Raw genomic sequence first — 42,403 nt, 5'->3', positions numbered from 1 at the left:
GGACTGGGAGGTGCCGACGTCCGGGGGGATCGCCAGGGCCCGGGCCCGGTTGGGGTCCGGGCCGCTGGAGTACGTGTTCGGGCAGGTGGCGCAGCCGGTGGCCGAGATCGACACCCGGGGGGCGTGGCTGGGGTCGCGGCGGTTGGTCTCCATTGACGGGATGGTGTGGGACCTGCCGGACAGCGCCGAGAACGAGGCGGTGTTCGGCCGCACCACCGGTGCGGCTTTTGCGCAGGCGCGGGTGGTGACTTTGGTGGAGTCCGGGTCGCACTGTGCGATCGGCGCCCGGATCGGGCCGGCCGCGGGTAAGGGCAGTGGTGAGCAGTCTGCGGCGATGGCGCTGGTGGAGCTGCTGGATGCGGACATGCTGTGTCTGGCCGACCGGTTGTTCTACGGGTTCGATCTGTGGTGCGCCGCCGCGGCCACCGGCGCGGGGCTGTTGTGGCGGATCAAGGACGGTATCGAGTTGCCGGTGGTGGCCGATCTGGGCGATGGCAGCTACACCTCGCTGGTGTTCGCCAAGGGCACCGCGGCCGGGATCCGGGTGAGGCTGCTGGCCGCGGCCCGGGCCGGGCGCGATGTGTCCGCCGGCGGGCAGGCCCGGCTGGTGCGGGTGGTGGAGTACTACGTCAACGGCCGCACCCCGGCCCCGGCGGGCCGGGAACTGATCTGCCTGATCACCAACCTGACCGACCCGGCCGACGTCCCAGCGGCCGCGCTGGCTGCGGCCTACCACGACCGGTGGGAACACGAGGGCGCCAATGCCCAGATCAAGACCGGGCTGCGCGGGCCCGGCCGGGTGCTGCGCTCCCGCAGCCCGGACATGGTCCGCCAGGAAATCTACGGCTACCTGCTGGCGCACTACGCGATCACCGCGCTGATCTGCAAAGCCGCCACCGAAACCGACACCGACCCCGACCGGGTCAGATTCGTCAAAGCCGTCCGCCTGGCCCGCGCCCACGTCTCCGATCCGGAGGCTTTTTCCCCCTGACCGGCAGGCAGTCCTCCACGCCCTGGCCGGACGCCGCCTGACCGCCAAACGGGCCCTGAACCCGCCCCGGCGCCACCGCAGCTACCCCAGAGTCGTCAAACGCTCCCGCCACAGCCTCTACCGCGTCAAAAACACCACCGACACCGGCACCCGACACCCCGGCCCCGCCACCATCGACCTACCCAACCTCCCACCACCGACAAGACCCGATCCCCCCGAAACAGACCACAAACACACACCAAGATCAAAATAAGGTAAGCGGCATTGCCCTCGGTCGCGTCGGCAGGGCTTTGCCTACAGTGCCGGTTCTCGGGAGTCAAGTTCGCGCTGTACGCGACCGCCACCTGCGTGCCTGACCGCAAGGGCGCGGACTTTACTCCCGGGGTTCGGCGCTGTACCCCTTGGGGCTGACGACGCGACCGAGGGGAACGGACCGCAACCACCTCACAAACCGCCAGCGCAGGGCCCTGAGGCGACCCCCCTATGGAGCAGCGCCAGTTCCCCGAGGGAGCCAAGAGCCCCCGCCGGAGGCGCCTGCCGTTGACTTCAGGCACCCACCACGCACGACCGCCGCCCGCCAACACAACGTGTGCGCAGTGACTCGGACCCGCGCGCACCACCCACACAACCGGCAGCCGCCCACACACATCGAGCGGCACAGCGAACTGCGTCTCGATCCGTGATTAGTCAATACCAGGTAGTTCCGTAAAAAAATGCCTTTAACCAACGCCCCAACCGCAAGCCACAAGCCACAACCCTGCCACCGACACCCGCCACCGGCGCTCGTCACCCGTCACCGTCACCCGTCACCCGTCACCCGTCACCCACACCTGGACCCACTGCTCATCTGCCAAACCTGATACACGGCGCGCGCGCATGGTCCCCCGGGCGGGCAGTGTGCCAGCCCTACCTCAGGCTGACCGCAGCGTCGACGATCCGGTCGAGTTCCCGTCGGGCGAGGCCAGCGAACCCGCGATAGGTCGGGCTTGCGGCCCAGCGCGCGTATGCCGCGTCGAACGCCGCGGTGCCGGCCAGTCCGGCCAGCTCGGCGGTCCCGGCGGCGACGCCCCGGGCCTGTAGCGCTTTGGTCATCGCCTGGGCGAGCGCGGCGCGCTTGAGTACGGCGCGCTCGTGCAAGGTCTCCGAGGAGGCGATCAGGCGTTGACGGGTCGCGGCATGGCGGTGCCGGTCGGCGTCGAATACGGGGGCGACGGCGAGGACCGCGGCGCGTACGAGGTCGAGGGGCGAGGCAGCTGGCGGGCCGTCCGTGATGGTCTGCCGGAAGGTGTTGGCGAGCAGGTCTTGGCCCCAGAACAGCACTTCGGGTTTGTCGGTGAAGTGGCGGAAGAACGTCGCCTTGGTCAGGCCGGCGCGGTCGGCGATCTCGGCGGCCGACACCGCCTTGTAGCCGCGCTCGGCGAACAGTTCGAGGGCGGCTTCCTCTAGCCGGGCGTGCGCGTCCGGTTGCCAGCGGGCCATGGCCCCATCATAGCGGGGCGTTGAGACTGGGTCTCGTCAATGTGTACAGTGTTGAGACCGAGACTCATCACTGGGCTTTGTCAGGACGGATTCGAGGAGAAAATCATGGGATGTCTGACCGGCTGGACGGCCGTCGTCGCCCGCGGATCGACCGGCATCGGGCCGGTCGTGACGCCGGGGATGGTCCAGGAGGGCGCTGTGGTCTTGTGCGGGGTGGGAGCATGACGGTTCGCCGGGTCGTCACCGGGCACGACAGCGAGGGCAGGTCGCGCGTGGTCGACGACCAGAACATGGAGCCGATCACCTCTGCCCTGACGCCCGGCTTCGCCGCTTACCGGCTGTGGGGACGAGACGAGTCGCCCACGTTCCCGGACGACGGGTCGCCCAGCGGCGTCGAGACGTACTTCCCATCGCGGGAGGGATCGCGCTTCGTGATCATCACGCATCCTCCGGAGGGGGCGACCCCACCGCCGGACGTGGACACAGCCGCGGCTACCGCCGAGCTGGAGCGGCAGATGCCAGGCGTAATGGCCTCAATGGAGCCCGACGGCTCGGGGATGCACACCACCGACACGATGGACTACCTGATGGTCGTGCAAGGCGAGGCCACGCTCGAACTCGACGACGGCGAGCGCGCAGTGTTGCGGGCAGGCGACGTGGTCGTCCAGAACGGCACCCGGCACGTGTGGCGCAATTACGGCACCGAGCCCTGCACGCTCGTCGCCGTCTCGGTCGGCGCGGACCGTACGACGACCCGTTAGTCCCGCGCACCCAGGGGCACGGGTGGCCAACCTCAAAGGGCAGCAGCGAACGGAGAACGCCGATGGCAGCCGGAAACCATGATTTGGGCGGGCGTCTCCCGCTCATCGACACCGCAGCACTGAGCCCAGCACAACAGCGCTTCCACGACGCCGCGATGGCTGAGCAGTACCCGTGGTCATTGAAAGCGGGCTTTCAATTCGTCACCGACGACCAACGTCTGATCGGGCCGTACAACGCGTTCCTACGCCGTCCTGAGATCGCCGAGAAGTTTCAGGAGTTCGCCAAGGCCGAATCTCAGTACACGTCTTTGTCGCCGCAACTGCGTGAGGTCGTGATTCTCGCGGTCGGGTCAGCCTGGGGCTCGGACTACGAGGTCTACGCCCACCGGATCCTGGCACAGGCCGCGGGGATTTCCACCGGCGACGCGGACGGGTTGGCCGCGGGGCGCTCCCCCGAACAGCTCGGTCGCGAGGCGGAGCTCGTCTTTGCTCTCGCGCGTCAAATGACCGTTGAGCATCACATCGAGCAGGCGCTCTACGACGAGGCCCTGTCCACCTTCGGCGAGGAGGGCCTTTTTGACATCGCGGTGCTGATGGGCGTCTACCTCACTGTCAGTAGCGTTCTCAATCTCTTCGCCGTCCCCGCACCCGAGTAGCCGGTCCTCTCCGGCCCGAGACCTGATTCCCCGAGTGCGAAATACGGGGCTAGCCGAATAGGCGCCGCTGGATCTCCCGCCGGTAGTCCTCAAGGGTCTTGTCCAGGTGCACGCCGGCCGCCGCGGCCGCCGCCTCCGGGTCGCCGCGGCGGATCGCCTCGTGGATCGCGGCGTGCTCGGTGATCGCCTCGGCGGCGTGGCTGCCGATCGCGCCGTGCAGGCCGATGGTGCTGGACTGGCGTTGCAGGCGGCGGGCCTCGCGGACGGCCGCGAGTAGGAACGGGTTGTGCGAGGCCGTGGCGATGCCGAGGTGGAAGTCGTCATCGCCGCGGTCGAACAGTGCCGGCTGGCCGGTCAGGTGGCCCTGTTCGCACAGCTGTGCCGCGGACTCGATGGCGCGCAGCTCAGCCGGTGTCGCCTTGGTCGCGGCCAGGCTGCTGGCGGCCGTCTCCTGGACCCGCCGGAACTCGAAGAGCAGGTAGACGTGGTCCAGGTCCGTCGGCAGGAAGAAGCCGCCCCAGCGGGAGGATCCCAGCATGCCCTCGTCGTCGGCGACGTAGAGGCCGCGGCCCTTCTGCGCGCGCACCCGCCCGATCGCCGACAGGATCTTGATGGCCTCGCGGATCACAGTCCGGCTGGCGCCGAGGTGCGCGGCCAGCTCCTTCTCGGTCGGCATCCGGTCGCCCGGCCGGAGCCGGGATTCGGCGATCAGCTGCAGGATCTGCTCAGCGATCAGTTCGTAGCCTGGCCGATAGGTGTCGCTCCGCGCCTCGTCCGGTTTCTCCGTGGACGACGCACCGTCTTCGGCCAGGACGGGTGTGCCGTCCACCGTGCTTCTCCTTCGTCTCGATGCGAAGGAGCATACATGTGGGCGTCATCGGCGGTCATATAGGTCCTACCCATAGACGCGATCGGTCCAGTCATATCAAGATAAATGCCAGCAGAAGCTCACCCCGAACGATGAGTCGATGGAAAGATCTTGAAGGGAAGTGTGCCCCGCCCCTTGACGCGGGGAGCCCTGTGAAGCTGTTATGTGTGCCACGGGTCGTGTGTTACCGGTAACCAGCGTGCAACGCAGGCGTGACGGTTCGGCATCGAGGCGTCATGACTGATGAGTAGGACACATATCTCCATTTCCGGTCCGCCCAGCCGCAGCTCGGCGGTGCCCAGCGCAGGGGAGTCGTTCATGAAAGTGAAATTCCGCGCCATCGGCGCGTCGGCCACTGCCCACGGTCGTAGACGTACCGGGCTGCTGGCGATCGGAGCCCTGCTCGCCCTCGGCGCCGCCGCCTGCGGCACCAGCACCGGCAAGGCCGGTACGAGCAGTACCGGCGGCAGCTTCAAGCCCGCCGCGCAGACCGGCGGAACCCTGACGGTGTGGGTCGACTCGACCCGGCTGGCCGCCGCGCAGCTGTACCAGAAGCAGAATCCCGCGGTGAAGATGGACATCGTCACCTATGACGGGGACGCCAACGGCTCCAACTACCTTCAGACCAAGGTGTCCCTGTTCAACCGGACCGGTTCGGGCTGGCCGGACGTCGTCTTCAGCGCCGAGAACAACGAGGCCGCGTGGGCGGTTCCGGTCGGGTTCACCGCGCCGCTGAACAAGGGTCTGATACCGCAGGCCACGCTGGACGGCTGGGCGACCAACGCCAACGCCCCGTGCACCGTGGACGGCACCGTCTACTGCCTGCGCAACGACCTGTCGCAGACCGTGCTCTGGTACAACGACAAGCTCATGAAGCAGTGGGGATGCCAGATCCCCACGACCTGGGAGCAGTACCAGGCGCTGGGCCAGAAGGTCGCCACCGAGCACCCCGGCTACCTGGTCGGCGTCGCGGGCGACACCTTCGCCCCGGAGATCTACATGTGGGCGAGCAAGTGCGGCGCCAACCAGATCACCGGTACCAAGACCGTCACGGTCGACACCACCAGTGCCGACTGCACCAAGATGGCGGCGCTGCTGGACACCCTGATCCAGAACAAGACCGTGTCGACCTCCAGCGTGTTCAGCTCCGACTTCGACAAGAACGACGCCGACAAGATCCTGATGATGCCCGGCCCGTCGTGGTACGGCGGCGCGCTGTTCCAGAGCACCTTCAAGACCCCGGCCGGGCAGATCGGCGTGGCGCCGATGCCGCAGTGGTCCGGCGACCCCAGCCCCTCGGTGGGCAACGTCGGCGGCGGTACCTGGCTGCTGTCCGCGCACAGCAAGAACCTCAAGGCCGCGACCGACTTCCTCACCTGGGCCACCACCTCGGACGACTACCAGGGCAAGCTGGCCCCGGGCTACCCGGCGTACGCGCCGGCGGCCAAGACCTGGCTGGCCGCGCAGTCTGCCTCCGGCTATTACGCCGACGACATCACCGCACCGCTGACGGCCGCCGCCGACCAGGTGTGGCCGGGCTGGGGCTACGGCCAGTTCAGCCAGGAGGCGATCTGGGCGGCCACGGTCAGCCCCGGCGTCACCGCCGGCAAGACCATCAGCTCCCTGCTGCCGGCCTGGCACGACTCGATCGTGAACTACGCCAAGGCCGACGGATACCAGGTGGCGTCGAAGTGAGCACGCCCACCGCGACCACCGGCCGGACCACAGCGCGGCGCGGCACGCTGCGCGCGCTGTGGCCCGGCCGGGCCGGCCACGGCTTCGTCGCCGCCTACGTGGTCCTGCTGATCGCGTTCGGCGTCGTGCCCACCTGCTATGCCGTCTACTTCGCCTTCACCGACGGGAACGCCCGCTTCACCGGGCTGTCGAACTTCTCCCGGGCGGCTTCGGACTTCCGCTTCGTCCCGGCCGTCGAGCACGTAGCGCTGTACCTGGTGTTCTGGCTGGCGGCGCTGGTGGTGCTCGTCGTCGGCCTGTCGTTGCTGCTGCACAGGCTGTCCGCCCGGGGCGTGAGCAAGGCACTGAGGTTCCTGTACTACATCCCGGGTGCGCTGGCCGGCGCGGCGGGCGTGCTGGTGTGGCTGTTCGTGCTCGACCCCTCGGTGAGTCCGGTGAGTTTCCTGTTGCGGGCCATGGGGTTCGACACCTTCGGTCAGGTGGTCGCCCCCGGACATCTGCCGATCCTGTTCGCCCTGATCGCTTTCTGGACCGGCGCGGGCGGGTGGATCGTGGTGATGCACGGGGCGCTGAACAACATCCCGCACGAAGTCATCGAGGCCGCGCGCATCGACGGCGCGGGCGCCTGGCAGACCGCGCGGCGCATCCAGATCCCGATGCTGCGCAAGTGGATCGTCTACATGATGATCCTCGCCTTCGCCGGGGGCACCCAGCTGTTCGTCGAACCGCAGCTGCTCGCGCAGGCCAGCGTCGGCGTCGCGGGCCGGGACTATTCGCTGAACCAGCTCTCCTACGACTTCGCCTTCCAGAACAACGACGTGAACACCGCCGCCGCCATCTCGGTCGAGCTCCTGCTCGTCGGCCTGGTGGTCGCCGCGCTGTTCGTCGCCAGATCGGGGTTCTTCGATGCCGACTGAGGGACACCCGGGTGCATCGGCCTTCCGTACCCAGCCGGCCTTGCTGCCCGCCGACTTGGAACCGCGCCGTAGTGCCGCTCGCCGCCACCGACCGCGCAACCCGCTGCCGGCCCTGGTGCTCGGGCTGTTCGTGGTCTTCTTCGTGCTGCCGGTGCTGTGGCTGGTGCTCGCGGCGACCAAGACCGACGACCAGCTCGTGCACGGCAACCCGCTGTCGTTCGGGTCCTGGCACGCCCTGAAGGCCAACTGGGACGCGCTGACCGCCTACCAGGGCGACGCGATCTTCCAGTGGCTGCGCAACTCCGCGCTGTACTCGTTCGGGGCTCTCGTGATCACCCTGGCGGTGGCGATCCCCGCCGGCTACGCGCTGGCGATGACCGAGTTCCGCGGCCGCCGCATGCTGCTGATCGCCACGCTCGTGGTGATGCTCATGCCGAACGCGACGCTGGTCGTGCCGCTGTTCCTGGAAGTCAACGCGGTGCACCTGATCGGGTCGATGTGGTCGATCATCCTGCCGTACGCGTTCTATCCCTTCGGCGTGTATCTGGCCTACATCTACTTCAGCACCGCGCTTCCCAGAGAACTGTTGGAGGCCGCGCGGCTGGACGGCTGTAGCGAGTTCGGCGCCTTCCGCCGGGTCGCCCTGCCGCTGGCCGCGCCGATCGTGGCGCTCGTCGGGTTCTTCAGCTTCGTGGCCAACTGGACCAACTACTTCCTTCCCTACGTCATGCTGCCGCAGAGCAGCCAGCTCCCGGTCCAGGTGGGCCTGGGCACGCTGCTGGACGACGTGCCGCAGTTCAACCCGACCGTCGGGGACCTGGCCGTGCAACGTCCGGAGCTCGCGCTGGCGACCTTGCTGGCGATCACCCCGGTGCTCATCGTCTTCCTGTTCTCCCAGCGCTTCCTGGTGACCGGCATGCTCGCCGGCGCCACCAAGAGCTGAACATCCAAACGGAGATACCCTTATGCATCCCGTCATCAAAGCCTCGGTACCGGTGCTCGAACCTCCCGGCTGGGCAGTGGCGCAGCGTGAGCTGTTCGATCTGCTGGACCGGTCGTGGCGGCGGTTCGCCGAAGACTTCACCGGACCCGGCGGCGAGCTCAGATACAGCGGGACGCTCTCCACCCGGGACGGCGGCGACGACTTTTACGAGGTCTTCTTCAACTGGCCGCAGCTGTATCTGCTCGGCGGCGCCGACGACCTGCTGGCGGCCTCGGAGCGGCACTGGGAGGGCGTGACCCGTCAGCTGACCGAGCTGGGAATGCTGCGCGAGGAGTACGAGCGCGGATACGACTGGTTCCACCAGGGCGAAAGCCTGCTGCTGTTCTACTTCCTGTGCATGGCCGCGCCCGAACGGTGGCGTGAGCGCGCGGTCCGTTTCGCAGAACTCTACGTCGACCCCGCGCACGGCAACTACGACGCCGAACACCGCATCATCCGACGCCCGCACAACGGCAGCGACCCGGAGCGGGAAGGTGTGTTCGACGGCGAGAGCTACCCGTGGCTGCCCAAGGAAGCCGAGATGTACGGCTTCCCCCTGAACTGGATCCTGCCCGAAGGCGCCGAGACTCCGCCGCTGGAGAAGGACCCGCGGCTGGGCGAACAGATGCGGCTGCGCATGGGGGTCGGCGACACCGCGGTCAACCTGGCGGCCACCGGACTCGCTCTCAACGCTCTGATCCTCACCGGCGAGGCACGCTACCGGGACTGGATCGTGGAGTACGTCGGCGCGTGGCGGGAACGGGCCGCTGCCAACGCCGGCGTCATCCCCGACAACGTCGCCCCGGACGGAACCGTCGGCGGGCTGCTGGAGGGACGTTGGTACGGCGGCCACTACGGCTGGAACTGGCCGCACGGCTGGCACAGCGTCGGACCCGCCGCGGCCGTCGCGGCCCTGGCCGCGGCCACGGTCACCGGCGACGACTCCTACCTCGACCTGGTGGGCCCCACGCTCGACGAGGTCATCGCGCACGGCAAGATCATGGCCTTCGAGGACGCGGACTCCAGTTTGCAGTCCAAGTGGACCATCCAGCTGCTCGACGACGTCCGCACCCCGACCTTCCACGTCCCCTACCGGCACGGCGACGAAGGCTGGTTCGACTACAACCCGATGCCGCTGGTCGTGCCCGCCGCGCTCTGGCACCACACCGCCTCCCACGCCGACCGCGAACGCATCGAGCAGCTCCGCGACGCCTCCGGCATCGACTGGAGCGTCATCCGGCCGTTCCGCAGCAAGGAGGAATCAGGGCACGAAGAGCCCTGGTTCGCCTTCCTCGCCGGCGACGACCCCGGCTATCCCGAGCGCATCCTCGCCGCCGCGCAGGCCCAGGTGCGGCACCGCCTCACCCGTATGGAGCGGTACCGGGACCTGGACGTGCCCGAGGCCGACATCCACCTGTGGCAGCAGTCGAACCCGGTGGCCACCGAGGCCCTGGTCCAGCTCACCTGGGGCGGGCCGCAGGTGATGTACAACGGCGGTCTCCAGCAGGCGCGCGTGCGCTACCACGACGCCGAATCGCGCCGCCCCGGCCTGCCGCCCTCGGTCGCGGCGCTGGTGTCCAGCATCGATCCGCGGGCGACCGTCGTGGAGCTGGTGAACCTCGACCCGGAGCGGGCGCGCACGGTGATCGTGCAGGCCGGGGCCTTCGCGGAGCACACCATCGACACCGTGGCGTACAGCGCCTGCGAGGACTCGTCATGGATCGGCGACCTCTATGACTACGGACACCGGCAACCGGTGGAGACGGCGGAGTCCGCCGAGGTCGGCGGCCCCTGGCTGACGGTCGAGCTGCCCCGCTCCACGCGGGTGCGCCTGACGCTGCGGCTGGAGCTGCGTACGCGCCAGCCCTCGTATCGCAGACCGTTCGACGACTCGATATGAGAGGACATATGAGAGGACCGGCATGCAGCGCATAGCCCAAGTCGCCCGGCTGCGGCCCGAACAGCGCGAGGAGTACCTCGCGCTGCACCGTGACGTCTGGCCGGACGTCGAAGCCGCTCTGCGGGCGGCGCAGATCCGCAACTACAGCATCTTCCTCCACGAGGACATGCTCTTTGCCTATTACGAGTACCACGGCGCGGACTTCGCCGCCGATCTCGCGACCATCAAGGCCGACCCCGAGACCTAACGGTGGTGGACCTTCACCGACCCCTGCCAGGTCCCGTGGCCGGACTCCGCCGACGGCGGCCGCTGGGCGGACCTGCCGGAGATCTGGCACCTCAGTGATGAACCGGCCGCGAGTACAGAAGGACGCTGACACGATGAGAACCCCGCTGGCTGTGCGGTACGCCGCCGCCCGCGCCCTGACGACCGGCCCGGCCGACCCGGCGGCCCCGGGCCCCGGGCAGGTGGAACTCGCCCCGGCCTACGTCGGGATCTGCGATACGGACCTGCACATCTTTCATGGCGACATGGACGCGCGGGTCAAGGCGCCGGCCGTCATCGGGCATGAGATGTCCGGGCGGGTGGTCCGCGTCGGACCCGGAGTCGAGGGCTTCGCGCCCGGCGCCCCGGTCACCGTCATGCCGCTGCGCTGGGACGGCACCTGCCCGGCCTGCCTTCGCGGGCATCGCCACGTGTGCCAGAACCTTGATTTCCTCGGCATCGACTCGCCCGGCGCGATGCAGCAGCGCTGGACCGTGCCCGCCGCGACGCTCGTCCGCCTGCCGCAGTCGCTGCCGTTGGACCGGGCCGCGCTGGTGGAACCCACGGCCGCGGCCGTCCACGACGTCGGCCGCGCCGGCGTGCGCGACGGCGACCGGGTCGTCGTGGTCGGCGCCGGACCGGTCGGCGTCCTGATCGCGGTGGTCGCCCAGGCCGCCGGCGGCGATGTGCGGGTCGTGGAGCCGAACGCACACCGTCGGCGCCTGGCCAACCGGCTGGGCCTGCGGACGTGGGACCCCGGCGCCGGCGACGTGCCCGAGCGCGTGGGCGACTGGACGGACGACGCCGGCGCGGACGTCGCGTTCGAAGTCTGCGGCGCCGAGGCCGGCGTGCAGACCGCGGTGGACGTGCTCGCGGTGCGCGGCCGGCTGTGCCTGGTGGCCGTCCACTCCCAGCCTCGGCGGGTGAACCTGCACCGCTTCTTCTGGCGGGAACTGACGCTCATCGGCGCCCGGTTGTACGACCGCGAAGACTTCGAGACCGCCGTGCGCCTGGTCGCCGAGGGCACCGTCCCGGCCGAACAACTGATCAGCAGGGTCGTGCCGATCGCCGACGCGCTGGGTGCCTTCCAGTTCCTGGAAGCCGGTCACGACCTGAAGGTACTCGTGGACTGCACCGACCCCTCCTCGGAAGATGTGGCATGACCGCGAACCGGTTCGACCTGTCCGGACGCCTGGTCGTCGTCGGTGCCGACTGGGACGTGCCCGGCATGATCCTGCCGGTCCGAAGCGACTCTGGACCGCGTCGGTACGGATCGCCTGGACATCGTCTATGTGCACGACCCCGACAATCACTGGCGAGAAGCGTGCCGATCCGGTCCTGAGGCGCCTAATCTGTCCCCGGCACCGTCGCGCTCGACGACCTCGACGGCCGGGTTGATCTGGCGGATTCCGCATGGTCCGACCGTGACCGCGCCAGCAGCGCATCGACCGCCACCGGTCCGGCGCCGATGATGGCGATCACCAGGAACGACCACGAGAACAGGGCGGCCGGCTCTCCGCCGTTGGCCATCGGCAGCAGCGCGTGCTTCTGGTGCACGGAGAAGTACGCGTAGGCCATGGTCCCCGACAGGATGACGGCACACACGCGGGTCCCGAGGCCGATCATGACCAGCAGCCCGAAGACCAGTTGCAGCGCCGCGGCGACGCCGCCGGGCCAGGTGGTGGGGGAGAGCGTGGGTCCGGTGGGCTTGACCGGGAAGCCGGTCAGGGTGGAGGCCCCGTGGCCCGCCATGAGGAATCCGATGACGATCCGATAGAGCGATAGGGCGATGGGGGGCAACGACCGGGAGTCTGGCATGCGGCTCATCACTTCCGTCTGGTTCCGCCTCAGGGCAGGCGGACAACTTGTCTCTCCCGATCGGCCTGCAGGACCGATGCTGGGAAACGGGGTGCCGACGGTGGGAAACGTATCGGTTCGATGCACTGACGCGAAGCGGCGGGGAAGATCCGGCCCGCGAGCTCTCATCGGGAATCGGGGCTGCGGGCAGGTCAGAGGCGGCGGCGGGCGGTCGGTCCGGCATCGGGGGCGGAAGAAAGTTTCGCAGAGCACGTCGACACGTCGACGGGCGTCCGAACCACGCCGCCGCGCCGGTTCGGGCCGCGGGAACTGGCACGGCCCGAGCCGGCGCGACGGCCGGCCGTCTCCAGTGACGGAACACGGCGGTGCACAGAGGGAGCGGGGCCTCGTCAGGCCGCGAGCAGTCGGACCGGTGACGGCAACAAGAGAGCTGCCTCGGCGTCGAACCGGTTCGTCAGAAGCTAGGGTCCCGGTTCGCAGCTGTCAACGCCTGGGAACGGCTTGCTCGCCGGCTCAATGCTCTGAAGTGGGAGAGGTGACTGGTCGCCGGTCGTTCACATGGTTGACACAGAGCCCGGACGCGCTTAGCCTCGCTTTCACTCGCGGTCGAACCGGTTCGATATCCGGGCCCCGGCTGGCACACATCAGCACTCTGGCCGCCTTCACGGCCTCATCGTCATCGTCATCGGCATCGGAGAGTCGCGTGAACATCGGTGAGATCGCTCGTCGTGCGGGAGTCTCCCGCAGCACGGTGTCCTACGCGCTGTCCGGTAAGCGTTCGATCTCGCCCGAGACCCGGGCGCGGATCCAGGCGGTGATCGACGAGCTCGACTATCAGCCCAGCGCCACCGCCCGGGCTCTGTCCTCCGGCCACACCCACACCCTGGGCCTGGTCTTCCCGCCGGCCAGCAGCCACTACACCGACATGCAGTTGGACTTCATCGGGTCCCTGGTCGAGGCCGCGGCCGGTTTCGGTTACGACGTGCTGATGGCCGCGTCCATCGGCGACGGGGACAAAGGGCTTCGCCGGCTGGTCGCCGAGCGGCGGGTGGACGGCGCGGTCCTGATGGAGATCCGGCTGGACGACGCGCGGGTCGACTACCTGTCCGAGGCCGGCTTCCCGTTCGTCACCATCGGCCGTACCGGCAGGCCGGAGCACACCCGGTGGGTGGACATGGACTACACCGCGCTGGTCGGGTCCTGTGTGCGGCACCTGGCGCACCTCGGCCACCGGCGGATCGCCTTCGTCAACCGCTCCGAGCGGCTGTTCCGGGCCGGGTACGAGTCCGCGCACCGCAGCCTGACCGGTTTCGAGAACGCCTGCGAGCAACAGGGCGTCGTCGGCGCGGCCTATCTGTGCGGCGACGACGCGGCCTCCGGGGAGGACGCTATCGGCCGGATCCTGGCCGCCGATCCGGCCACCACCGCCCTGGTGACGGTGAACGAGGCGGCGCTCGGCGGGCTCTACCGGGGGCTGGCCGCCCACGGCCGCGAGGTCCCGCTGGACTTCTCCGTCACCGGCATCGCCCTGAGCCGCTGGGCCACCGCGGTCACGCCGCAGCTGACCGCGGCCGACGTGTCGGCGGCCGAGATGGGGCGGGCCGCGGTGGAACTGCTGCTTGAACTGCTCGCCACACCCGACGCGCCGCCCCGGCACGTCCTGCTCGCACCACCGGTTTCCCTGCGCGCGAGCACCGGACCGGCCCCGGAATCAGGCAACTGACACCGGGCGCTCCGGCGCTCGCGCGACTCAGACATCCCATCCTCCGCACGGCAATGCGGAGTCCATCAGCTGCCCTGGTGGCGGCGGATCGAAAGGGAACGACTATGAAATCACAATCCATAACCCGGCGCCTCGCCGCCGTCGGACTGGCCTTGGCAGTCACCGGCACCGCCGCCGCTTGCTCGGCGTCCAAGAGCTCCACCGGATCCACTGGTTCCGGCGGCGGGTCCGCCGCCGGCGGGACCTTCACCGTCTGGGATCCCTACCCGCAGTTCGACAGCGGTTCGGCCTGGAACCAGCTGCTGACCAAGTGCGGCACCGAGGCCGGGGTCACGGTCAAGCGCACCGGTTTCGACACCACCGACCTGACCACCAAGGTGCTGCTGGCCGCGCAGCAGGGCAACTCCCCGGACGTGCTGATCGTCGACAACCCGGTGGTCTCCACGCTGGCCGACGCCGGAGTGATCACCGACACCGGGACGACGCATCTGGACACCTCGGGGATCGCGCCGAACGTGCTGGCCGCCGGGCAGCTGGCGGGGAAGACCTACGGCGTTCCCATCGGTGCCAACACTCTGGCCTTGTACTACAACAAGTCGGTGCTGGCGGTGGCCGGTGTGGACATCGCGTCGGTGAAGGACTGGACCTCGTTGACCGCCGCGCTGGCGAAGGTCAAGGCGGCCGGCAAGAAGGGCATCACCTTCGCGGCGATCGGCACCGAGGAGGGGAGCTTCCAGTTCCTGCCGTGGTTCTGGGGATCCGGTGCGAACTTGAAGCAGCTGGACTCCTCGCAAGGCGTGGCGGCGCTGTCGCTGTGGAACGACTGGCTGAAGAAGGGCTACGCGCCGAACTCGGTCATCAACAACACCCAGACGACCAGCTGGCAGGAGTTCGCCACCGGGCAGTACGCCTTCAGCGAGAACGGCACGTGGCAGCTGGCCAACGCCAAGAAGGCGGGGTTCGACTACGGGATCATCCCGATCCCGGCCGTGAACGGCGGAACCGCCGCGGCGCCGACCGGCGGCGAGTTCGTCACCATCCCGGTCCAGGACAAGACCGACCGCTACCCCACCTCACAAAAGCTCGTGGCCTGTCTGACCAGCGCCGACAACGCCCAGGCCACCGACACCACGCTGTCCTACGTCGCGGCGACCCCGGCGGTGCAGGCCAAGCAGGTCGCCGCCGACCCCGACCTGCAACCGTGGGTGGCCGCGGTCGCCGCCGCCAAGGGCCGCACCAGCGACGACCTGGGGACGAAGTACCCGAAGATATCGCAGGCGATGTGGACCGCGGTACAGGCCGCCCTCAGCGGTTCGGCCTCACCGCAGTCCGCGATGACGACCGCGCAGAACGCCGCCGCCGCGGCGACCAAGTGATGCCGGACACCGAAGGCGCCTGCTCATGAACTCCACTACACAGACCGGAGCACGGTCTGTACCGGGTATGAAGGGCGTGCGCGGCGTGCGGGGCGCGCGCGGGGCGGCCGACGTCGCCCGGCGCCGCGGCCCCGCGTCCGGTCGCCGCCTGAGCTCCGCGAACTGGGCCGGCTGGGCGTTCCTCGCCCCGGTCACGGTCTACCTGCTGGCCTTCTACGCCTACCCGATGTACCGCAACATCGAGCTCAGCCTGCACCACTACACGGTGCGCTCGTTCGTCCACGGCGGCGCCCCGTTCACCGGCCTGGACAACTACCGCACGATCCTGAGCGACCCCGCGTTCGGCCCGGCGCTGATCCACACGCTGGTGTTCACCGGTGTGTCGATCCTGTTCCAGTTCTGGATCGGCATGGGGCTGGCGGTCTTCTTCAGCCGGCACTTCCGGTTGTCCGCGACACTGCGAGCGCTGTTCTTGGTGCCGTGGCTGCTGCCGCTGATCGTGTCGGCCTCGACGTGGTCGTGGATGCTCAACAGCGACTCCGGTGTCGTCAACCATGTGCTGCACGGCCTGGGGATCGCCCCGATCGACTGGCTGACGTCCCCGAAGTGGTCGCTGGCCTCGGTGATCATCGCGAACGTCTGGATCGGCATCCCGTTCAACCTGGTCATGCTCTACAGCGGGATGCAGGCGATCTCTCCGGAGCTGTATGAGGCCGCTGAGTTGGACGGCGCGACCGCCTGGCAACGGTTCTGGAAGGTCACGTTCCCGCTGCTGCGTCCGGTCGCCGCCATCACGCTGCTGCTCGGGCTGGTCTACACCCTGAAGGTCTTCGACATCATCTGGATCATGACGAAGGGCGGCCCGGCCGGCTCCTCGGCGACCTTCGCGACCTGGTCCTACCAGTTGGGCTTCGGCAACCTCCTGCCGGAGTTCGGGCCCGGGGCCGCGGTCGGCAACCTGCTGGTCGTGATGGCGCTGGCCTTCGGCCTGGTCTACATCCGGGCTCAGCGCAAGCAGCGGGAGGCGTGATGCCGACTTTCCGACGTCCCCGTACCACGTGGTGGAAGACCGTCGTGGGTCTGGTGCTGACCGCGCTGATGCTGTTCCCCGTCTACTGGATGGTCAACGAATCCCTGACCCGCGACCAGGACATGCGCAAGACTCCGCCGAACTGGTTCCCGGTCCACGGCACCCTCGACGGCTACCGCGCCGTGCTGCACCAGCAGCTGCCGTATCTGGGCACGAGTCTGTTCATCGGCCTGGGGACAGTGGCGCTGACGGTGGCGGTCGCGGCGCCGGCCGGCTATTCGCTGGCCAAGCTCCGGCCGCGCGGCGGTGGCGTGCTCAGCTTCGCGCTGCTGATCGCCCAGATGATCCCCGGCATCATCATGGCGATGGGCTTCTACGCCATCTACCTGAACCTGGGGATGCTCGGCAGCGTGCCGGGGCTGATCGTGGCCGACTCCACGATCGCGGTCCCGTTCGGGACGCTGGTGTTCGCCGCCTTCATGTCGGGCATCCCGGGGGAGTTGCTCCAGGCCGCCAAGACCGACGGTGCCGGACAGCTGCGCACCTTCTGGTCGATCGTCATGCCGGTCAGCCGCAACGCGGTCGTGACCGTGTCGCTGTTCGCGTTCCTGTGGGCGTGGTCGGACTTCATGTTCGCCAACACCCTGGACAGCGAGGGTGGGGCGCAGCCGATCACTTTGGGCATCTACCACTACATCGGCAACAACAACCAGCAGTGGAACGCCATCATGGCCACCGCGGTCGTGGCGTCGGTCCCGGCCACCGTCCTGCTCGTCGTCGCCCAGCGCTACGTCGCCGCCGGCGTGACCGCGGGGGCGATCAAGGACTAGTCCGCAGTCCGCCGACGCAGCGCCGCCCGCACACCGTTCACAGAAAGACCACTATGACCATCGCCGGTGCCCTTCCGACGTTCGACGTCCGCGACATCCCGTTCAGCCACCACGGATCATGGTTCGGCATATCGCCGGTGATCGCCGAGGCCACCTACGCCGCCGACCTCCACCTCGTCTCCCATCAGAACGGAATGCACCCGGTCCTGCGCTTCACACCGACCGATTCATCCGGCTCCCGGGTCGAGGCGACCGTCCTTGCCACGCCGGCCAGGCTGGCCTGGACCCGGCAGGCCTCCGTGCTCGAACTCGTCTACGAGACCGATGACACGGTGCGGATAAAGGGCGACGGCACGGGCCTGGGCCTTCGCCTGAGCGCCGCCGATCCGACGCTCACCCCGTTCAGCGGACCCTACTTCTACCGCGATCCGGTCGACGGGTCCTACATCTTCACCCTGTACCAGACCGGACGCCGCTATCGGATCACCATGCTGCTGGGGGAGCCCGTCGAGATCTTCGGGCTCCAAGCCCTGGGCACCGCCGAACGCGGCCTCCAGTTGCCCACCGACCGGGCCTGGGAGATCGCGGTCGAGGAGTTCGACAGCGCCCGGCCGCGCTACCGCGGCGGCGCTGCTTTCGACGGCGTCGTGAAGACCGCCGCGACGAGGTTCACAGAGTTCGTGGACGCGATCGCCCCCTGGCGCACCGCCGACACCCCGGCCGCGGAACTGGCCGCCTACGTCCTGTGGTCGGCGACCGTCCGCCCGGCCGGATTCCTGTCCCGGCCCGGCGTCCTGATGTCCAAGCACTGGATGGACAAGGTCTGGAGCTGGGACCACTGCTTCAACGCCATCGCCCTGGCGGCCGGCGCTCCGGAGCTGGCGTGGAGCCAGTTCCAGATCCCGTTCGACCACCAGGACGAGAGCGGCGCGCTCCCGGACTCGGTGACGCACTCCGAGGTGCTCTACAACTACGTCAAGCCGCCGATCCACGGCTGGGCCCTGGGACATCTGCGCGAGATGTCGCCGCGCGAACTGAGCCGCGCCGAGCTCACGGACATCTACGACAAGCTGTCGGCGTGGACTCGCTTCTGGCTGTCCGCACGCCGGGTCCCCGGCCAAGCCCTGCCGCACTACCAACACGGCAACGACAGCGGCTGGGACAACGCGACCACTTTCGACGCCGACCGCGTCGTCCAGACCTCGGATCTGGCCGCCTTCCTGATCCTCCAACTCGACCGGCTCGCCGAGCTCGCCGAGGAGTTGGACCTCCCCGACGACGCCGACCTCTGGAAGCACCATCGCGAGGAAGTGAGTGCCGCGATGCTGAAGGAGCTGTGGCGCGGCGGCCGGTTCGTGGCCCGCGGCGCGGCGACCGGGCGGGCCACGGCCGGCACGAGCCTGCTGGACCTGATGGCGATCGTCCTGGGCGATGCCTTGCCCGCGGACGTCCGGGACACCCTGGCCCGCGACATCGAAGCCCACCTCACGCAGTACGGCCCGGCCACTGAACGCCCCTCGTCGGAACACTACGAAGCCGACGGCTACTGGCGCGGCCCCATCTGGGCCCCCTCGACCATCCTGATCGAGGACGGACTCCGCCGCGCCGGCTTCACCGACCTCGCCGACGAGGTGAGCAGCCGCTTCCGCACGCTGTGCGAGAAGTCGGGCTTCGCAGAGAACTTCGATGCCCTGTCCGGCACCGGCCTGCGCGATCGTGCCTACACCTGGACGGCCAGCGCCTACCTGATCCTCGCCGCCGCTGACGAATCGCGCAGGGGTGCTTAGGGCCGGCCGCGCTGATGAACGCGATGAGCTCCGAGGCTGCTGCGCGTGGCCAGGTTGACCTGTCGCTGGTCAGCGTGGCCGCAGACAAGGCGTACTTCTCCCGAGCCGACCGCGCCACGTGAACATGGCTCCAGACGGCCTAAGACTGGGCCTCCACGCGAATGACCCTATTGTCCTGGCCGAAGTGGAAGACCGCTTTGAAGTCCGGCCCGACGAGCTGTGCCCTGCTCGGATCGGGGTTGTGCCATTCGCCGACCCGGCGCAGTTCGGCGTAGGCGCGCAGCGCCCGGCGCTGGTCGGTCATCGGGATCCGGCTGAGCGCCCACTCGATCGCGCGTCCGGTGCCGGCCCAGCTGGGCGGCGGCAGTTCCAGATCCGGGTGTTCCAGGAGGAAGGCGAACCGGGTGGCGCCGTCGTAGCTGTTGACGTAGGAGGTCCAGTGGCCCGTCAGGACTTTGGCGGCGTCGACGAGGACGTTGGCCGCCTCGGCCCGGGTGGGTCGGCGAGCCCGGCAGCGCCGCGAACGCGACCTCCGGCTCGGCCAGTTCGGCGATACCGTCCCGGTCCCCGATCTCGCGCAACGATCCCGCCAGCTCGGTCAACGACTTCGGGAACCTCTCCTCCGACGCCGGGTTCGCCCAAACCCACTCCCAGACAGCGGAGGCGGGAGCGGCGAGGCCGAGCAGGTGGACGCGGTCGCAGACGATCGGGTGCCGCCCGAAGAACTCGAACCGCGGCTCATCCAGCGAGACCTCCATTTCGAGGTCGTCGCCGAGCACGTCCTCAAGGTGCATCTGGTGCTCGATCGAGAGGATCGCCGCGGCGTCGCGCAGGCCGGCCAGCGTCGCCGTTTCTGTCATGGAAGCACGTTAACAGCGCCGTGATGGCGCTTGGACGGAATCGTGGCGCCGCCGGAAGCGATTGATCTCTTGTGGTCTGGCCCGCGCTGGAGGCTGCCGCCTCGATCAGGAAATCCGCGGCGATCCATGGGATGTCCGAATCCCGGAAGGCATTGAAACTTTCGCCGGGCGCCGGACGGGTGCCGGCTCGTTCGAGGGCTGCGAAACTGCGAGTCGTCGCATTTCAATGGCATGATCCGGGGGCTGTTGAGAGCCTGGGCGCACGGGTGAGTCCTTGAGGCTGCCGAAGGTTCGTGACAGCTTCACCACTGGTGCGGCATGCCGACACCGGGTCGAGTGATCCCATCTCCATCGAGGGTCTGCAAGGAGTGTGTGCCCATGAGCCTCTTCGACCGTCGCGCGGCGCTCGCCGCCGTTGTGGCGACCGGCCTCGCCGTCGCGGGAGTGGCGGTCGCCACGACCGCCGCCCGGGCCGCCGCCGGATGCCAGGTCGACTACACCGTGTCGAGCCAGTGGGCGGGCGGATTCAACGCGGGGATCAGCGTCACCGACCAGGGGGATCCGGTGACGTCCTGGCAGCTGACGTGGTCGTTCGGGGCCGGGCAGACCGTCACCCAGCTGTGGAACGGGAACGTCACCCAGTCCGGTGGGCAGGTGAGTGTCGCCAACGCCGCTTACAACGGGTCCATCCCCTCTGGCGGCAGCGTGAGCCTGGGGTTCAACGGAACGTGGACCGGCAGCAATCCGGTCCCGACGGACTTCGCACTCAACGGTGTCTCCTGCGAAGGCTCGCAGCCGCCGCCGACCACGCCTCCGACGACGCCCTCAACCACGCCTCCGACCACGCCCTCAACCACGCCGCCGACGAGCCCGTCGAGCACTCCGTCCACGACCCCGAGCAGTCCCGGCGGCTCGCTGCCGAGCAGCTTCCGCTGGAGCTCCAGCGGCATCCTGATCAGCCCGAAGTCCGATGCCACGCACAACATCATCGCGGTGAAGGACCCGTCGGTCGTCTTCTACGACAACCGCTGGTACGTGCTGATGTCCACCGTGGACTCGAACGGGAACTACGGCATGGCCCAGACCAGCTTCACCGACTGGTCGCAGGCCGCCTCGGCGCCGTTGACCTACCTGGACACCACGCCGATCGGGGGCGGCTATAAGACGGCGCCGATGGTCTTCTACTTCGCCCCGCAGAAGCTGTGGTACCTGACCTACCAGACAGGTTCGAACATCGGGTACTCGACCAACCCCGACATCGGCAACCCGGCCGGCTGGAGCGCGCCGCACAGCTTCTACAGCAACGGGATGCCGTCGATCATCCAGCAGAACATCGGCGGCGGCTACTGGGTCGACAGCTGGGTCATCTGTGATTCAGCGAACTGCGACCTGTTCTCCGCCGACGACAACGGGCACATCTACCGCTCGACAAGTGCCATCTCGCAGTTCCCCAATGGGTTCGGCAATGGGAGCAACACCGTCATCGCCGCCTCCGCGCCGAACAAGTACGACATGTTCGAGGCCGACAACGTCTACAAGGTCGACGGGTCGAGCACCTACCTGATGGTCGTCGAGGCCATCGGCTCAGACGGCCACCGGCTGTTCCACTCCTGGACCTCCGACAGCCTCACCGGATCCTGGACCCCGCTGGCCGCCACGCAGTCGAACCCGTTCCTGGCCGCCTCCAACACCACCTTCAGCGGGACGCCCTGGACGCAGGACCTCAGCAGCGGCGAGGCGATCCGCAGCAACTACGACCAGACGGTCACCATCAGCCCCTGCCACTTGCAGTACCTCTACCAGGGCAAGGACCCGTCCGCGAACCAGAGCTACAACCTGCTGCCCTGGCGCATCGGGTTGGCGACACAGACCGACTCCACCTGCTGAACCGGAAGAGGCGGATGAGGCGGAAGGACGAAGGACGGGGGACGACACGAAAGGACGGCGATGAACCACAACCCACCACCCCTGAAGGACCGCACCCGTCGCAGAGGGCTGCTGACGACTCTGTGCGTGGTGCTGCTGGCGGCCTTCGGGATCTTCCTGCCGAGCACAGCCAGCGCCTCCACCACCTGCTCCAGCCAGACCGGTAGCAACAACGGCTACTACTACTCGTTCTGGACCGAGGGCAGCGGATCGGCCTGCATGACGTTCGGTTCCGGCGGGAACTACAGCACCTCGTGGAGCAACGCCGGCAACTTCGTCGCCGGCGAGGGCTGGAGCACCGGCGGTCGCCGGACGGTGACCTACTCCGGCAGCTTCAACCCGTCCGGCAACGGCTACCTGTCGCTGTACGGCTGGACCACCAACCCGCTGGTCGAGTACTACATCACCGACAACTGGGGCAGCTACCGGCCCACCGGCAACTACATGGGCACGGTCTCCAGCGACGGCGGCACCTACGACATCTACGAGACGACCCGGTACAACGCCCCCTCCATCATCGGTACGGCGACGTTCAACCAGTACTGGGCGGTCCGGCAGTCCCAGCGCACCGGCGGCACCATCACCACCGGCAACTTCTTCGACGCCTGGGCCAGCCACGGCATGAACATGGGCCAGTTCAACTACATGATCCTGGCCACCGAGGGATACCAGAGCAGCGGCAACTCCAACATCACCCTCGATTCATCGGGTGGCGGCGGCGGTGGCGGGGGAGGAGGCGGCACAACAGGCGCGCTGCACGCGGTCGGCGCCGGCAAGTGCCTGGACGTCCCCAACTCCTCGACGACAGCGGGCACGCAGCCGCAGATCTACTCCTGCTCCGGCGGCGCGAACCAGACCTGGACCCGCACCTCGTCCGGTCAGCTGACCGTCACCATGAACGGGACCACCCTGTGCCTGGACGCCTACGACAACCAGACGTCGCCGGGCACCAAGGTGGAGACGTGGTCGTGCAACGGCGGCGCGAACCAACAGTGGAACGTCAACTCGAACGGCACCGTCACCGGCGTGCAGTCAGGGCTCTGTCTGGACGTGAGCGGGGCGAGTACCGCGAACGGCGCCCTGGCCCAGTTGTGGACCTGTAGCGGCGCCTCCAACCAACAATGGACGTTGGGGTGAGAGCGGAAGCCGGTCTCGACCGGTTGCCCTGACGCGCGGCCGGTCGGCGGGCTAGGCGAGAGCCGAGCCCGCCGACCGGCGTGGCGCTTTTACTTCCGAGTGCCAGGACACTCAGGGTGCGCCGCACGTCAGGCCGCTGAGCGGCTGGTTCGCTCCGTTGACGGTCATGCCCCACGATGTCGACGCCCCGGGTGCCAAGGCCCCGTTGTACGACGCGGAGTCGGCCGTCACCGCCTGAGCTGATTGGCTCGCGGTCACGTTCCAGGCGTTCGCGACGGTCTGCGAGCCCGCGAACGCGAAGCGCACCGCCCAGTCGGGCATGGCCACCGTGCCGGTGTCGGTGACGGTGAAGGCGAGCTGGTAGCCGGTCGACCAGGAACCGGTCACCGAAGAGGTCACCGTGCAGTCCCCGGCGGCACCGGAGCTGGACGGCGAACTGGGCGGCGAACTGGATGGTGAGCTGGGCGGCGAGCTCGGCGTGGAGCTGGGGCTCGAGCTCGGCGAACTCGGTCCCGAGCCGGGCGAAGTCGTGTACGGGACCTGCGTATAGGCGGCGGTGCAGTCGCTCCCGCACGACGACGGCAGCGAGAAGCTGTAGACCTGACCGCCGTTGATGAGGTTGTCCGAGGCGTCGGTGACGCGGATCTGGTAGCCGGAGCCGGCGGCGGCGGTCGGCCCGATGATGTACGCCTGGCCCATGTCGCTGTCCATCGTCGCCGAGACCCAGGTCCCGCTCGCCGACAGGTACTGCACGCCGTGGATGCCGTTGGCCAGGTGCGACACCGAGATCGCGGGCCAGTACACCTGTGCGCCCTGCAGGAAGCCGATGTCTATGTCGCCGCTGTAGCCCGGCGCGTTGATGAACTGCCAGCTCACCTGGCGGTTGTTCCAGTGGTCCAGCAGGTCCCCGACCGCGGTGCCGTTCAGCTGGAAGCGGTTGATCGAGTCGGTGTGCAGGTCGACGTGGTACGGGTCGTCGCGGCACCAGGCGTTGGAGTCGGCGCAGCTGTCGGCGACCAGCATGTTCAGCGTCGCGCCGTTGTACTTGTCCGCGATCCACGATCCGTTGCGGCAGAAGGGCTCGTTCTGCGCGCCGTCGTTGGTGCCGGTGCAGAAGTCGCCGATGGTGACCTTCACCCAGCGGCCGCAGTTCAGGCCGTTGTCGAACATGCCGAGGATGCCGGCCTGCGCCGGCGGCACCGGGCGTGGGAACGGGCCGTAGTTCCCCGGGGTGTTGAAGACGTTGAGCGCGATGAAGTCCTGCGAGTCCAGGTTCGCCTGCGGCATCCCGCAGCCCCCGTAGGGCGCGCCGAGCCCGTCGAAGTGGGTCGCGTTGCCGGTCACCGGCGACGACGTGCCGCCGACGCCGAGCGCCTGCGCGGGGCTGCCGAGCAGCGCGGCGGTGAGCGCGACGAGCGGGGCGGCGGTCGCCGCCACGGCGGTGCGCACGGTCGTGCGGCGGCGGTTGGACGGTGATGCCGGTCTGGTGTGGCGCACGGGGGCGGCTCCCTTCGGTCGGGTCTGGGCTGTGGCGTAGTGAGATGGTCCGCCGGACGTTCGAACAGCGTCAAAGCCCTGCGAGGCTGCCGCTGGTCACAGGTGCCGTCCCGTGAAACTTTCGCAGAACCCTGCGCTTCGCGCGCTCCGTCCGCCGGCTCCCATCCGGGCTCTGACATGCCCGTTCGGCGTCCTGGCGCGGATCCGGGCCCGGCCCCGGCTCCGCTCCTGGCCCGACCGTCCGGCTCCACAGAGCTACGCTCCGCCCGACACAGTCCGCCACATCTGTGGAAAAGGCGAACGATATGAGGAGAAAGATCTCCAGGAAGCTGGCCGGCGTGCTGCTCGCGCTGGCCGGCGTGATCGGGACCATCAGTTTCGCGCCGACGGCCTCGGCGCACGGTGCGATGATGATCCCCGGCAGCCGGACGTTCTTCTGCTACGAGGACGGCCTGACCTCCACCGGCCAGATCGTCCCGCAGAACCCGGCCTGTCAGGCGGCGGTGGCCACCAGCGGCACCACCCCGCTCTACAACTGGTTCGCGGTGGGCAACCGCAGCGGTACCACCAGCGGCGGGACCGTCGGCTTCATCCCGGACGGGAAGTTGTGCAGCGGCAACAGCAACTACTACGACTTCTCAGGGTTCGATCAGGTGAGCGCCGACTGGCCGGTCACGCATCTGACCGCCGGGGCCGACATCACCATCGACTACAACCGGTGGGCCGCGCACCCGGGGACGTTCAGCCTGTACATCACCAAGGACGGTTGGGACCAGACCAAGCCCTTGACGTGGGCCGACCTGGAGCCGACGCCGTTCTCGACGATCACGAACCCGCCGAACACCGGCACGGTCGCGACGTTGCAGAGCTACTACGACTGGAACGCGACCTTGCCGGCCGGCAAGACCGGACGCCACATCATCTACTCGGTCTGGGCCCGCTCCGACAGCCCCGAGACCTTCTACGGCTGCTCGGACGTGGTGTTCGACGGCGGTTCCGGCCAGGTGACCGGCATCGGCGCGACGGCCCCGCCGCCGCCCTCGGTGCCCTGCCAGGCGACCTACTCGGTGACCAGCACCTGGAACGGCGGGTTCCAGGGGCAGATCACCGTGACGAATCCGACCGACAAACCCACGAACAAGTGGACGGTCGGCTGGGTGCTGGCCGACGGCGAGACCGTGGTCAGCGCGTGGAACGGGACGCTGTCGCAGTCCGGGTCGCTGGCGACGATGAAATCGGCGGACTGGGACTCGCAACTGGCGGCCGGGGCCAGCACGAGCTTCGGTTTCGTCGCGAACCAGACGGCTGCTCCGGCACAGCCGGAGAGCCTGTCCTGTACGAGTCCGTAAGGACGAGCGCGACGGCGCGGCCGCCGATATCCGTGGCCGCGCCGCCGATGTCCGTGACCGCGACATCGCCCCATCGCACGTTGATCGCCACCTTTGATGAAGGGTCCTGCCATGCCCGCACCGGTCTTCCGCACGCTCGCGGCGGCTGCGGCCGCAGCTGTGCTCGCCGCGACTCTGGCGGCCTGCGGCCACTCCTCGAACGCCGGCGGCATGGGCGACATGAAGGGGATGGACATGCCCGGCATGGATGAGCAGCAGCCCAGCGCTCCGGCGATCGCCGCCGCGGCAGCCTCCGACAACGGCCTGCACGGCACGGTCGGCGGCTATTCCTACGCCGCCGATTCCTCGACCCTCGTGGCGGGTTCGGCCGCGCCGTTCACGTTCCACATCACCGCCCCCGGTGGCAAGACCGTCACCCGGTTCCAGCCCTACGAAGGCCAACTCCTGGTCTTCTACCTGGTCCGTACCGATCTCGCAGACTTCCAACGGCTGACCGCGTCGATGCGGGCCGACGGCACGTGGACCGTCCCGATGCCGGCGCTGGCCGCGGGCTCCTACCGCACCTACATCACCTTCGCGGCGCCGGATTCCAGCGCCGGCACGCCTTTGTCGTACTCCCTGTCCCAGCCGCTCACGGTGCCCGGGGCCGCGGCCGTCGTGCCTGTGCCCGCTGCGGCCGCCACTGCCACCGCCGACGGATACACGCTCCGTCTCACCGGCTCGCCTCACCGCGGAGCCGAAACAGACCTCGGGGTCGCCGTGACCAAGAACGGGCAACCGGTCCAGCAGTTCGATCGACTCCTCGACGGCTACGCGCACCTGACCGCGTTCCACAGCGGTGACGCGGCCTTCGCCCGAGCGCTGTCCACCGGACGTTCCGCCGGCGGCTCCAGCGGTGCCGGTGCCCTGACCGCCACGATCCTGTTCCCCGAAACCGGCGCCTGGCGGCTGTTCGTCGAGTTCGAGACCTCGGGAGCCGAGCACGTGGCGGCGTTCACGGTGCAGGTGCCGTGATGCGCCCCGATCGCCCCGTCCTGCGGGGTATCCGCGTCGTGGCAGTCGTGGCGGTGGCCGTCACGCTGATGTCCTCCCTGTTCATCCTCGGATCCAGGCCGGCTGAGGGCGCCGGTGCCACCTGCGCCGTCACCTACCAGCCGAACCAATGGAGCACCGGCTTCACCGCCGACGTGACGGTGGCCAACGGCGGCCCGGCGGTGACCGCGTGGACCGCGACCTGGTCGTGGACCGGGAACCAGCAGGTCACCTCCGGCTGGGACGCGCTGGTCAGCCAGAGCGGCCAGCAGGTCACGGCCACCAGCGAGCCCTACAACGGCTCGGTCGGGGCCGGTGCCACGGCCGACTTCGGGTTCCAGGCCACGTACTCCGGCACGAACAGTGCGCCCGTGGGCTTCGCGTTCAACGGTGTGCCGTGCAGCGGCCTCGGGACGTCCGGCTCGTCGCCTTCGAGCCCGCCGTCGAGTTCGGTTTCGAGCTCGCCGTCGAGCCCGCCCTCCAGCCAGCCGAGCAGCGGTCCGTGCCCGGTCGGCGCAGTGTTCTGCGACGGCTTCGAGAGCCAGACCTCGACCGTACCGACCGGCCGGTGGTCCGTGGTCAACCCGAACTGCGCCGGGACCGGCACCGCCGCGATCACCACCTCGCAGGCACACTCCGGTGCCAAGTCGCTGGAGATCGACGGTCACGGAACCTATTGCGACCACGTCTTCGCCAGTGACGCCACGGACATGGCGAGCGCCGCGCCGACCTGGTACGTCCGGTTCTGGATGAGGCACACCGCACCGCTTCCCACCGACCACACCACGTTCCTGGCGATGAACGACTCCGCGCACGGCAACACCGACCTGCGGCTCGGCGCCCAGAACGGGGCGCTGATGTGGAACCGGCAGACCGATGACGCCACGCTGCCCGACCAGAGCCCGGCCGGGGTGGCGCAGAGCGTCGTGCTGCCCACCGGCGCCTGGGAGTGTCTGGAGTTCTCGGTGGACGGCGGCACCGGCCAGATCCACACCTGGTACAACGGCGACCCGGTTCCGGGCCTGACCGCGGACGGTGTGCCGACCGCGGACCTGGACGACCAGTGGCTGGCCGGGTCCGGGGCGTCGTGGCGGCCGCAGCTCACCGATCTGAAGCTCGGCTGGGAGAACTACAGCAGCGGTGACGACACCCTGTGGTTCGACGACGTGGTGCTGAGCACGAGCCGGATCGGCTGCTGAGCGGGCCGAGAACAGCAATCTGTTGAGAAAGTCTCGAAGGGAGCCATCACCTTGAAAGTCTGGAGAACGGGTGCGGTCGCCGCGGCGGGCCTGCTCGCCCTCACCGCGGCCGTCGCGGCGGCGCCGACCGGTGCCGCCGCCACCGCCCCGCAAGTCAATGTCACCGTCAACACCTCGGAAGGCCTCGGCACCATCCCGGCCACCGGCTACGGCCTGAACAGCGCGGTTTGGGACGCCCAGATGAACACCCCGGCGGTCCAGGGCCTGCTCGGCCAGGCCGGGATCGGGATGCTGCGCTATCCGGGCGGCTCCTACGGTGACATCTACAACTGGCAGACCAACACCGCTCCTGGCGGTTACGTGGCCCCGGGCACCGACTTCGACTCGTTCATGGGCACCGTCAAGACCATCGGGGCTCAGCCCATCCTGATCGCCAACTACGGCACCGGCACACCCCAGGAGGCCGCCGACTGGGTCCAGTACGCCAACGTCACCAAGGGTTATGGCGACAAGTACTGGGAGATCGGCAACGAGAACTACGGCAACGGCTATTACGGCTCCCCCTGGGAAGCGGACGACCACGCCAGCAAGAGCCCGGCCACCTATGCCCAGAACGTGATCCAGTACAGCAAGGCCATGAAGGCCGTGGACCCCACGATCAAGGTGGGCGCCGTGCTCACCCTGCCCGGCAACTGGCCGGACGGCGCGGTGGCCGCCGGCGACTCCGCCGACTGGAACCGCCAGGTCCTGTCGATCGCGGGCTCGGCGGTCGACTTCGTCATCGTGCACTGGTATCCCAACGGCAGCGGCGCGGCCACCGCGCTGACCGAGCCGGCTCAGCTGCCCGGGGAACTGGCGCAGTTGCACAGCGAGATCGCTGAATACGGCGGGCCCGACGCCTCCCGTCTCGGCGTCGCGCTCACCGAGGTGAACGCCAGCGTCGACGAGGACACCCAGCCCGATGCGCTGTTCGGTGCGGACACCTACCTCACGGCCCTGGAACAAGGTGTGTTCACCGTCGACTGGTGGGACACGCACAACGGGCCGCAGACGATCAGCACCGCGCCCGACGGAGCCACGGACTACGCAGACTTGGGTGTGCTCTCCAGCGGCACCTGCGTGGGCTCGGTCTGCGAACCGGCCATGAACACCCCGTTCCCGAGCTACTACGCGATCAGCATGCTGAGCAAGCTCGGCCGCCCCGGTGACCAGATGGTCCGGGCCGGCACCGACCAGCAGCTGGTGGCGGCGCACGCCGTCAAGCAGGCGAACGGGAACCTGGCCGTGATGCTGGTGAATAAGGACCCTGCCAACGCCTACACCGTGAACCTGAACTACGCCGGCTACACGCCGAGTACCGCGACACCGACTGTCTACACCTACGGCGACGAGGCCACCGCGATCACGTCCGCGGCGCAGGGCACGAGCGCGGTTCAGACACTGCCGCCCTACTCGATCCAGACCGTCGTCCTGACCCCGTCAGGCAACCCCGTCAGCACCCTGACGGCGCCCGGCTCTCCGGCGATCTCGCAGGTCACCGGCACGCAGGCGACGGTCAGCTGGGCTCCGTCCAGCGGTGGCACCGCCACCCGCTACGAGGTCTACCGGCAGTTCGGCACCACCAGCGAGCTGCTCGCCGAGTCCACCTCCACCTCCGCCACGATCGACAACCTCGTCCCGGGCACCGGCTACACCCTCAACGTGCTGGCCACCGACCAGAACGGCGATCTGTCGCCGCCCTCGGACCCGGTCACCTTCACCACCGGGACGCCGTCGGCGAGCACCTGCGCCGTGGACTACCAGATGACCTCGGGATGGGGGAACGGCTACGTCGCCGCGCTCACCGTCACCGACACCGGGCCCAGCCCGATCGACGGCTGGTCGCTCGCCTTCACCTTCCCCGGCTCGGGGGAGACCCTGTCCAGCGGCTGGAACGCCAACTGGTCCGGCAGCGGCCAGAACGTCGAGGCCACCAGCCTGAGCTGGAACGCGAACCTGGCGGCGAACGGCGGCAACTCGGCGAGCATCGGGTTCGTCGGGAACAACGACGGCGCTTATCCGTCGCCGGCCGCGATCAGCCTCAACGGCACTGTCTGCACCACCACCTACAGCTCCTGAAGCCCTCAGCACCCGACGAACAGGAGACTGTCATGCGTAACGATTGGAGGGTCAGGGCGAAAGCGGTCGCCCTGACCGCCGCCACCGCCCTGACGGCCGCGGCTGTGCTAGGCGGAGCCGCGGCGCCGAAGGCCTCCGCCGCCACCGCGGTGTCGGTGACGGTGAACGGGACCGCGGGGCTCGGCACCATCCCGAGCGGCGCGGTCGGCCTGAACACGGCCGTCTACGACAGCAATATGAACGACACCCCGATCCCCGGGCTGCTCAAGGCGGCGGGAATCAATGCCCTGCGCTACCCGGGCGGCTCCTACTCGGATATCTACAACTGGCAGACCAACGTCGCGCAGGGCGGCTATGACGCCCCGAACACGAGCTTCGCGAACTTCATGGGCACCGCGCAGGCCGCCGCGGCGAGCCCGATCATCACGGTGAACTACGGAACCGGGACGCCGGCGCTGGCCGCGTCGTGGGTGCAGAACGCCAACGTGACCAACAAGTACGGCATCTCCTACTGGGAGGTCGGTAACGAGGTCTACGGCAACGGCACCTACGGCGCGAACTGGGAGACCGACGCGCACTGCCAGACGTCCTCCGGCACCCCGGTGACCGTGGGCAGCGAGCCGTCGCAGACGTACGGCTGCGGCCCGGCTGTCTATGCGAACAATGTGCTGAGCTACATGTCGGCGATGAAGGCGGCCAGCGCGAACGCCCACGTATGTGCGGTCCTGACCACGCCGGGCGGATGGCCCGACAACGTCACCAACCCCCAGACCAGCCCGTTGCCGTGGAACCAGACGGTGCTCACGGCACTCGGGTCCAAGACCGACTGCGTCATCGTGCACTACTACCCAGGCGGCTCCGGCGCGGCCGGGATGCTCACCGACACCAGCGACATCTCCGGGATCACCTCCACCCTGCACTCCGAGATCAGCCAGTACGCCAAGGTCGACCCGGCGACCGTGCCGATCCTGGTGACCGAGACCAACTCGAACGTGGACATGGACACCCAGCCGAACGCCCTGTTCGCCGCGGACATGTACATGACGTGGCTGGAGAACGGCGTCGCGAACGTGGACTGGTGGGACGAGCACAACGGTCCCGGCACCAACCCGCCGAGCGTCGTGGACGGCGCGCAGGACTACGGCGACTACGGCATCTTCTCCAGCGGCGGCAACAACAGCGGCGTGACCGAGCCGGCCGTGGAGACGCCGTTCGGCCCCTACTACGGCATCGAGATGCTCTCCAAACTCGGCGGACCGGGCGACACCATGGTCAACAGCACCTCCTCCAACGCGCTGGTGCGGGTGCACGCGGTGCGCCGGGCCGGCGGGAACCTCGATCTGCTGATCGACAACGAGGATCCCGGCAACCCCTACACGGTGAACCTCGCCTACAACGGATTCACCCCCGCGGGCAGCCCGACCGTCTTCACCTTCGCGAACAACGGGAACTCGATCACCAGCGCGACGCAGAGCTCTGCGTCGTCCGTGACAGTCGCGCCTTACACGCTCACCGTCGTGCAGGTGCCCGGCAGCGGCGGAGGCGGAGTGACGGCGCCGGGCGCGCCGGGGCAGCCGACAGTGTCCGGACTGTCGTCCAGCACCTCGGGGAACAGCAGCGGGATCGCCACATTGACCTGGCCGGCGGCCACGCCGGGCACGTACCCGGTCGCGGACTACCAGGTCTACCAGCAGAGCAGCGGCGGCGGGAGCACGCTGGTCGGCACCACGAGCGCCACGACGTTGAATCTCAGCGGCCTGACGATCGGTGCCGGCTACACCTATGACGTGGTCGCGGTGGACTCACACGGCAATCCGTCACTGCCCTCGCCGCCGGTGACGTTCACGGTGCCGCCACCGGCCGACGCGAGCTGCGCGGTGCACTACGCGATCAGCAGTTCCTGGTCCGGCGGCTTCGGCGCCGGGATCACCGTCACCAACCGCGCCGCGACCGCCGTCAACGGCTGGACGCTGACGTACAGCTGGCCGGACTCCGGCGAGGCGGTGCAGAGCGGCTGGAACGGGACCTGGAGCCAGAGCGGATCGGCGGTGACCGTGGCGAGCGCCGCCTGGAACGGCACGATCGCGGCCGCCGGCGGCTCGGTGAGCGTCGGCTTCAACGGCACGGACACCGGGCAGGACCCGGCGCCGACGGTGTTCTCGCTCAACGGGACGGTGTGCGCGAACAACTGACCGTCAATCGGATCGGCAGGGGAGCGGCGCCCGGCTTCGCGGCCGGGCGCCGCAGAGTCCTGGTGAGCGTCCCTACCGGAGATCCAGTTTCACCGACGCGCTCGACGGCAGGTCGATGCTGGACCGGCCGACGGTGAACTCGTACTCCCCGCTCTGGACGCGGAAGGCTCCGAGTTCTTCGGACCAGTGCGCCAGACGCTCCGCCGGTACTTCGAAGACGACGGTGTGCGACTCGCCCGGAGCCAGTTCGATCCGCTCGAAACCCTGCAGGCGGCGCAGCGGGGTGGGCACCGAGGCGTCAAGCGCATGTGAGTAAAGCTGCACAACATCCTGCCCTGCGGTCGAACCGCTATTGGTGATCTGCGTCTCAGCCACTATGGTGAGGGCTCCCAATTGATCTTCCCGAACCGTCAGCACGAGGTCGCCGTACTCGAAAGTTGTGTACGACAAGCCATGACCGAACGCGTAGAGGTGCTCCCGCCGCGAGTACTGGTAGGTCCAGCCGGAGCCGATGACGTCATAGTCCTGCGGTGCGGGCAGATCGGAGTCGGCGGCGTACCAGGTCTGGGGCAGTCGCCCGGCCGGGTTGTGGGCGCCGGTCAGCACATCGGCGACGGCGTTGCCCAGTTCCTGCCCGCCGTGCGCGGTCCACACGATCGACGGCACGTTCTCGGCGGCCCAGCCGATCGCATACGGATAGCTCGACACCAGGACCAGGGTGGTGTTCGGGTTCGCCTCGACGACCGCGCGCAGCAGCGCCTCCTGGTCCGCCGGAAGCGCGAGCCCGTCGCGGTCGACGGTCTCGCGTCCGTTGATGTGCGGGTCGTTCCCGAGCACCACGATCGCGTGCTTCGCCGAGGCTGCCGCGGCGACAGCCTGGCGAATTCCGGAGGTGAGGCTCTCGACGACGAAAGCCGTCGCCTCCTCGGCCGTGGTGGCGTCCGCGAACAGGCGGCCGTCGTCCCCGACGCGCAGGTAGCGGCCGCTGGCGTTCGAGCGCACGACGGTCTGGCCCTCGTCGGTCTCGTGGAACTCCCACAGTTCCTTGACCACCCAGCCGTCCGGTGTCCAGGCTTCGGCCAGTACCTCGGTGTCGCCGTCGCCGGCGAGCGTCAGATACTTGCCGCTCTCCACCGCCTGAAGGGTGCGCACGGCGATCGGATACTGGACGCTCGTGCCCCAGTCCTGGTGGCAGAACGGCCCGAACTCCGCCTCGCCGGCGCGCAGCGAGATCACCTCGGCGCCGTCCACCGCGGTCACGGCCCGGTCGCCGAAGGCGGTGCGCAGGCCGTCGGCGATGCTGACCGCGTACGGCAGCTCGCCGCTGTACCAGTCCGTCAGGACCCTGCTTCCCAGATGCCCGATCACCGCGGCGGCCAGCCTGTTGTCGGCCGGGTCGGTCTCGTCGGGCTCGGACAGAGCCAGCGGAAGCGTCTCGTCCTCGTTCTTGAGCAGGACGATCGCGGCGCGGGCGGCCTGCAGCGCCAGCGCGTTGTGTGCCGGGCAGCTGATGACGTCTGCTCCGATGCCGGCATAGGGGTCGGTGTCGGGGTCGAACTCACCAGTGGCCGCCCGCATTGCCAGCAGCCGCCCGACCGCCGCGTCGATGTCCGCCTCGGAGATCAGGCCCTGCTCCAGTGCCTGCGTGAAGCGCTCGATCGTCGGCCGCGCGTCCGGGCCGTTGTCCGTGTAGCTGTCCAGGCCGGCCTTGAGCGCGGCCGCGTGCGACTCCACGTGCGAGGCGAAGTACTTCTCACGTTCGACGAGATTCGACGGGGCCTGCGCGTCCGAGCAGATGACCAGCTCCGGATTCCACGCGCGGAGTGCGTCCTTGATCAGCGGGTGGACATGGTTGGGAACGCCGTTGGTGAGGTTGTATCCGGGCATCACCCCGGCGGCCACCCCCGCCTGGATCGGGCCGCGGAAGGCGGGCAGTTCGTACTCGTTCAGGACGCGCGGCGGCACCTCGATGTCGATCACGTCGCGATCGGTTTCGACGTTGTACGCCAGGAAGTGCTTGAGCACCGGAGCCGTACGCCAGATCGTCGGGTGCTCGCCGCGCAGCCCGCGACAGTAGGCGGTGGCCATTTCGGCGGTGGCGAGGGGGTCCTCGCTGTAGCCTTCCTCGTTGCGGCCCCAGCGGGGGTCGCGCAGCAGGTTGACCACCGGGGCCCAGACGTTGAGCGAGACCATCGGGTGCTTGTCGGCCACGTCGCTGGCCTGAAAGGCGTTCTCCGTGTCCTGACGGAACGCCCGGACCTCCGTCGACACCGCCTCGCCCACGCGCCGGAGCAGATCCCGGTCCCATGTCGCACCGAGCCCGACCGCCTGCGGGAACACGGTGGCGCGTCCGATCCAGGCCACTCCGTGCAGGGCTTCGCAGCCGGTGTGGAACGCTGCCAGCCCCAGGCGCTCGACCGCGGGTTGATGTTGGTGCAGGAACGCGATCTTCTCGGCCACGGACAGCTCCGCGAGCAGGGCGGCGGCCTTCGCGGTGGCGTCGGGGACTTCAGTCACGGGACGACCTCTTCATCGGTGGCGGTGCGCGCACCGCGGCGGAACGTTACAAGGCCTCGGACCGCGCCGAGAGCCGAAGGCTCGGCGCCGGTGCTTGGTCGAAGCGCTTCGAAAGTCCCACCAATCAAGGGGTGTGTCAACCCTGGATGGCCAGGGGAAGGCCGCCATTACACCTGCTCACAGTGGCTTAGACCAATATGCGATCGGCGTTCGGTCCACAGATCTTCGGGCGAGGCATGGGATGTCTAAAGCGATTTAAGAGTGCTGCCGTTATCGAAACGTGATCTTTGACCCTTGCACCGCTGGTTGCGCTGACTTAACCTCAACGCAATATTGAAGCGCTTCGACAGTGCTCGGCGGTGGTGCGTCAGTGAAGATCCCGCACAAGCCGACAACCGGACCACTCACCCCAGTGGCCCGGACGCGGAGCCGGCAGCCGGCGGCCCGCGCCATGGGGCACGAACCATCTCGTTGACTGGAGAGTTCAATGTCGAGCACCAACGCGTTCACCCGCCGGGGATTCCTCACGGCGTCCGCCGGTGCCGCCGGCGCGATCACGTTGTCGCCGCTGCTGGCGGCCTGCGGCAACAGTGCCGGCAAGGGCGGGGCGAGCACCAAGGCGGGCATCCAGGCGGTGCTGCCCACGTTCAAGCCGCTGGCCGGCGGGGTCACGCCGGATATCCCGGTAGTGTCCGGGGCCGACGGCGCCATGACCAACCCCGGCTTCGTGAAGTACCCCACCAACTTGGTGAAGACCGTGACCGGCAAGGTCGGCTCCGGCGGCACCTACACCGCTGTCGCACCGTCGTGGAATCCGATCCCGCCGGCTGGCAACGCCTACTATGCGGCGGTCAACAGGGCCCTCGGCGCGAACTTCACTTCGCAGCCGGCAAACGGCAACACTTACAACACGGTCATCCCGCCGCTGATCGCCGCGAACAAGCTGCCGGACTGGCTGGCGATCCCGGGCTGGCTGAATCCCACCTTCAACACCGGCGGCCTGGTCGGCACCCGGCTCGCGGACCTCACGCCCTATCTCGGGGGCGATGCCATCCTGGAGTACCCGAACCTGGCAGCGATACCCACCGGCGGCTGGCAGTGCGGGGTGTGGAACAACCGGCTCTACGGCATCCCGTCCTATACAGACGGGATGGACGTCGCCGGCGCCATGCTCTATCGCAGGGACCTGCTGGAAGCCAAAGGCATCACCCCGGCGGTGAAGACCGCGGCCGATTTGATGGCGCTGGGCAAAGAGGTCAACAACCCCAGCGGCGGCGTGTGGGCCTTCGACGACAACCGGGTGTACCTCTACCAGGTCTTCAAGGTCCCGATCGGCAGCTGGTACCTGGACAACGGCAAGGTCAAGAGCGCCAACGAGCACCCGCAGCTGCTGGAGTGCCTGGACTTCTGCAACCAGCTGGCCAAGGCCGGGCTGCTGCACCCCGACGCCGTGGCGGGAGTCAAAACCAGCAACCCCAGCCGCTTCAACGCCGGCAAGGTCATCATCATCGGCGGCGGCCTGGGTGGCTGGACCGCCAGTGACGCCGAGACCGGCTCCGCGGCGAAACCCGGATACCGGGTCGGGGCGTTCCCGGTCTTCTCCTCCGACGGCTCGACGCCCAGCATCGGCTTGACCAGCTCCTCCGGCTGGGTCAGCTACCTGAACAAGAACCTGAGCCCGGACCGGATCAAAGAGTGCCTGCGCATCGCGAACTACTTCGCCGCGCCGTTCGGGTCCTACGAGTACAACCTCATCAACTTCGGCGTCGAGGGCGCCGACTACACGATGGGCCCGGACGGGCCGGTGCGCACCACCGAGGGTTCCAACACCGCTGCCGACAACGTCTACAACTTCTTCAGCAGCGCCCAGGCCCAGGTATACAACGCGGGATACCCGGACATCACCAAGGACCTCGAGGCGTGGTACGCCGACGCGGCCAAGTACGCGTACAAGCCGCTGTTCTGGAACCTGAACATCACCGTGCCCGACCAGTACTCGAAGATCGCCGCCGGGACCGAGCTGGACGACGCGGCGACGGCGGTATCGACGGGCAAGCAGCCGCTGTCGTACTACCAGGAGGCGCTCGCCACCTGGAAGAGCAGCGGCGGCGACGCGTTGGCGACGTGGTATCAGCAGAACGTCGCCGACAAGGGCCTGAGCTAGCCGGGCCCGGCCCGGCCGCCGCGGCGCGCTTGAGGGGGCGATGTCAGGGCGGCCGGGTCCCACGCGGCTTGATGACAGGTGCGAACAGACCAGAGTAAAAGGAGTCGGTACATGGCGGTGATGGCGGAGGGCCCGGCCGTCCCCGAAGAGGCGAGGCCGAAATCGGAGGCACCGTCACGGGAGCGGCGGAGCCAGAAGGGCACAGAGCCCATACCGGCCGACCGGCGACGGCTGAACTTCCGGGCCCGGCTGCGCCGGGACCGGTCGCTGATCATCATGATCACCCCGGTTGTGCTCCTGCTGCTGGTGTTCAACTACCTGCCGATGTTCGGGACGGTCTCGGCGTTCGAGTACTACGACCCCATCTACGGCTTCTTCCACAGCAATTTCATCGGGTTCAAGAACTTCACCGACCTGTTCGGCGACGCGAACTTCTGGCACGCGTTCCAGAACACCCTGGTCTTGAGCCTGGTCCAGCTCGTCCTGTACTTCCCGATCCCGATCTTCCTGGCGATCCTGCTGAACACGGTGATCAGCACCAAGCTCCGCTCGTTCATCCAGGCCGTGGTCTACCTGCCGCACTTCTTCTCCTGGGTGCTGGTCATCACGATCTTCAACCAGATGCTCGGCGGCGCCGGGCTGCTCAACCAGTTCCTGCGCCGGCACCACATGGCGACGTGGAACATCATGAGCAACGGCGGCATGTTCAAATACCTGATCACTTTCCAGGCGGTGTGGAAGGAAGCCGGCTGGGGGATCATCGTCTTCCTCGCGGCGCTCGCCGCCATCGACCCGGCGCTGTATGAGTCCGCGGCGGTCGACGGGGCCAGCCGCTGGCGCCGGACGTGGCACATCACCCTGCCCGGCATGCGCGGCATGATCGTGCTGATGCTCGTCCTGCGCCTGGGCAACGCCCTCAACGTCGGCTTCGAGCAGATGCTGCTCCAGCGTCAGGCGGTCGGTCCGCAGCATGCCGAAGTCCTGGACACGTTCGCCTATTACTACGGCATCGGCAACGGCAACTTCGGCTATGGAGCCGCCGCCGGGCTGTTCAAGGGCGTCATCTCCCTGATTCTGATCTACGCGGCCAACAAGGCGGCGCACCGGCTCGGCGAGGACGGGTTGTACCGCAAATGAGCACTCTGTCGAGCACGTCGAACCCGGCATCCGCGCCTGGCCGGCGCCGCACGAAGCCCGGCTCCGGAGCGCCGCGCAAGCGGGCCAAGGGCCGCCCGGTCTGGGAGGAGCCGCCGACTCTCATCGGCCGGTTCGGCAAGAGCACCGTGCTGACCGTCGTGGTGCTGGCGGTCGTCGTGCCGCTGTACGCGATCATCTTGACCAGCGTCTCCTCCGAGGGCGCCATCACCCGGGCCGGCGGCACCCTGGTGCTGGTGCCGGACGGGCTGAGCCTGGGGGCCTACCGCCAGATCTTCTCCAACGGCGTGGTCAGCCGGGCCGTGGTGGTGAGTGTGGTGCTCACGGCCGTCGGCACCGCCGTCTCGATGGTGCTGAGCATCCTGGCCGCCTACGCTCTGTCCCGTGCCCGCTCCGTGGGGCACCGGTTCTTCCTGGGCATGATGATCTTCACGATGTTCTTCGGCGGCGGCCTGATCCCGGGCTTCCTCGTGGTGACCTCGCTGCACGGCTACGACCAGTACTGGGCCTTGATCCTGCCCAGCTGCATCTCCGTGTTCAACATCCTGATCATGCGCGGGTTCTACCAGGCCACGGCCCAGGAGATGATCGACGCGGCCCGGATCGACGGCGCCGGCGACTGGCGGATCCTGTGGTCGATCGTGCTGCCCACGACCAAGGCGGTCACCGCCGTGATGACCCTGTTCTACGCCGTCGGCTACTGGGGATCGTGGTTCAACACCCTGCTGTACATGCCGTTCGACAACTCCAAGTGGCCGCTGTCGTATGTGCTGTACGAGTACGTCAACCTCGGCGCGAAGATGCCGGGCATGGACACCGGCGGCGCCACCGTGCAGCACCAGATCGCCCCGCCGTTCGCCATCTCGATGGCCGTGGTCGTGCTCACCCTGCTCCCGATCCTCATCGTCTACCCCTTCCTGCAGAAGCACTTCACCAAGGGCATGCTCACCGGCGCCATCAAGGGCTGAACGACGCCCGGCCGCCCCGGCCCCGCGAAAGGAACACCACCATGCCATCGCTCGGCGACGCCACCCGCGGCCGCCTCCTGTTCGGCGGCGACTACAACCCCGAACAGTGGCCGCGCGAAGTCTGGGACGAGGACGTACGCCTGATGCGGGAGGCCGGCGTCAACCTGGCCACCGTCGGCGTCTTCTCCTGGGCCCTGCTCGAACCCCGGCCCGGCGAGCGCGACTTCGGCTGGCTCACCGACGTGCTGGACCTGCTGCACGCGAACGGCATCGGCGTCGGGCTGGCCACGCCGACCGCGTCCACCCCGCCGTGGATGGGCCACCGCTGGCCGGAGACGCTGCCGCGCAACCCCGACGGGACGGTGCGCACCTACGGTTCGCGGAACGCCTTCTGTCCGTCGTCCCCGGTGTACCGGGCCTTCGCGGACGCCATCAGCGCCGACCTGGCGTCGGTCTACGCGCATCACCCGGCGCTGCGGATGTGGCACATAGGCAACGAGTTCGGGACCGTGTGCTACTGCGACCAGTGTGCCGAGCGTTTCCGTCACTGGCTCCAGGCCAAGTACGGGGGCCTCGACGCCCTGAACGAGGCCTGGGGGACCACGTTCTGGTCGCAGCGCTACTGCGAGTGGGACGAGGTCATCCCGCCGCGCCAGGTCCAGTACGTCATCAACCCCACCCAGGACCTCGACTACCAGCGTTTCGCCTCCGACCTGCTGCTGGAGCGTTTCACCGCGGAGCGGGACATCGTGCGCGGAGCCAACCCCGCCGTCCCGGTGACGACCAACTCCATGTCCTTCTTCAAGGCGACGGACTTGTGGCGCTGGGGTGCCGAGGAGGACTTCACGGCGTTGGACTCCTACCCCGATCCCAACAGCCCGCAGGCAGCGTGCGACGGCGCGATGGCCCAGGACCTCATCCGCTCGGTGGGCCGCGGCAAGCCGTGGCTGATGATGGAGCAGACCCCGGGCCGCGCCGGATTCCGGCACATCGCCACCCCCAAGCGCCCGGGACTGAACCGCCTGTGGTCGGTGCAGGCCGTGGCGCGCGGCGCCGACGGGATCCTGCACTTCCAATGGCGCGCCTCCAAGCAGGGGGCCGAACGTACCCACGGGGCGATGCTGCCGCACGCCGGACCGGATTCCCGGATCTTCCGCGAGGTCTGCGATCTGGGCAAGGAACTGGGTGACCTGACGGACGTCCTGGGCGCCACGGTGGCCGCCGAGGTCGCGATCCTGCTGGACTGGGACTCCTGGCGCGGCGTGGAGTTGGACCACCAGCCGCACAGCGGATTCCGCTACGTCGACCGCCTCCGCGAGTACTACGCGCCGCTGTGGAAGACGAACGTGACCGTCGACTTCGTCCACCCCGAGGCGGATCTGAGCCGGTACAAGCTCGTCGTGGCGCCGAACCTGTACCAGGTCTCCGACCCGGCCGCCGACAACGTCATCGGCTACGTGGAGCGTGGGGGGAACCTGGTCGTCGGCCCGTTCTCCGGCGTGACGGACCCCGACGAGCGCATCCGGCTCGGCGGCTACCCGGCTCCGTTCCGGGATCTGCTGGGGCTGCGGATCGAGGAGTACTGGCCGCTGCCGGACGACGAACCGCTGACGGTGCGCTCGGAGCTGTTCGGCGACTTCAGCGCGCAGTCCTGGGCCGAGTGGCTGACCGCCGACGCCGGAACCGCGCTCGCCGAGATCGCCTCGGGGCCGCTGGCCGGCATCCCCGCCATCGTCCGCAATGCCTACGGTGCGGGCACCGCGTGGTACGTGGCGACGCTTCCCGAGGACCGCGTGCTGGCGAGTCTGCTCGCTCTGGCCTGCGAACAGGCGGGGGTCGAACCGGTTCTCCCCGGGTTGCCGGACGGCGTCGAGGCGGTGCGGCGGGGTGAGTTCGTGTTCGTGCTCGACCACGGCAAGGGGACGGTCGATATCCGGTCAGCTGCTTTGGCGGCTGTATAGAAGCCTGAGCAGGCCGAGGTCGCGAACGGTCACCCCCACGCCGTCATGTGTGCGGACCTGGCCCGCTGCTTCAGAACCCGGCCTCGACACATCCGGATAGTGGCTGTAGGCTAACCATCAGAGCCACTGATGATTTGCCGTGCCGACGAAAGGAACACGATGATTCTCGTCACTGGAGGGTCCGGGTTCATCGGCTCCCACACCGTGCGCGCGCTGCACGGCCTCGGCGAGCCGAGCGTCGTGATGCAGCGCCACAGCGGCCAGGTCCCCCCGCACCTCGCGGACCTGCCCGTCGTCGCGGAGCAGGCCGACGTCGCCGACCTGGGCGCACTGCGGGCGATCGGCGAGCGCCACGAGATCACCGGCATCGTGCACCTCGCGGGCTACCCCGCGCCGCGGGGCGCGGTCGGGGGCATCGAGGCCACCCAGGGCCTGCTCGACGGGCTCCTCAACATCGCCCGCGTCGCCGCGGAATGGGGCGTGCGCCGGGTGAGCCTGGCCAGCACGCTCGGAGTCTACGGCGGCATCCAGCCCAGCGGCCCGCTGACGGAGGACCTGCCGGTGCTCCTGACCGCCGCCCACCCGATCCCGCGCTCGAAGAAGATCGCCGAGCTCCTCGGGGAGCAGCTCGCGGAGGCGACCGGCACGCAGTTCGTCAGCCTCCGGATCTCCGGCACCTGGGGCCCCCTGGGCCACGAGGACCCGTTCTTCGCCGCACCCGCGCTCATCCACGCCGCAGCCGGCGGCAAACCCCTGGACCTGGCCGCCCTGCTCATCCCACCGCACCTCGACGACGGGCTCGACCTGTGCTACGTCAAGGACACCGGCCGCGCGATAGCCCTGATCCAGCTCGCCGGCGACCTCCAGCACCGCACCTACAACATCGCCTCCGGGCGGGTGACCACGAACGCAGAGGTGATCGCAGCGATCCGCGAGGCCGTGCCCGAGGCCGACCTGGACCTCCCAGCCGGCGCCGGCCGACCGGGCGCCGCTCTCGACATCACCCGGCTCCGCCAGGACACCGGGTTCGAGCCGGAGTACGACACCGCCCGCGCGGCCGCCGGCTACATCGCCTGGCTCAGGGCGGGCAACGAGCGCTGACCCGCGCCGGCGGTAGTTCCGTATCCGCCCCGCCTGATCTGCCCCGCCCGTTCCCGAACCGGCTCCGACACGGCGGGTGTGTCAGGTTTGGTGGATGGGCGAGTGGGTCCGGGTGTGGGTGGACGGGTGGACGGGTGGACGGGTGGACGG

Annotated in this window: 32 protein-coding genes and 2 pseudogenes; 27 read left to right on the top strand and 7 right to left on the bottom strand. The window is 68.7% G+C overall.

What is annotated here, in order from left to right; translation table 11 throughout:
• On the top strand, positions 1-991 hold a 991-nt coding region (locus IZR01_RS21370; RefSeq protein WP_194924868.1), incomplete at its 5' end, for an IS4 family transposase.
• Between the two features lie 906 nt (positions 992-1,897).
• Here IZR01_RS21370 and IZR01_RS21365 read toward each other — a convergent pair.
• Positions 1,898-2,470: a TetR/AcrR family transcriptional regulator gene (locus tag IZR01_RS21365; RefSeq protein ID WP_194896559.1), complete on the bottom strand. Its 573-nt coding sequence runs from the start codon at positions 2,468-2,470 to the stop codon at positions 1,898-1,900.
• Between the two features lie 221 nt (positions 2,471-2,691).
• Between IZR01_RS21365 and IZR01_RS21360 the strand changes: the two genes are divergently transcribed.
• Positions 2,692-3,231, top strand: coding sequence for a cupin domain-containing protein (locus tag IZR01_RS21360; protein ID WP_194924867.1), 540 nt, complete (start codon positions 2,692-2,694; stop codon positions 3,229-3,231).
• A gap of 62 nt (positions 3,232-3,293) precedes the next feature.
• Positions 3,294-3,887, top strand: a complete 594-nt coding sequence (locus IZR01_RS21355) for a carboxymuconolactone decarboxylase family protein (RefSeq protein WP_194924866.1) — start codon at positions 3,294-3,296, stop codon at positions 3,885-3,887.
• A gap of 49 nt (positions 3,888-3,936) precedes the next feature.
• Here IZR01_RS21355 and IZR01_RS21350 read toward each other — a convergent pair whose 3' ends face one another.
• A complete protein-coding gene (locus IZR01_RS21350) occupies positions 3,937-4,620 on the bottom strand; it encodes a FadR/GntR family transcriptional regulator (protein ID WP_194924870.1) in 684 nt (227 codons plus the stop codon).
• A 453-nt stretch (positions 4,621-5,073) separates the two neighbouring features.
• On the opposite strand from IZR01_RS21350, the gene IZR01_RS21345 reads away from it, so the two are divergent.
• The 6 genes and pseudogenes from IZR01_RS21345 (at position 5,074) to IZR01_RS21320 (ending at position 11,676) form a co-directional block, all read left to right on the top strand.
• Positions 5,074-6,450 (top strand): ABC transporter substrate-binding protein, encoded by a 1,377-nt coding sequence (locus IZR01_RS21345; RefSeq protein WP_194924865.1) that lies wholly within the window; start codon positions 5,074-5,076, stop codon positions 6,448-6,450.
• A complete protein-coding gene (locus tag IZR01_RS21340) occupies positions 6,447-7,367 on the top strand; it encodes a carbohydrate ABC transporter permease (RefSeq protein ID WP_194896555.1) in 921 nt (306 codons plus the stop codon). The genes IZR01_RS21345 and IZR01_RS21340 overlap by 4 nt, the downstream gene beginning before the upstream one ends.
• Positions 7,357-8,310 carry a carbohydrate ABC transporter permease gene (locus IZR01_RS21335; protein ID WP_228559940.1) on the top strand — a complete coding sequence of 318 codons (954 nt, stop codon included), beginning with the start codon at positions 7,357-7,359 and terminating at the stop codon, positions 8,308-8,310. Before IZR01_RS21340 ends, IZR01_RS21335 begins: the two co-directional genes overlap by 11 nt.
• A 22-nt stretch (positions 8,311-8,332) precedes the next feature.
• Entirely contained in the window at positions 8,333-10,249 is a 1,917-nt protein-coding gene (locus IZR01_RS21330) for a DUF8034 domain-containing protein (RefSeq protein ID WP_194924864.1), read from the top strand.
• 22 nt (positions 10,250-10,271) lie between these two features.
• Positions 10,272-10,625, top strand: a pseudogene (locus IZR01_RS54315) (L-rhamnose mutarotase).
• A gap of 4 nt (positions 10,626-10,629) precedes the next feature.
• Positions 10,630-11,676: a zinc-dependent alcohol dehydrogenase gene (locus IZR01_RS21320; RefSeq protein WP_194896553.1), complete on the top strand. Its 1,047-nt coding sequence runs from the start codon at positions 10,630-10,632 to the stop codon at positions 11,674-11,676.
• A 184-nt stretch (positions 11,677-11,860) separates the two neighbouring features.
• Here IZR01_RS21320 and IZR01_RS21315 read toward each other — a convergent pair whose 3' ends face one another.
• Complete coding sequence (locus IZR01_RS21315) at positions 11,861-12,331, bottom strand: DoxX family protein (RefSeq protein ID WP_194896561.1); 471 nt, start codon at positions 12,329-12,331, stop codon at positions 11,861-11,863.
• A 703-nt stretch (positions 12,332-13,034) separates the two neighbouring features.
• On the opposite strand from IZR01_RS21315, the gene IZR01_RS53385 reads away from it, so the two are divergent.
• The 5 genes from IZR01_RS53385 (at position 13,035) to IZR01_RS21290 (ending at position 19,077) form a co-directional block, all read left to right on the top strand.
• Positions 13,035-14,054, top strand: a complete 1,020-nt coding sequence (locus tag IZR01_RS53385) for a LacI family DNA-binding transcriptional regulator (RefSeq protein WP_194896552.1) — start codon at positions 13,035-13,037, stop codon at positions 14,052-14,054.
• Positions 14,055-14,158: 104 nt separating this feature from the next.
• Positions 14,159-15,430 carry a sugar ABC transporter substrate-binding protein gene (locus tag IZR01_RS21305; RefSeq protein WP_194924863.1) on the top strand — a complete coding sequence of 424 codons (1,272 nt, stop codon included), beginning with the start codon at positions 14,159-14,161 and terminating at the stop codon, positions 15,428-15,430.
• 25 nt (positions 15,431-15,455) lie between these two features.
• On the top strand, positions 15,456-16,460 hold the full coding sequence (locus tag IZR01_RS21300) for a carbohydrate ABC transporter permease (protein WP_228555211.1): 1,005 nt from the start codon (positions 15,456-15,458) through the stop codon (positions 16,458-16,460).
• Positions 16,460-17,290 carry a carbohydrate ABC transporter permease gene (locus IZR01_RS21295; RefSeq protein WP_194924862.1) on the top strand — a complete coding sequence of 277 codons (831 nt, stop codon included), beginning with the start codon at positions 16,460-16,462 and terminating at the stop codon, positions 17,288-17,290. The genes IZR01_RS21300 and IZR01_RS21295 overlap by 1 nt, the downstream gene beginning before the upstream one ends.
• Before the next feature lie 53 nt (positions 17,291-17,343).
• Positions 17,344-19,077 carry an amylo-alpha-1,6-glucosidase gene (locus tag IZR01_RS21290; protein WP_194924861.1) on the top strand — a complete coding sequence of 578 codons (1,734 nt, stop codon included), beginning with the start codon at positions 17,344-17,346 and terminating at the stop codon, positions 19,075-19,077.
• Between the two features lie 139 nt (positions 19,078-19,216).
• Here IZR01_RS21290 and IZR01_RS21285 read toward each other — a convergent pair whose 3' ends face one another.
• Both IZR01_RS21285 and IZR01_RS54310 read right to left on the bottom strand, forming a co-directional pair.
• Complete coding sequence (locus tag IZR01_RS21285) at positions 19,217-19,381, bottom strand: hypothetical protein (RefSeq protein ID WP_194896548.1); 165 nt, start codon at positions 19,379-19,381, stop codon at positions 19,217-19,219.
• 283 nt (positions 19,382-19,664) lie between these two features.
• Positions 19,665-19,856, bottom strand: a pseudogene (locus IZR01_RS54310) (DUF6882 domain-containing protein); the annotation flags it as partial.
• Between IZR01_RS54310 and IZR01_RS21280 the strand changes: the two are divergent.
• From IZR01_RS21280 to IZR01_RS53380, 3 genes are all read left to right on the top strand, one after another.
• Positions 19,764-19,961 (top strand): hypothetical protein, encoded by a 198-nt coding sequence (locus IZR01_RS21280; RefSeq protein WP_194924860.1) that lies wholly within the window; start codon positions 19,764-19,766, stop codon positions 19,959-19,961. The pseudogene IZR01_RS54310 and the gene IZR01_RS21280 overlap by 93 nt on opposite strands.
• Before the next feature lie 294 nt (positions 19,962-20,255).
• Positions 20,256-21,824 carry a glycoside hydrolase family 62 protein gene (locus IZR01_RS21275; RefSeq protein ID WP_194924859.1) on the top strand — a complete coding sequence of 523 codons (1,569 nt, stop codon included), beginning with the start codon at positions 20,256-20,258 and terminating at the stop codon, positions 21,822-21,824.
• A gap of 60 nt (positions 21,825-21,884) precedes the next feature.
• The gene (locus IZR01_RS53380) at positions 21,885-23,000 is read left to right on the top strand and encodes a glycoside hydrolase family 11 protein (RefSeq protein ID WP_194924858.1); all 1,116 of its coding nucleotides are present in this window, start codon (positions 21,885-21,887) and stop codon (positions 22,998-23,000) included.
• A 111-nt stretch (positions 23,001-23,111) separates the two neighbouring features.
• Here the strand turns inward: IZR01_RS53380 and IZR01_RS53375 are convergent, their stop codons facing one another.
• Positions 23,112-24,497, bottom strand: coding sequence for a cellulose binding domain-containing protein (locus IZR01_RS53375; protein WP_194896779.1), 1,386 nt, complete (start codon positions 24,495-24,497; stop codon positions 23,112-23,114).
• 305 nt (positions 24,498-24,802) lie between these two features.
• Here IZR01_RS53375 and IZR01_RS21260 point away from each other — a divergent pair, with 305 nt between their 5' ends.
• The 5 genes from IZR01_RS21260 (at position 24,803) to IZR01_RS21240 (ending at position 32,387) form a co-directional block, all read left to right on the top strand.
• Positions 24,803-25,846: a lytic polysaccharide monooxygenase auxiliary activity family 9 protein gene (locus IZR01_RS21260; RefSeq protein ID WP_194924857.1), complete on the top strand. Its 1,044-nt coding sequence runs from the start codon at positions 24,803-24,805 to the stop codon at positions 25,844-25,846.
• Positions 25,847-25,957: 111 nt separating this feature from the next.
• The gene (locus IZR01_RS21255; RefSeq protein ID WP_194924856.1) at positions 25,958-26,860 is read left to right on the top strand and encodes a DUF8832 domain-containing protein; all 903 of its coding nucleotides are present in this window, start codon (positions 25,958-25,960) and stop codon (positions 26,858-26,860) included.
• Positions 26,860-28,077 (top strand): cellulose-binding domain-containing protein, encoded by a 1,218-nt coding sequence (locus tag IZR01_RS21250; RefSeq protein WP_194924855.1) that lies wholly within the window; start codon positions 26,860-26,862, stop codon positions 28,075-28,077. Before IZR01_RS21255 ends, IZR01_RS21250 begins: the two co-directional genes overlap by 1 nt.
• A 51-nt stretch (positions 28,078-28,128) precedes the next feature.
• Positions 28,129-30,195 (top strand): cellulose binding domain-containing protein, encoded by a 2,067-nt coding sequence (locus tag IZR01_RS21245; RefSeq protein ID WP_194924854.1) that lies wholly within the window; start codon positions 28,129-28,131, stop codon positions 30,193-30,195.
• Positions 30,196-30,227: 32 nt separating this feature from the next.
• Positions 30,228-32,387: a cellulose binding domain-containing protein gene (locus tag IZR01_RS21240; RefSeq protein ID WP_194924853.1), complete on the top strand. Its 2,160-nt coding sequence runs from the start codon at positions 30,228-30,230 to the stop codon at positions 32,385-32,387.
• A gap of 72 nt (positions 32,388-32,459) precedes the next feature.
• Here the strand turns inward: IZR01_RS21240 and IZR01_RS21235 are convergent, their stop codons facing one another.
• Positions 32,460-34,904, bottom strand: a complete 2,445-nt coding sequence (locus IZR01_RS21235) for a beta-glucosidase family protein (protein WP_194924852.1) — start codon at positions 34,902-34,904, stop codon at positions 32,460-32,462.
• 487 nt (positions 34,905-35,391) lie between these two features.
• Here IZR01_RS21235 and IZR01_RS21230 point away from each other — a divergent pair, with 487 nt between their 5' ends.
• The 5 genes from IZR01_RS21230 to IZR01_RS21210 all read left to right on the top strand — a co-directional run bounded on the left by IZR01_RS21230 (position 35,392) and on the right by IZR01_RS21210 (position 42,253).
• Positions 35,392-37,068 (top strand): type 2 periplasmic-binding domain-containing protein, encoded by a 1,677-nt coding sequence (locus tag IZR01_RS21230; protein ID WP_194924851.1) that lies wholly within the window; start codon positions 35,392-35,394, stop codon positions 37,066-37,068.
• Between the two features lie 111 nt (positions 37,069-37,179).
• Positions 37,180-38,205 carry an ABC transporter permease gene (locus IZR01_RS21225; protein ID WP_194896771.1) on the top strand — a complete coding sequence of 342 codons (1,026 nt, stop codon included), beginning with the start codon at positions 37,180-37,182 and terminating at the stop codon, positions 38,203-38,205.
• A complete protein-coding gene (locus IZR01_RS21220) occupies positions 38,202-39,191 on the top strand; it encodes a carbohydrate ABC transporter permease (RefSeq protein WP_194924850.1) in 990 nt (329 codons plus the stop codon). Before IZR01_RS21225 ends, IZR01_RS21220 begins: the two co-directional genes overlap by 4 nt.
• Before the next feature lie 41 nt (positions 39,192-39,232).
• Positions 39,233-41,152: a beta-galactosidase gene (locus IZR01_RS21215; RefSeq protein WP_194924849.1), complete on the top strand. Its 1,920-nt coding sequence runs from the start codon at positions 39,233-39,235 to the stop codon at positions 41,150-41,152.
• 159 nt (positions 41,153-41,311) lie between these two features.
• Positions 41,312-42,253 (top strand): NAD-dependent epimerase/dehydratase family protein, encoded by a 942-nt coding sequence (locus tag IZR01_RS21210; protein WP_194924848.1) that lies wholly within the window; start codon positions 41,312-41,314, stop codon positions 42,251-42,253.
• Positions 42,254-42,403: the final 150 nt, after the last annotated feature.

The organism is Catenulispora pinisilvae, from assembly GCF_015356865.1.
Classification (GTDB): Bacteria; Actinomycetota; Actinomycetes; order Streptomycetales; family Catenulisporaceae; genus Catenulispora; species Catenulispora pinisilvae.
Note: the sequence above shows the minus strand (reverse complement) of the source record. Positions and strands in the feature narration are given on the sequence as shown.

Bases quoted from the DNA above. Each gene is read 5' to 3' on its own strand.
- IZR01_RS21320 (WP_194896553.1), top strand. From the start codon at position 10,630: ATGAGAACCCCGCTGGCTGTGCGGTACGCCGCCGCCCGCGCCCTGACG.
- IZR01_RS21295 (WP_194924862.1), top strand. From the start codon at position 16,460: ATGCCGACTTTCCGACGTCCCCGTACCACGTGGTGGAAGACCGTCGTG.
- IZR01_RS53380 (WP_194924858.1), top strand. From the start codon at position 21,885: ATGAACCACAACCCACCACCCCTGAAGGACCGCACCCGTCGCAGAGGG.
- IZR01_RS21365 (WP_194896559.1), bottom strand. From the start codon at position 2,470: ATGGCCCGCTGGCAACCGGACGCGCACGCCCGGCTAGAGGAAGCCGCC.
- IZR01_RS21305 (WP_194924863.1), top strand. From the start codon at position 14,159: ATGAAATCACAATCCATAACCCGGCGCCTCGCCGCCGTCGGACTGGCC.
- IZR01_RS21355 (WP_194924866.1), top strand. From the start codon at position 3,294: ATGGCAGCCGGAAACCATGATTTGGGCGGGCGTCTCCCGCTCATCGAC.
- IZR01_RS21220 (WP_194924850.1), top strand. From the start codon at position 38,202: ATGAGCACTCTGTCGAGCACGTCGAACCCGGCATCCGCGCCTGGCCGG.
- IZR01_RS21210 (WP_194924848.1), top strand. From the start codon at position 41,312: ATGATTCTCGTCACTGGAGGGTCCGGGTTCATCGGCTCCCACACCGTG.
- IZR01_RS21335 (WP_228559940.1), top strand. From the start codon at position 7,357: ATGCCGACTGAGGGACACCCGGGTGCATCGGCCTTCCGTACCCAGCCG.
- IZR01_RS21300 (WP_228555211.1), top strand. From the start codon at position 15,456: ATGAACTCCACTACACAGACCGGAGCACGGTCTGTACCGGGTATGAAG.
- IZR01_RS21360 (WP_194924867.1), top strand. From the start codon at position 2,692: ATGACGGTTCGCCGGGTCGTCACCGGGCACGACAGCGAGGGCAGGTCG.
- IZR01_RS21330 (WP_194924864.1), top strand. From the start codon at position 8,333: ATGCATCCCGTCATCAAAGCCTCGGTACCGGTGCTCGAACCTCCCGGC.
- IZR01_RS21345 (WP_194924865.1), top strand. From the start codon at position 5,074: ATGAAAGTGAAATTCCGCGCCATCGGCGCGTCGGCCACTGCCCACGGT.
- IZR01_RS21240 (WP_194924853.1), top strand. From the start codon at position 30,228: ATGCGTAACGATTGGAGGGTCAGGGCGAAAGCGGTCGCCCTGACCGCC.
- IZR01_RS21275 (WP_194924859.1), top strand. From the start codon at position 20,256: ATGCCGACACCGGGTCGAGTGATCCCATCTCCATCGAGGGTCTGCAAG.
- IZR01_RS21285 (WP_194896548.1), bottom strand. From the start codon at position 19,381: ATGACCGACCAGCGCCGGGCGCTGCGCGCCTACGCCGAACTGCGCCGG.
- IZR01_RS21260 (WP_194924857.1), top strand. From the start codon at position 24,803: ATGAGGAGAAAGATCTCCAGGAAGCTGGCCGGCGTGCTGCTCGCGCTG.
- IZR01_RS21250 (WP_194924855.1), top strand. From the start codon at position 26,860: ATGCGCCCCGATCGCCCCGTCCTGCGGGGTATCCGCGTCGTGGCAGTC.
- IZR01_RS21255 (WP_194924856.1), top strand. From the start codon at position 25,958: ATGCCCGCACCGGTCTTCCGCACGCTCGCGGCGGCTGCGGCCGCAGCT.
- IZR01_RS21215 (WP_194924849.1), top strand. From the start codon at position 39,233: ATGCCATCGCTCGGCGACGCCACCCGCGGCCGCCTCCTGTTCGGCGGC.
- IZR01_RS21315 (WP_194896561.1), bottom strand. From the start codon at position 12,331: ATGCCAGACTCCCGGTCGTTGCCCCCCATCGCCCTATCGCTCTATCGG.
- IZR01_RS21290 (WP_194924861.1), top strand. From the start codon at position 17,344: ATGACCATCGCCGGTGCCCTTCCGACGTTCGACGTCCGCGACATCCCG.
- IZR01_RS21230 (WP_194924851.1), top strand. From the start codon at position 35,392: ATGTCGAGCACCAACGCGTTCACCCGCCGGGGATTCCTCACGGCGTCC.
- IZR01_RS21225 (WP_194896771.1), top strand. From the start codon at position 37,180: ATGGCGGTGATGGCGGAGGGCCCGGCCGTCCCCGAAGAGGCGAGGCCG.